The following is a 57,671-nucleotide window of genomic DNA, read 5'->3' as shown; positions in this document are numbered from 1 at the left end:
CACGTTGTTTCGCTGGCTGCCGACCACGCTACAGCCGAGCTTGGCGATGCCTGTCGTTGCGGAAGAGCCGTCCGCTCTGTTAGGCCGTATTCCGGACTTGGATCGCGACCGCGGCCTTAAGTTATTGTCGGGCCGGTTCACCACCTATCTGGAGTTGTTGAAAATGTTCGCCGACGATCACAGCGAGGATATGTTAAAGCTGCGCTCGGCGATGGATGCGGGAAAATCGGATGAGCCGCGGCGTATTGCCCATACGCTGAAAGGCACCGCCGGTAATCTGGGCATTATCAAGGTGCAAGAACTAGCCACGGAATTGGATAAGGCTTTTAGGTTTAATCGTAACGCCGAAGCAATCGACGAATTGATCGAACAATTGGATGAAGCGCTGCATGGGTTTTGTACCGCGTTAGGTACGCTATTTCCCGCCGAGCTAAGCGAGGCGATGGACGCGTCGGTAGACCGGAACCAAATCCGCTTGATATTGCTCGATTTGGAGCAGATGTTGCTTATCGGCGACGCCAAGGCCCGCCAACTGGTGGAAGCGCAAACCGGTTTGCTAAAAAAATTCCTGGGTCCGCAAGCGGAGGAATTCATCCGGCTGGTCATGGGTTTCGATTACGGCAAAGCCTTGGAAATGCTAAGAAAGCGCATGCCGGTGAACGGCGGATCCATTTGATTACTTGCTGTCACCGTCTTTTCAACGCATGCCACAGCGAACGCAGGTTTGATTTGGGTTCGGACAGCAGCAAGGTCAATAAAATTTCTTCGCCGCCCGCCAGCAAACACAGCACGGCCGCCATTCTAAACGGCCACAGCGGGCCGCCGAAAAACAATACGTACAGCGCAAAGCCCATGGCCGCGGCGGCTATGCGCACCGCCCAGGTGTGATAACTGGTGAAACAGCCGAATTTAATATAGCCCGTCAGTGCCGGCAGAATGCAGCTGGCTACCGTGAAACCGAAGTACAGCCATTCCGCGGCGAAAATGTCCGGCCATAGCCACCAGCAACACAGGGCGATGGTCAAATAATTCACCACGTCCGCCCAGCTGTCCAGCATCGCGCCGAACTCGGAGACTTGCCCGGTCAGGCGGGCGACGAAACCGTCCAATAAATCGGACAAGAAACACAGCGCCAACAAACTCATGAAGGCCAAGGCATAGCCGTGCCAGGCCAGCCACAGCAAGCCCGGCGCGGCGGCGAAGCGAAAGCCGGTCAACAGATTGGGCGCAGTCCAACGTCCGGGTACGGATTTCATGGCGTTCGCAGGGAGAAATCGGCCGCCAAAGGGGCGTGATCGGACAGCAAATGCCAGGGGGCATGCGATAAACGTTGGCAGCTCAACGGATTCAAACCACGAAAATAAATACGGTCCATGGCCAGCAACGGCAGCCAGGCCGGAAAAGTCCGCGCGTGCCTGCCGTGGGTTTTACGGAACACTTCTTCCAAGCCCAGGTAGGCGTGAAATTGCCGCTCCGCCTGTTGCGGCCAGTCGTTGAAATCGCCGGCCACGATCAGCGGCGCATCGTGCGGCACGTGTTGTTCGATGCGGACGCATAATTCTTGCAACTGCCGGCGCCGTTCGAAACCCATTAGACCCAGATGCACGCACACCGCGTGCAAGGGCGTAGTGGAGTTTTGCAAGCGGATCACGCCGTGCAACAGGCTGCGGCTGGCCCAACTGAACGGCGAGACGTTGATGTTTTCCCAGGCCTCGAACGGATAACGGCTGACGATGGCGTTGCCGTGGTGGCCGGCGTCGTATATGGCGTTCTTGCCGTACACGTGGTGCGGCCATACGCCTTCGGCGATGAATTCGGCCTGCGACGCGGCCGGCCAGCCGTTGATGTGTTTTTCCTTGTGTTGGTGTTGGCCTTGGATTTCCTGCAGGAACAATAGATCGGCGTCGGCGCCGATCAGGGCGTCGCGGATTTGCTGCAACACGAAGCGGCGGTTGCCGGTGTCGAAGCCTTTATGAATGTTATAGGTAAGTACCCGCAATGTATCGCTCATGCCAACCACGTTGTTATTAATAAGGCCGCCGCCGGATATGCCATTTATACAACAGCGGCGACAAAAACTCTTCCATCAGAAAAAACGCCACCACCACGGCGGCGACGTCCCACGCACCCAGACTCAATTCGTCGCTCAGCAGCCACGCCGGCAGCAGGGATTCCGGCACGGTATCGAAACCGCGCGCCTGACTGCTTTCGGTTTTACCGAGCCTCCGCTTGCAAAAACTGGCCAACAAGTCGCCGGCCATGGCCCAAGCGGCGAAAACCATGCCCAAAGCCGCAGACACATTCAAGGCGGAGGCGAAAACGGCGCTACAACCCAGTGCCGCCAGCAGGCCACGCCAGGTTTTCGAGCGGCCGAACAACGGTCTGCCGTCGGCTGCATGCACACCGGCGTCGACCGGGCAAGCGAACCTGCGTTTTAGTAGGTAGCCGGCCATTACCGGCGCGCCGTTGGCAACGGCTACCAATAAAAGCGCGATGAGGCTGCACTGTAGGCACATAGGTCGATCGATAATATATGGATGGTTAAAGCCATTATCCCTGAGCGTATTGTCCGAGTGGAATCGGTTTCTGTCATACCCGTGTCACCTTATTTTCATACTATTTTCGCGGAAGCCGGCTTGAGCCGGAGATGTGAAAAGCTTAGCGGATAGTTATGAAGGGCAATAGAAACAGCGGCTTTACCTTAATTGAAGTGATGATCGTGGTGGTCATTTTGGGCATTTTGGCATCCATCGTGGTGCCCAAAATCATGGGACGACCCGACGAAGCCAGAGCGACCCGCACGCTGCAAGACATCCGGGCGATAGGTGCGGCCTTGGATTTGTACCGTCTGGATAATTTCAGCTACCCCAGTACCGAGCAAGGCTTGGAGGCGTTGGTGAAAAAACCGGTCAATCTGCCGAGCGGCGCGCGTTGGAAGCAAGGCGGTTATTTGGATGCGTTGCCGGCCGATGCGTGGGGCCGTCCTTACTACTATTTGAAACCCGGCCAGCACGGCGAATACGACTTGTATTCATTTGGCGCCGACGGGGTGGAAGGGGGCGAGGAAGCGAATGCCGACATCGGCAATTGGCTGCAAAAATAAGCGGTGAAAAGCGGCGGTTTTACTCTGATCGAGCTGCTGGTGGTGTTGGTATTAATCGGCGTGATCGGCTCCATGGCGGTGTTGGCAATCGGCAACGACGGCAGTGAGCAACGGCAGCGCCAGGAAGCCGAGCGCTTGCAAGCCTTGTTGCAACTGGCCGAACAGGAAGCCGAGCTGCGCGGCGAAGCCATAGCGGTAGAGCTGTGTCAATCGGCTTACCGATTTTTCCGCCATAGCAATGCGGCTTGGCGGCTGGAAGACAGTGACTCCCTGTTCAGGCCCAGGCAACTGCCGGCCGGGTTGGGTTTGCTGTTGCGCCTGGACGGCCAGGGACAACGCTTGCCAGCGCAATTATTGCCGGTCACGGCCGGTGGCAAACCGCAATTCGTGCTGGCGCCGGCTGGCGCCGTAGCGGTGGAAATCGCGGTGCAACAGGCCGGTACAACGGTTTGGCTCAACAACACCGGCGACGAAGGCTGGACGCTGGCGGGCGAAACGATACATGCCGATTAAATCCGCCGGCTTTACTTTGCTGGAGGTGCTGATCGCCTTGGCGCTGTTGGCGATTTTGATGTTGGGCTTGCTAAAAATCGCCGCTTATAACACCCGTAATCTATGGGTACTGGAAAACACCTTCATCGCCGAACAAATCGCGCACAATCAAATGCTACAACTGCGTTTATCCGGCTCCCGGCCGGAAAGCGCGGCAGGCCGGGACGACATGGGCGGACGCCGCTGGCACTGGCGAGCCGACCGCGCCGCTTTGCATCCTTTAGGGCAGGGGCTGGAACGCTATCGAATCAATGTATTTCTGGAAGGCGACGCCTCGGCCTATGCCAGTCTGATCGACTATTTACCGGTCGGCTCATGAAGCAGCGGCTAGGCAAGCACGGCGCTGGCTTTACCTTGCTGGAACTGCTGATCGCGATGGCGGTATTCGCCATCATGGCGGCGATGGCCTACGGCGGTTTACGCGCGGTCATGCAAACCCGGCTGGACACCCAAAACCGGGCCCGGCAACTGCGTGAAGTGCAGCAGGCGTTTTATTGGCTGAACGAAGATTTGCAACAAGCCGTGGCCCGTCCGGTACGCGACGAACTGGGCGACAGCCTCACCGCGTTCCAAGGCGGGATGGGCGAGGATGTTTTGAGCCTGACCCGCAGCACGCCGGAATGGTTGCCCGATTCCGGCGGGCGCAGCAATTTACAGCGCGTGGTGTACCGGTTTAGAAACGGGATGTTATATCGAGGGGTGTGGAATGCCTTGGATAGAACCCCGCAAAGCCGCATCGTTCAACGGCGGATTCTCGAGGCGCGCAGTCTGCAGCTGCGTTTTTACGGCGGTGACTGGTCCGGCTATTGGCCGGTTGCCGGCGCGGCTTTGCCGCGGGCGGTCGAAGTCAACGTCGAGCTGCCGGGATTGGGCACGCTGCGGCGTGTGTTCGGTTTGCGTTGATGCCGGTACTCGTCCGCCAACGCGGGGTGGCGTTGCTCACCGTGCTGCTGGTACTGGCGTTGGCCACCGTCAGCGTGTTGTCGATGTCCGGCGAGCGGCAGCTGGATATTCGCCGTACCGACAATCAATTGCGCAACGATCAGGCTTGGGTCTATGCGCATGCCTTGGAAGATTGGGCCGTGCGAATTTTGCAAGCCGGCGACGCTGCCGGCCGCAACGTGCAATTGCAAGAGCAAGGCAACGTGGAACTGAAAGGGCGGCTTTTGGCGCAACAACATACTTTCAATCTGAACAATTTGCTGGCGGAAGGCGAACTGCAAACCCAAGAACTGCAGCGGCTACGGCGGTTGTTGCGTTATCTGGAGCTGGACCCGGCCATAGCCGACGCGATTGTCGACTGGCTGGATGCCGATAGCGAGATTCGTTATCCCGCCGGCGCGGAAGACGAGGTCTATTCGCGCTTGCATCCGCCTTATCGGGCAGCTAACCGCAATTTTGCCGACCTCAGCGAATTACGTTTGGTGAAAGGCATAGGCCCGGCCGAGTACGCCAAGTTGCGGCCTTATCTCAGTGCAATCGACGCTTATCTGCCGCTCAACGTCAACACCGCGCCGCCGTTGTTGTTGCGCTGTCTGGCCGATGACATCAGCGAGGATTTGGCGGAGGCGATTTTCCGGGCGGCCGGCAAACCGTTCAAGGATGTGGCGGCCTTTTTACAGGACGAAGCCGTGCTAGGTAGCGGCATAGGCAATAACGGGATCGCGGTCGGCAATCGCCATTACCTGCTGCAAGGCCTGGTCAGCTTCGGCGGCGTGACGCTACGCTTCGAAAGCCGCTTACAAACCGGCGGCGAAGGGCAGGTGTGGTTTAATCGCCGTGCTCGGGTGGCGAATTTCGATGGCTGAGCCGATTTTATGCCGGGAAACGGTCGGCGGCAGCTTCGAATGGTTGGATTTGCCGGCCGTAGATCGGGGCGTGCAGTCCGGCACCTTACAAGCGTTGGCGCAAGCTGCCGAGCAACGGGAGGTCTGCGCCGTGTGGCCGGCCGAAGCGGTATTGCTGTTGGAATTGGACTTGCCGCTACGCTCGTTTGCGCAAATCAAACAGGCCTTACCTTTTGCATTGGAAGATTATTTGGCGGACGGCATAGAGCAATACCATTGGGTGTGGCAGCGGCCCGAACGTAACGGTCCGCTGGCGGTCGCCTTGGTGGATAGGGCGGCACTGGCCGTCCGGCTGCAGAGGTTTGCCGAAGCCGGCATTCAAGTGAGCCAATGCCTGCCGGAACCCTTGCTGTTGCCGCTGCATGCGGGACAAACCGCATTCGCCGCGGATGACGCCGAGCGCGCGGTATTGCGTTACGGCAGGGCTTTGGGCGGCGGCGGGGATAGACAATGGTTGTGGGGTGTGTTGCAAAGGTTGTATCAAGAAGGCAAAGCCGAAGGCGAGTGCCGGCTATGGAGCCGGCAGGCGGCCGACGCGGCGGAGTTCGTCTGCGTACCGCAGGAATGGCGGCAGCCCTTGCTGTTGTACCGGGAGCAACTAGCGCACGCGGCGCCGTTCAATTTATTGAGCGGCGAATTCGCATTAAAAAATCAATCGCCCGCCAGCCTGCGCAGTTGGGCGCCGGCGCTGTTGATCCTGACCCTGGCGGGCGCGCTGCAAGTGGCCGGGCAATGGTATCTGGCCGGCCAACAACAACGGCAACTGGCCGAACTCAAAGCGCAGAGTCAAACGCTGTTCACGGCCACCTTTCCCGAAGTCAAGCGCTTGGTGAATTTGAAAATACAAGCAGATCAACAGTTGGACGCGTTGAATAGTCAAGCGCAGCTGAATCAAAGCGGCTTTTTGCGGCTGCTCTACGATTTGGGCAGCGTCGTTACCTCCCAAGTCGGCGGACAACTGCACACGCTGGTTTACGTCGACGGCCGGCTGCAAGTCGGCATGCGTTTGGCGCAGGGACAAACTCCGGAGATTCTGCAGCAAGCCTTGGAGGCTTTGGGGCGTAGCGTGCAGTTTGATTCCGGGTCCGGGGCGAATTCGGGCGAGGTGAGCTTTGCGCTTCATTAGTCCGGCAGTGGCGGATCGTTGGCAGGCGTTATCGGCGCGCGAACGCGGTTTATGCGTGGCCGGTGCCGCGGCAGTTCTGATCGTGCTGGGTTATTTTTGGCTGTATTCGCCGCAAGTGGCCCGTAACGCCGTTTTGTACGCGCAAATTCAGGCGCAACGAGACGTGTTGCAACATCTGAGCGAGGTTGCCGCCAGGGTCAAACCCTTACGCGATGCGGCCGGCGAAGCGGTCGCGGTGTCGGCCGATATTCGGCAAACCCTGGCCGACAGCAGCCGGCAAATGCAAGTGGCTGATGCGATTGCCGAGCAGCAGCTAGGCGACGGAGGCGACGTGGACGTTCGCTTGCAACCGCTGACCTTCGACCGTCTGGCAGCTTGGCTGGCGGTTTTACACCAGCACGGCATAACGGTGGGAGAAGCGGAATTGACGAGCGCCGGAGACGGGTTGGTGTCCGGCAAGTTGCGGCTAGGGGCGTTTGATAGTCAACGATAGCGGCCGGCACCACATGCTTTCGGTTCAAAGCAGCTAGCCTAGCCGGACTGCCGCCGGGTCAAGGATATTCGCTCAACACGTCATCCTCGGCATAAAAGCGGTTTTCGGTAATCACGTCGGCGCTGATCTTGTTTTCCAGCAAATTGTCCACGTCGGTCGTAATGCGCTCTATCATCGCCGGGGCTTGGCCGAGTGCTTGTGCTCTTTGCAACGCTCGCCCCCATATGGCGACATGGCGGGTGTGGATGCGGCGGGTGGCGTTGTTCTTGGCCCATTCGGCGGCAATGCTGCGTCCCAAGTGCTCCAGCTTCGCTTCAAGCTCCGTGCGGTTCGAGTCGTCAGGCAGCGGTTCCAGCAGGTTCCGCTGGATTTGCTCCCAGCCGCTCGGATAGATATCCCAACCCTGGTAAAAACGTGTGACCCACAGTAAATATTGCTCCAGGGTTTGCCGCCCGGCGTTGACCGCGTCTTGCCGGTAACTTTTGACGAAGTAATCGGTGCCGGACAAGGCCGATTGCGCATCGGAACGCTGCACGGCGCGATCGGCGCAGCCCGCGGCCGCTATTAGCAATAGACAAACCAATCGCCGTATACGCATCGCCAATCACCGGATAGTCGTGTAGAGGCTGGCGATTGTCGGCGTCGAGCGTGACAAGTTGATGACCTTGTGGTTACCGGATGTTGACAGGACGTCGCTCAAGCGCATTGGGATTTCCGGCTTGCCGGCCGCGCCGTCTTTGTTTAGGCGGGGCTTGGCTCCGGTGAAAAATAACTGCTCGAAATTATTTTTCCCGCCAAACAATTCATGCTTCGACAAGGCTCTGATGAGCGGGGACGAAGGGCTAGGAACGAACGGAAAAATCCTTACCTTGCGACATAGGGAAGTTGTTTGCAACCATATCCTTAGCAGGTTTCGAAGCGGGCCAGATAACCGAAATGGTCCGATACGGTCGGGTAAAAGCGGTCGTTGAAAATCGCTTCCATAGCGCTCACTTTGATCGGTTGACCGTTGCGTTTGAAAATGTAATCGATGCGCTTGGGCGGACTGTGCCGCCAACCGTCGATCTGGCCGCGGAAGGTCGGTTCGTAAAACCGTTGCGGGTGTAGTTCGAAAAACTGGTCCACGTACTCGCGGTTGCCGACGATGTGGTTATAGGCGTGCTCGCCGGCCGGGGCGTTGAAATCGCCTACCATCAAATCGGCTCTGACACCGAAATGGCGGCGCGATTCGATCAAGCCGCGCAGCCGACCGTATTCCTCGAAAAAACCGTGGTGCGCCCAGCTTAAATGCACGTTGGCCACATGCAGCAGACCGAACCGGGGTAAGTCTATGCAGCTGAGCGTCACATTGCGCGACATATAGTTGTCTTTGCGCCGGCAATAGGACACGTAATCCGCATAATTGTGGTGCATCGGATGGCGGCTGAGAATCGCCGTGCCTTCCCGCCAGCGCTGAAAGCCGACGTGGCTCCAATCCTGATGCTGATGGTACCAATGGCCCCAGCTGCGCAAGCGCCGGCAAATCCGAAACGCCATGTTGGAAGGGGATTCGCCGTAGGGACGAGTGATAGGATCGTGCAGATATTCGCCAACCTCCTGAAAACACGCTATGTCGACCCGTAAATGTGCCATCGCTTCGGCAATGATCCGCACCTCGCGCTCGTGCAAATGCATGGTTTCGAAACTGCAATGGCGAGGATGTTGTTGGTAGGTATGCAGATTCAAAGTCAGCAGCGAAAACTCCATGGCGCAAAGCAAGGCGAACGGTGGGGCGGCCATTGTAAACGGCGTTTGTGACGGAAAGGCGGGGGTGGCTGCAAAAGGATCGCGTTTTGCCAAGTCGGACTAGATTAGCTTGAGCGTTGTAGATTGGCGTTCGATTAGACAGGTAATAGGTTTGTATGCCAACCGGCAGGCGGGAAATTTAAGGGGCGGATTTAAGGCCGTTTACGCAAAATCAGACCGATCATGGCGGTGCAGGCTGCGGCAACCGCCGCCGGAAACAGTACGGTCGTCCAGGAATAATGCTCCAAAGCCAATATCACCAAGATGTTGCGCAGCAAAAACAGCGCGAAAAATCCAGGCGATTCCGAATCAGGTTGCCGGTAAGCTTTACGAAAACTGGGGGCAAAACCCAGGATGTCAACCGCCGTCAGAATTAATACCGCGGTGAAAGCATCGTCGGTCCAGTGCCACAGCGGCAATGCGGATAAGGCGGCTAAAAAGAAACACCAATCGCTGGGAGCGATATCTAACGCCTTGCGTTGCCGGTAAGCCAGTACAGCAACCGTGATCGTCAGACTACCGGAAACTCCTATAGGCCAGGCGCCGATTCCGCCGTGTTCGGCCAGTTGAGCTAGAAATACCGAAAATGTGGTTATCCCCCAGATCACCCAGGAAAACACGTGGGCTAGCACGCGGCCCTGGGCGACTGCACGGAGGTAAGGCAACAAGGCGGCGATAGTCAACGCTATCGCACAGGCGCTGATGAACGGTTTGTAGAGCATCTGTTTGAACGATGTTTAGGCTTGGCGTGATGACGCGAAGTTGGGAAGAGTTTTAAACACGCTGCTCATCGATTGCGGATCGGGAGGCTAGGCTATACATCGGTAATTTGCGCAATACGTCCGATTTGGGTAAAGCAGCGAGCGATGCGATTCGCTACTTTACCTGTTTGGCCGGTGTTAACGCGGCGAGGTGTGGGGTTATCGGCGCCAATAATCGCCGTTGGCTTGAATGCGTGCGACCTTTTCCGCGATGTCGGGTTCCGCCAGTAAGCCAATCTCGTTTAATTTTCCGTAAAACCAAGCCGGCCAGTTTTTAAAGACTTTGCCGGGAAGGTCGATCAACGCGGTTGCCGGCCATTTCACTGCGATCAACGTGGCATATTGGTAATAACGGGTTTGCGAATTGTGCGCCGTCTCCGGGCTCGGACTCAGCTTGACTTGGGTGCTCAGACCTTGTTTGGTGGCTTGATCCGCCATCCAAACCAAGGCTTTATCGGATAAGCCGGTTTCCGGATACCCGCCGCCGACGTCCGAATGCACGCTGGGGAACCATTCTTCGATAAAGTCTTGGGGGTTATGGTTGGCTCCCAGTTGCCACAAGGTCGGGCGGAACGGCCAGCGGTGTTCGTCGGCGGATATGGCGTGGCTGGCGCTCAAAATGCTGGAACTCAGTTTAGTGTCGTGAAAACGGCAGGAGAACAGCAAGTCGCACAAATAGCCTAATATCAGGCCGTAAGGCGCGCCTAATGCGCCTACCGTATCCCAAACGCCCAGGAAACGGATTTTTTCGCCGCCGTGGGTGAATTCGCTACGGAATTGTTGGGTTTTGGGACCGGTTGGATGCCAATCCGGGGATTTGTCTTTGTAGCGTGCGTAGGTTTGGTTGACTTGGTCGAAATGCTCGCGCCGCAAGATGCCCATGTTATGGATCAATCCGGCCAGAGAGCGGGCGGTATAGGCACCTCGGCTAAAACCGAACAAATAGATTTCGTCGCCTTGGTTGTAATTGCTGCATAAAAAACGGTAGCCGCTTTTGACGTTCTCGGAAATCCCCCAGCCGAACATGCCTCCCATCATCCTATCGTACCAATGCGTGCCTACTCCTTGGATGTAATGCACGACTTGCGGTATCCCCTTTTGGTCTTCCTGCAGGGTTGCCTCGAATAATTTGGCAACATTGGTAGGGTTTTTGTCCGGTTCGTTCCATGTGCCGTCGCAAAAGACCACAAGTTTTTTCTTCATAACACCCTCCGCTTTCTTATTGATTGTTGTTGATGGAAAAGGGTATCGAGAACGCGTTAGGCTGGGTGGGCAATGCAAAGCACGGTTTAGCCCGTAAGTTCGCTTCTCTAATGGGTAAGTAAATTGCGATTAATTTAACAGAGTCGCTTGACAAATGTCACTAAATAAGTTCCTTGACATGCCGCATGCTTATGAGAAGCGAAGCGAATTGGCTGGGTTTTTATGGATATTTTTCACGATTGTTAGATCAAATTAGCGTTTCTACTATGGTTGGCTTCGAAATGATGCGAAGAAGGGGGTTGGCTTAAATGATGGTGCAATTTTCTGTACGGCGACACGGTTAGGTCTATACAGCGTGAACTTTTGATCGATAATGAAGCGGCTGATGAAATTGAGCCGCAGCCTTTACCGACAAGAGGACATAGATACTGAGGCCGCCAACTGTCGAGCATGTAGACGCCGATAGCCGACTATCGGTATTTCGCTTCATGACCAGGAGACCGGCGATGAATAATCCAAGCATTAAAACAATATGGGGAAAAACGATAGTACTGATAGGGATATTGGCGACGAGCGTCAGCTCGACTCAGGCCGAGGATGGCTGCTGGGCGGATTTTTTCTCGGAAAGCCAGTATGGCGGAGATTCCTTCAGGCTAAAGGGGACGCAAAGTTTAAACAATTTGCGCAATGTTCAAGGTAAAGACTGGGATTCCCGGATAAGTAGTTTAAAAATAGGACCCAATGCGCGCGTTGTGCTATTTGAAAATTTGAATTTCAAACTGACTCTAAAGGAAATGGAAAAGTACCCGGAATTGCTGAAATCTTTGGGTTTAACCGAAAAAGACGCGATGGAAGATAAAGAGTTGTTGTTCGGTGCGGACTCTCACATCCACGATCTTAGCGATTTTAATTTCCGCAAAAAAACGCGTTCTTTGCAGATAACTTGCAACTAAGCGGTTCGGGTTGAAGGAAGGGATAGAGGCGAGACACAAATAGCGCGAGGACAAACGCCTGACAATATGCCGTTTTGATTGTTGGGATGAAAATTTAAGCCGTTGCCGTTGCCGTTGCCGGCGGCCGAGCACGCGGCAACGCCTGATATTGAGGTTTATCAGGCGGGTTGCGCGAGACTGGGCTGATATAGCTTTTCGTCCAGTAAACTTTTAATACTTTGGCTGCATTTACCGCAAACACCGCCGGCGCCTGTGCATTGCATCAGCTGCCGGCGGGTACAAGCGCCTTGAGCTATAGCTTGCGAAACTTGGCTATCGGTAACGGCTTTACAAACACAAACGTACATGGGAAACCTCACACTTCAATTGTTGTGATTAATGATAACTATTATCATTTAATTGTAAAGAGGTAGGTGCAAATTTTTTTATGGATTTCGAAAAATATGCTAGACGCGTAGCAGCTTGGCTTACCTGAGCTGTAATCGAACGGATGGAAGTCTATCCGGCCCATTCGGTATCGAAAAGAGCGTAGGGCTTTGGATAACTGTGTGTTTGCGGGATTTAATTTCAGGAAAGTCGCTTCCCGTAGGAACTATCGGACAAGGAATCCGCAATGCCCTTGGTTTCCTGTCTAAGCAAGTTTTCTAAGCGCAATGAATTTATTGCGATCGGTAAGCTCCATCTCGAACCTGCCTTGAATGCCGGATCGAGTCAGAAAGCGTCGGATGTTTCCGGCGGGGAAATTGAGGCTACGGCCGTCCTCGGCGACGACGGTGATCGATTGAGTAAAGCCTTGATAAACGCTCAGGTAGCGCTCGTAATCGATGTCGATGGAAAATCGAATGAATTGACGTGGCATGGACTATAAGAAAGGGTCGGCCGTAACGACCGACCCTGCTTTTTGTTAACGTTGGCTTTGCAATGCTTCGATGCGTTCTTCTAAGGGCGGGTGGCTCATAAACAAGCGCTGTACGCCGCCGCCATTGATGCCGAATGCGGCTAATTCACCCGGCAGTTGGGGCTGCTCGTGAGAGCGTTGCAGCGCACGCAGCGCGGCAATCATTTTTTGCCGTCCTGCCAGTTGTGCGCCACCTGCATCCGCACGGAATTCGCGGTAGCGGGAAAACCACATGACCAGCATGCTGGCCAAAATGGAAAGGGCGATTTGCGCCAACATTTGGGTTACATAATATGCCGGTCCGTAGCCGCGTTCGGTTTTAAATACGGTACGATCGACGATATGGCCGATTATCGTGGCGAAGAAATATACAAAGGTGTTGACCACGCCTTGCATCAGCGCCATGGTGACCATGTCGCCGTTAGCCACGTGGCTGATTTCGTGTCCTAACACCGCTTCAACTTCGTCGGCGGACATCGTTTGCAATAAACCGGTGCTCACCGCTACCAGAGAGCTGTCCCGATTGGCGCCGGTCGCAAACGCATTCGGTTCCGGCGCGTTAAAAATTCCAACTTCCGGCATACCTATTCCGGCTTGCCGAGCCAGTTTTTCCACGATGTTGACCAGCCATTGTTCAGTTTGATTTTGAGGGCGCTCGATAACGTGCACGCCCATGGCATTTTTGGCCGACCACTTGGACATGAATAACGATATGACCGATCCCGTCATGCCGATGATGGCGGACATGACCAGCAACGCGTCTAAGTTAAGGCCGACGCCTTGAGCGTCTAAGGTACTTTTTAAGCCGAGAACACTGAAAATAATACTGATGGCTATCATGACGGCCACGTTGGTAGCTAAAAACAGCAAAATTCTTAACATATTAATTATCCTTATAGTGTGGTGATGGAAGCGAGTTGGGTATCGATTGCTCGATTTCAAGAGTTGGAGTGGTAATATGGCGCAAAGTTTATTGGAGGGGGCTAAAAAATGAAAGGATTGAGTTGGGTGCTGTTTTTATGGGCATTTTCATTGAATATAGCCGCCAAACCCGAGCACGACGCGGTGTTGAGCCGCTTGCGCCTGCCTTACGGATTCAAAATATCCATTTTTGCCGACGATGTGCCGAATGCCCGGCAAATGGCATTGGGCGACAAAGGTGTGTTGTTTGTGGGCTCGCGAGAAGGGCAAGTGTACGCTCTGCGCGATGCTAACGGCGATGGTGTGGCCGAACAGCGTTTTACCGTGGCTGATAATCTTTATTTACCCAACGGCGTTGCCTATAAAAGCGGGGCGCTTTACGTTGCCGAAGTCAATCGTATTTTGCGATTCGACGATATCGAGTCTCATCCGGAGCAGCCGGGAGAGCCGAAAGTCGTCTACGATACATTGCCCACCGATAAACACCACGGCTGGAAATATCTCCGTTTCGGGCCGGACGGCAAGCTATACAGCGCTATCGGCGCCCCTTGCAACATTTGCAAGCTTGAAGACAAGCGTTTCGCCTCGCTGTTTCGGATCAATCCGGACGGCAGTCAATTTCAAATACTCGCAAGCGGCATTCGCAATACCGTGGGTTTTGATTGGGAACCGGGTTCCCAGTCTTTGTTTTTTAACGAAAACGGTCGCGATTATCTGGGTGACGATGCGCCGCCTGACGAGCTAAACAAATGGACAGGCAGTCACGAACATTACGGTTTTCCCTATTGTCATGCCGGGACGATACGCGATCCGGAGCTAGCCGAGGATAAGGCCTGCGTTCAATTCAAGCCGCCGATCTGGCGATATAAAGCGCACGTCGCACCGTTAGGCATGCGGTTTTATACGGGGAATCAGTTTCCGGAGCAATATGCCCGGCAATTGTTCGTTGCTCAGCACGGATCGTGGAATCGGAGCCAGCCCCAGGGATATCAAATCGCATTAGTCAAATTTCGTTCAGGACAACCTGTTGACGAGCAAGCTTTTATTAGTGGGTGGCTGCAGCCGGACGGGAAAGTTTTGGGGCGGCCGGTCGATGTATTGCAGACGCCGGACGGCAGTTTGCTGATTAGCGATGATAAATTAGGCGTCATTTATAAGGTTGAATACAAAAAGTGACCACCAAACGCTTTCAAATCTTGAATCAAGAAACCGCCTACCAAGGCTTTTTTCGGCTGGATCAATACACGGTCACGCATACCTTGTTTAAAGGCGGTTGGAGCGAGCCCATTACTCGAGAATTGTTTCGACGGGGCAATTGCGTCGCGGTCTTGTTGTACGATCCCGATCTCGACCAAGTCGTGTTGATTGAGCAGTTCCGCGTCGGCGCGATATTGCAACCGGAAAAAGCCTGGATGGTGGAAATTGTGGCCGGCGCGATCGAACCCGGCGAAAGTGCGGAACAGGTGGCATACCGGGAAGCACAGGAAGAATCCGGCTGCCGGATTCTGGATTTGATCGAAATTCAGCGATTTTTTACCACGCCGGGCGGTTGTTCGGAATACATCACCTTATTTTGCGGTCGGGTGGACGCCCGTACCGTCGGCGGAGTGCACGGTTTAGCCGACGAAGGCGAGGATATTCGGGTGTGTGCCGTTGAGTCTCACGAAGCCTTTGCGCTGCTGGAGCGCGGGGAGATAGAATCCGCTATTCCGATTATTGCCTTGCAGTGGTTATATATCCACAAAGACAAGTTACGCACCCGCTGGCTTGAGTCGGCTCTAGCCGATTGAGCGGCTAGTGACTATGCTTACACTTTTATATTCCCCCCTTCATTTTTTGTGTCGTCGCCTATGCTCACCGAGCGCCTAAGTTTTTGCCGTGGCTAGTATCCTGATTCTTTCCAATAACCCCGAACTTATCGCCCCCTGGACGCATGCTTTGATCAATCAGCATTCCGTTAACCGTTTGCTCAATGCGCATAAAGAGCATCAGGCCGATGTTGTCATAGTCGAAGCAAAGAAATTGGACGAAGACGCTAGTCTGTTCGGTCTGTTGAATAACAGACAAGCGCGTTATCTCGTTATCGGCTCATGCTGGCCGGAGAATAAACAAATCGAGGTGTTTGCCCGCGGCGCGGCTGGCTATTGCGAGGAAGCCGAGGCTTCCGTCGTTTTATTACGGGCTGTGGACAGCATTCTCAAGGGTGACGTTTGGATCAAGCGTGCGCTGGTTCCCAAAGTCATCGACGTATTATCGGGCAAATACGCTAGTCATGGCGGCAAACACTCTTCCCCGGTCGATAAAGACCGGTTGGTACGCATGGTCGAGTCGTTATCGGCCAGAGAGTTGGAGGTTGCCGAAATGATTAGGCAAGGAGAAAACAACCGCACTATCGCAACCGCTTTGGAGATTTCCGAACGCACCGTCAAAGCGCATTTGTCGTCTATTTTTCGAAAATTCGAGGTGGACGACCGGTTGCGTTTAGCGATTCGCTTGAAAGAGCTCGAATCGTTCCGCTAGTTTTTAGGCTATTTGCACATGTTTTTCAGCTGCGTGAATGTCGCAAAATGACCGTTTTTAACCGAAAAACAGATTTCCAGATTAGAAGATATTAACGTGTAGTTTGTTTCTTCGTATTCCCGTAATCAACCTGCAGCATCTTCATTAACCGGCCCGGCGCAAAATTGCTGCAACTCGATAGGTTTGATTCCCAATTGCGGGGCTAAAGCTTTGTCTTCTCGCGTGTTGTAACCCCATAGTGCCAAAAACAATTGACTGCCGGACAATTCAGCATCGTCTTGCACTTCGCGTAGGGCAGGCAGGCGGTCTTCCACAAAATGTAGCGCGCGGTACGAGTGCCCGGCCATTAACTCTTTGAGAATTTCGGGTTTGCGCATGTTGCGGTCCAGCCCGTAGATGCGTTGATCGGCTAAGTCGATGCCGTTAGCGCGTAAAATTTTGCGGACGAAGCGCTCTTGTTTGGTGGTCACAATAAACCAATTGTCGTAGCGTTGCAGATTGCGCAATTTGTCAACCACCCCGTCGAACAAGGGATTCATGCCTATCCAGCCGCTTTTGTCGTAAGCTATCCAGTTATCCCGGGTGTCGCCGAATAATTGCTTCAACTCGGAGACGGTGACTTGAGTTTGTAACAGCAATTGTTCGGTTTTTTGCGGATATTCTTGGTAAATGCTGCCGATAGTGTCGCCGACGTGCAACATGCGCATCGCCAGAATCGCTTCGTATCCCGTTTCTATAATCGGGCGTATCCGGCGGAATTTGTCCACTAGATCCTCCGGCATGTCCGAGCGCATGTCGGGCCACAGTTGGCCGGCAGCTTTCCAGCCGGTTATTGCGGTTTCGACTGCGCTATTGCAGATAACGCCGTCGAAATCGAAAGCCCATAAGGTAGAAGAAATCATAATGCTGGGTGCTTGCGTCTGGTAGGGGAAGAAAAACCGCCTATTTTAACTGAGTGATTAAGCGAATCGCAGTCTGTCACTTGCGCAACCACAGAGTTACGATCAAGGATAGTATTAAGCTGATGACGACCATCGAAGTAACGGGCAGGAAAAAATAGCTGTTTTGATTTTCGATGCGTATGTCTCCCGGCAGACGGCCGAACCAGGCGAATAGCCACGGAGCGTACTTAATCGCCAAGCCAAGCAACACGATAGCTAGTCCGCCGCTGATCAGCATTCGACCCAAGTCCATCTATACCTCTTAAGAACGGTTTTATACGGAACGTACAATCTATCAAAATTCGCTGGATTTCTTGGCGTTGCTTCAAACAACCGAGCGGAAGCTTAAACGCTGTGTTTGCGGTTAAAGGAGCACTAGCCTTTGGGTTGGCAATTTCTGCCGATAGTTTCCGGCCCATCATACGCAAAAGTGGTTTTGCGCGGTCAATGAAAAAATTCGGTGCAGAGCGCGAAGGGCAAGAATAAGGAGTCCAAGGTAAAACTAAGCGGCAAATCCGCTAAAGGGTATGCGGGAGGCTTGACGTTGAATTTTCGTAACGCGATGGCGTTTTCGGTTATCGCGGCCCAGTCCAAGCGGGTACCGCTGTAAATGTATTGGCGTTGAAGCAACGGGGTTTCGGTATCGTTTAAGGTATTGAATGTGGCGCAACCCCACAGGCTGGTTAGACAAACCGTTTGCCAGGCCAATAGCCTGAAACCCCGAGCAGTCCTGAGTCTCGCTGTTGAAAGGCGCTTGCTGCACCGTGTATTTATTGGCTTGTCGAGGAAACGAGGCATTTTGTTTGTTGAATTGTCGGTTTTATCCATGCCTGTAGTCTTTTTAAAGGAGGCAAATCGTCCATCGAAAAAGGGGGATTTGCCATCGACATAGAGTTTTGGCGCTAGTGCTTTTCATTGGTCCCCGGGCGGGCTGATCGGAGTGTCAATCACATCGTAAGGAAGCTTTTGCCGCAAATGGCGTCAGCGAATCAGGCGTAGATTAGGCGATTTTCGGCGGAATACATACCGGATTGACGGGGCTTTTCGTTCATTTCGGACAGAGCATACTCGTAGTGCGCCGAAAAAGCTTGATTGGCACAACAACGCGCGGTAAGGGAGATTTATTTCCGCTGACGTTGGCGTCGTTTGGAAGGCCGATTTACCGCTGTATGTTAGGGTGTTCATCGGCAAGGACCGGAGTGCGCGAAGACGCCGATATGCGGCTTGTTGCCGATTGTGGCCGAATCTAGCCTTGAAGGGGATTGCGCCGCTCAGTCGCTACGGTATCGCTGCAAGCAGCTTCATTCGGGGTCGCCTTCGAACAGATAATCCAGCTGCAGGCTACCGGTCTTGCTGCTGTATTCGGGATAAGCCAGTTTGGCTTTAACCGAGATCTTGCCGTTCAGCACCGCGCCGCTCTTGCTCAACTTGCAGCCGGCTTTATAGCTTTTCAGCAGGAGAGAGGTTTTCAGGCCGGTTTGCGCGGCCAGGTCGTTTTTAATCGTGCTGATGATCTTGGCTACGCTGTTGCCGTCTAAAACCAATTTGCAACGTTTTTTCTGTTCGCTCCAGCTGCCGATCAATTCGAATTGGTCGCCGCTTAAGCTAAAACTGTGATCGGGCGCAAATTCGGCGTGCAAGGCTTCCAGGCTTTGTTTCTTGAGTTGTGCGGTTTTTGCGCCGAGACTGGCTTTTACCGACAAAACACCTTGAATGTTCCAGGGGTGGCTATCGAGCGCGGCATAAGCAGTGGGCGTGGCCGCTGTCAGCGTTAACAACGCTGCGAGCAATAACCGCGGCAACAACGGATTCAAATAGTTGTTCATAGATAAATCAAAGGCAGGTACAAATCTTGACGGCGATGTCGAAACTCTGGCTGGCGTTGCCGCCTTTGCCGTCGCTGACCTTGAGCACAACCCGGCTGGTAGCGCCGTCGTGATGCGGTTGCATCGGCGTCCAGCCGATCAGGCCGGTTTCGGCGTTTATGCTCATGCCGGACGGTGCGGTCGTTAAGCTGAACGTCAGAGCGTCTCCGTCCGGGTCGTTGGCCTGCACCGCGTAGCTGTAAGCGCGGGTGCCGGTAGCGCTGGTGTTGGCCGTAGAGGTGATAGTAGGCGCACGGTTGCTGACGCTGCCGCCGGTTTCGCTGACCGTCAAGGTGATGGTGTCGATCAGGCTGTCTTCGTAGCCGTCGTTGACTTGTAAGCTGATGCCGTAATCGCCTGTCAGATCCGGGGTAAACCGGGTTTGCGCGGCATCGGTCTGCTCGATGGCGGCAGCGCTGCCGGTCGGTATGGCGGATAAGCTCCAGCGATAGCTTAGGGTTTGCCCGCTGTTGGCATCGGAGGATAGGTTGCCGTTCAAGCTGACGATGCCGTTTTCCCACACCGCTTTGGCAACCGCGATGGGACGCTGATTACCCGCCGGCAAGCGGACCAAGTCGTAACTGACGCTGAAGTGGGATGGGTCGGACGGCGTGTATTGTTTTTTAAAAACCTTGCCGGCCAAAAGGGTTAGCGTTTGAGTGGCCGCCGGGCTGAACGGATGGGTGGCTGCAAAACTCACCGAAACCTCGATTTGTTGACCGGCAGCCAATTGGCCCTGTTCCATGACGACACGGTAAGGGTAGCCGTCTATGGTTTGCCCGTCGGCCTCTGTGACGGCTAAGGAAGTAGCGGGCGGCGAAGTATTTTTCAGTACCCAGGAAATCGGCGCAGCTATCGCCGAATCCGAGAGGTTTTTCAAGGTGGCGTTTTGCCGGTAGGTTCTACTGGCGGCATCGTATACCGGAGTGTCCGTTTGCAGGCCAAGCTGTAAACTGTGCAACAGGCTAGGCGCCGCGTTCGCTAACTGAGAGCATAGGGCTAAGCCTAACGGTGCCAGGCGGGTCGTTGTTATTCGGCCGGGGTTGATATTCATTGGGCGCTGCCGTCGAAATAAGACTGGGCTTTGCGAAACGCGGCTTTGCCGATTACGCTGCCGGCCAGACGGCCGGCGAAGTCGTCCGTTTCGATATGGATTCCACCCCATAGGCGGGATTGACCGGCTTGATCCGACATGTCGTAGTAACCCGCCCATTGCAAGCGGATGTTCTCGGATGGGCCTTGTTCGTGGATGAGATAGCTGTTTTTGGCAAATACAGTTTCCGCAAATCCGCCCGGAAAATACGGGCTACCGGTAATGGCGGTCAGTACTTCCGCCGCAGACCGACTGAAGGTGCTGTGGCCGGAGCAATAACCCGGAAAAGCCGGGGTAACGAAGGTCTTGCGTTGATAAGGTACCCAGGCTTTGCCGAGTACCCAGCGGACGCCGCTGTATTGGTTGTGGATGTCGTCCGGGCTGCCCGGCCAGGCCAAAATGGCGATGTCGCCGATCGTTCCGCCGGCTTGGGCCGTTAGCAAATGCGCGTGGCGTTGGCCGCTGGCGGCCGATTCGGCGCTGATTAATTCCACCAGGCCGTCTTCCAGCGGTATGCCCTGCGGATGGTAGGAGGGTAGGGTGGCATCGGAAGATTGGCCTAACTTTGCCATATAGCGAATCATGGTGATGGGACGGGCGCTATCGTAAATGCGTTTGGCGCCCCAGGAAGCGATGGCGGCGTCGTGGGTGGCGCCGTTTAAGGCGAAATAGGTTTTTACGTCCCATTCCAGGCGGTCCAAACTAGGTCCTTGCCCGGCGAATCGATGAGTGAAGCCGGCGGTATCGGCTACTTGGTTGGCAATCAAATTCCAATGTCCGGGCGGCGTTTCCGAAGTTGGGCCGTCGGCCCAGTATTCCGCCAATACCCGGCCGAAGTCGCCACGTTTGACGATTTGCGGTGCATAAGCTTGGCCGGTGACCGGATTTTTGGCGTAACCATGGCCGTCGTTGCTGCCCAAGGCGTTGTTGCCTAGGGCAGCCGGGGAGATGTCGATGGTGGTATCGTCGTCGGGGCTTAAGTAACCGGACATGCGTACAACTTGTAAAGCCTGTCGTTTGTATTCGCTGTCGCTATCGGTTCCCAGCAACGGCGGCCGCCCATAATCCTGCTTGTTCAGCTCCTCGCCGGCGTTTTGGCTGGCGAACGGGCTGACGGCGCCCCACTGCGAACCGATGAAGGTCTGGATTTTGTCCGGTAGCGGGATGCCGTTTTGGGTCACGGTTTTATCCAGTGCCAAGGGTTGCCAGCGGTTAGGATTCAACTGATAAGCAGGGTCGCTCGCATCGGTGAGGAAAATGTCCGGTTCTTTGACGATCAACGGTTTGTTGACCGCTTGGTAACCGGAGTCGCTGTAATTGCCGGCTTGATTCGAACCGTCTTCCATGCCTGCGGCCAATATGCGTGCGGCGATGCGGTTGCCGACCGCGGCCGGGTTGTTTGCTTGACTGTCGGTATAAGCGGGATCCAAGCCCAAGCGACTCATCAAGGCGGCGAATCGCTGTTGCGACGTGGCGTAACCCAAGGCTAAAGGGGACGAGTAACGGGCCGCCAGTATCCGGTAAGCGGCGAAGCTGATGGCTATTTCCCGGTCTTGTTGCGGCGTGTCCGATACGATGCGTTCGTCGACGAAATAGCCTTTGCCGATGTCGTCGTAAGCTGCCCAGGCGTCGTACATGGCGGCCGACAGATGAAACAGGTTGCGGGCGTGTACCGGCGGGCGCGGCGTATCGATGCGGATGGCCGCCAGATTTTCTTCGTTCCATTGTCTGGCTATGCTGAATGCCGATTCCGGCTTGACCCCGCAATAATGGCTGGCGACGCCGTTTTGGAAGGTATGGCCGCTGACTTGCAGATTGTCGGAAAGATTCAAGCGCTCGCTCAAGCCGCAATGGGCTTCTCCTACCACGCATTGGGCGAAGGCCTCCGCGTTTTGCGCTGAGGCGCAACGGCCGGGAAGTGCGTCGGCCAGATCGACGCCTTCGCAAGCCTTGGTCAGCTTGGCGACCGCCTTGTTGCGGGCTTTGTTCAGCGCAACTGAGGTTGTTTCCAGACAGGCCGCCAAGTCTTCGCTGGATTCCATCCGATTTTTCTTCAGGCTCTTGGCGCTACGCCGTAAATAATCGGCAAATTCCAATTTTTGCAATTGATTCAGGGTTTGTGCCGCCGCATTGCGGCATTTTTCCCCGGCGCTATCGGTTGCCGTCGCCAGTGCGGAATTCAAGTCGTCGCCGAATAGTTGCTTGAGCAAGTTAGTCGTGGCGTTGATGGCTTCGCTGCTATTCGGGCCTATTTCCGGCAACAGTTCGCATTTATTCGCCAATACCGCTTCGGTATGCATTTGCGCCTTACGCAAGGCCTTAGTCGGACTGGATAAACAGCTTTCCGGATCGGCACCGCTGCGTTGGCTTTTCTTCAAACACGCGGCCGCATGATTTCCGGCCAGTCTGAACACCTTGGCATGGGCCGCTTGCAAGGCCGAAAAGCATTGCTTTTGGCTCTTTTCCATGGCCCAAACCGACTGGGTCGATAGGCTGAAGATCAGACAAATAAAGCCAACGGCAAACAAAAATTTACCCGGGATTTGCGGGGCGGGGTAGCAGGACGAAATGAGTGGGCTGTGCATAAAAGCGGGGCTAGGTGATCTAGTGAGTCTTATAGCGACAGCAATATGTGGACCATTTAAAGAGCATCGGCAATCGATGCAGCGGTACACGGCCGAATCCTGACTTCGATAGCCGAGTTTGCGTCATATCCCTTGGTGTGCTGAGTTATATCCCGCAATTTAATAATCGCCGTATGCCGGCCGGAGAATGTTTGTAACTCGGTTTATCCCGACAAACTGCAGAGAACTAACGCGTTTCTTGAGTCATGGTCCGCTGTTTGCTTTGCAACTCAAATACCCGGATGCGGCCACCGTCGGCAGGTGTGGTCACTTAGAAAATCAGCAAGCTAACTTCGTTTAAGTTAATCCGCAAGGGAGATCGAATTGCATACCGTATATTTGCCGCTACCGATGAAAGTAATGGGGCCGCTATTCATTCTGCTAGGGATGCTCTGCGCGGCCGAAACCGCTTTCGCCAAGCCTAAAGCGGTCAAGGCGGTTAACGTCGCCGGCGCTCTCAAGCTTTCGATCAAGAGCAACGATAGCCAAGTGGTCGTTTACGACGATTACATGAATCAGGAAATCGCCCGGTCGACTACCGCTAGCGGCAAAGCCGAGTTATTGCTGGAAGATTTGCCGGCTCTGCCGTGCCGGGTGCGGGTGGAATCGGGCGGAAAAGCGCTGGTCAAGCCGGTAAAGGGTGCAACCGGGTGCAAAGGGCGTGACGCGCCGCCGCTATGCCAAATCATCCGGCCGGCGAATGACCAGGTCATAGCCAACGGCGCCACTTTGAGTTTTATCGGCGATGTGAAACGGGCCAGAAGCGCGTATTTGCGCTACGAATGGGATTTCGGCGGCGCGGCGGACGCGCGTCCCACCGGCAAGGAAACCGGGCCGGTCAGCTTTAATCTGGCACGCGATGCCCGGTTCTGGGTGACCTTTACCGCATCCGACATCAGCGGCGCCCGCTGTTCGGACCGCGTATTGATTACCGCCGGCTCGCCGCCGGACATTCCGGCCAAAGTCGCCGAGCAGACGCAAGTCGGCAACGGCATTGCCGGCGACGGCTACGTGGTTTTGCCGTTCACGCCGTTCAGCATGGAATTCCACGACCTAAGCTACAAGGGCATGCCGCAAATGTACCCGATCAACTGGCTGGACGCGGTCGTGCTGAAAAAAGGCTCGGTCGGCGGCGACAAACCGGTGTTCATGTCGCAAACCGATGTGCAGGTGCGCTTCTCGGCGGCCTCGAACCCGGCCGACCCGGTGGGCGCCGGATCCATCAATTCGACCAGCCAGAACTATCCGGTGGGTAGCCGTTATGCGCAGGCGACAATCAAAAAATCCGATTTTTACGATCCGTGCGAATTTACCGGCGGCAACCAAGGCGTATACGGCGAACCGACCGAACGCGGCAAGCTTTTGGGTACGGTGAAAGGCACGGGCCACGTGATTAACTCGGCAACTTGCAGTTTCGGCCAATTCAACCAGTTCGATCCCGACAGCGATGCCAACACCTTCGGCGCATACGAAATTTTGCCGGACGAAGGGCAGCGTTATTACGACGGCACCGCCTATTCGATTTGGGAAGGCGAGGTACAGACGTGGTTAGGCTATCTGCAGCCGACCGGTGTGGCCATGCCGGGCATCGTTAATCCTTATCACGCCAACGATCCGCAGGCTTTCAACGTATTCGACGCCGAGCGCAACGTGTTCGAAGCCGACGGCATCGTGTTGTTTCCGACCGACGATCAAGGCCGGCACAATCCCTATCCTCTGATGCGGGTACAGGCGGAAGCGAACGGCAAGGTATTGGCGACAGGCGACGCCGTGGTCGGCGTCAGTACCGAATTCAACTGCGCCGATTGTCATAGCTACGGCAAAATCGGTGCCGACCAAGCCTTTTACGACCAGCTGCGCCAAGACGTAGCCAATGCCGCGGAAGGCAGTGAGCTGGCCAAATACAAAGGATTCGCAATCAAGATCCCGACCTTCGTCAAACCGGAGGATTTGGATGCTCAACGTAAGGACGAACGCGACGTGATCGAGCAGGCGGCCATGCGCAATATCGCCTTGCTGCACGATTTCACTTATTCCTTTGCGCGCGGCTTGAACGATCCTCCGTCCTGGATGAGCGAGGCGGCCTGGCCCGGCTGGACCATCATGGGCCGGCCGGCGACTAACGGCACCCAAGATGCTTGCGGCAATTTCTGCCACCGCTCCGACCCTAAAGTCAACGAGAATTGGGAGCCGATGCAGGCGGATTGGGTATCGGCCGGCGGCGGTTCCTGTCCGGAATATTCGAATTCCTTGCACAACACCCACGGCCGCATGTTGGGAACGTTAAACGCCGATTACACCGGGAGTTTGGAACGTTTGCCGGTCAGCGGCGGCTTCAAAATGGCCGATTTGACCCAAAAACTCGATTCGGCTCATCCGCTACTGTTTCAGGTTAAAGATGCCGGCACCCCGGAAGGTAGTTGTTTGTTTTGTCATCAGGGCAAGCGCGACAAATACCAACGCGACGTGATGGCGGCGGCGGGCGTCAACTGTATCGATTGCCACGGCGACATGGTGGTGCAGGCCGGGGCCAGCGCCATGGTATCCCGGTCGACCTCGGAAAATCCGCCGGATAACAACCTGCCTATTAAATTCGACGAATATCCCAGACACCCGTATCGGGACGGCTTGCCGAGCTGCGCCTCCTGCCATACCGGCAACGGCGACGAACCGGTACTGCGGCGCAGCTACGATATGACCACCGGTAAATTCGTCATCCTGGAGGCGAAAAACGAACGGTTTGCCGAGAATTTGACCCCCAAGCTCAGCAGCGTCGGCGGGTACCATCCCGTGGAGGTCAGCGAGGACGGCCAAGCCTGTCCGTTGGGCACTTATACGGACACTTTGAGCGCGGGCAACAACGTTTGCGAACGCGGCCTGTTCCGCAACAGCGTGGATCGTCACGGCGCCTTGCCTTGCGCAAGCTGCCACGGACCGACCCACGCTACCTGGCCTAATCCTAGTCCCTACGCCAACGACAACGTCACGGCCTTGCAACTGCAAGGGCATACCGGCACGATTTTGGAGTGTAACGTCTGCCATAGCGACGACGCATTCAAAACCGGCGCGGTGGACGGGGTGCGTTACGGCACCGGCATCTTGGCCGGCCCGCACAACATGCACCCGGTCAACGACCCCTATTGGTGGCAAGACACTCAAGGCAGCGGCCATGACGGCGGTTATCACAATCAATTCGCCAAAAAACCGGGCATGGGCGCGGAGAGCGATCAATGCGCCGCCTGTCACGGGGCCGACCACAAGGGTACCCGCTTGTCGAAAGCAGCCGTGGATAGACGCTTCAGCAACGGCAAAGGCAAACCGGTGTCCATCAAAGCCGGCCAATATATCGGCTGCGATGTATGCCATAGCCTGGAACAAAGCTTTCAAAAGTAAACGAGTGCCCAGCCGATTCCGCCGCCCGGCGGCGGAATCCATTAGTCAACCGAGGGAAACCAACTATGAAAATCGAAACTGTCATTCAGCTGCCACGATTGGCGCGGCAGTCGGCTGTTATTGGCTCGCTGTGCGCTAGTCTGGCTAGTGGGCCCGTATTCGCCGCCGATCCCACCGATACCGGCAAGATCTTGGTAACCAACCGAACCTCGGGCACCTTGACCGTAATCGACGTCGCAACCGATATGGTGACGGACACGGTTTCGCTGGCGGTACCGGGTTTTCGGCCGCCCGATCCCATGTACGTCAGTTACGTGCCCAAGCTGAACCGCATCTACGTCAACGATAGAACCAACAGCGCGGTGACCATGCTGGATGCAAAGACCTTTGAGTTGCTGGATTCGGTGCCGGTAGGAAAGGGGGCTTTCCATATGTGGGTGGATCCCAACGGCAAGCAGTTGTGGGCCGTCAACGACATCGATAAAACCATTTCGGTACTGAAACCGAAAACCCTGGCGACGCTGGATACTTTTAATATTCCGCAAACGCTGATCGATTTGGGCGGCAAACCGCACGACATCGCCATCGACAACAAAGGCAAGTTCGCCCTGGTCACCGTGCTGGGTACCAGCGACGGCAAAGGTTACGTGCTGCGCTACGATACCAAGAAACGCAAATTGACCCACCAAGCCGAGGTCGGCGGCGATCCGCACGTCGGCATAGGTTGGAAAAAATCCGTGGTGTATGTGGCCTGCCAAACCAACAGCAAGGTTTACGTGTTGAATACCAAGGATTTGAAGCCCTTGCACGATCCTATCGACGTTCCCAACGCCCACGGAACGGGCTGGACCCATAGCGACAAGACCTTTTTCACCACCAACATCACCGGCAAGGGCGTGGACGGCTTGCAGGCGATCGGCGTGACCGGCAATACAGTGATCGGCAAAACCGATACCGGGGAAGGCTCGGAAGAAACCGACGAAGACGTGCCGCACAATATCGCGATCACCAAAAACGACAGCAAATTGTACATATCTCATTCCGGCCACGATCCCGGCGAAATCAGCGGAGTGGTGACGGTGTACGACATCCGCGATCCCGCCAGTCCCAAATACCTGCACACCATACATGTCGGCTTGAATCCGTTCGGCATTGCTTATATGGGTAACAAGACCCGGTAGTAGCAGGAAGTTAGCTCCGGCACCTGTCCGGCCTTGATTGAAAGCTTGCAAGACGAGAGGTATCGTATTTCTCGCCTGCGCACAACCATCCGCCCGGAATGACCGGCATTTTTTGTAATTCGTGGTTAAAAACCGGCTTGAATAATTGTGTCGTCTACATCAGCTACAAATTTCGGTACCTCCGCTCCTCGTCCTCCGGGAGAGGGATGGGGTGAGGGAAGCAAAACCGAAATTTGAAGCGTGATGACTATATTCTTGGAGCCACCATGTGCCAAATCGCTAATTTGTTCAACAATGGCCGCAGCCAAGCCGTTCGACTACCGGCGGCGTTTCGCTTCGAAACCCAGGAAGTTTTCATCCGTAAAGACCCGGAGACCGGCGATGTAATCTTGTCGCCTAAACCGGCGGATTAAAGCGATTTTTTCGCGGCGCTGGGGCCCTGCATACCCGCCGATTTCCTTAGCCTAGTATGGACTTGCCGATTGCAGCCTACGCAATAGCCGTTGATGCTGTATTGGTTACCAATGACCGGGCTTTTTTACCCACTTGAGGGGTTGAAAATCCAAGATTGGAGGCTGGAATACATCATATTGGCTTAATCAATGGCAGTAATTGGCTACCCAGGACAATCGGCTTTCCAGCCATGCTTTGTGCTTGTCCGGCGTTATTTGCTGCGTTCCGGCTGCATCTAACCTCGAAAAAAGGCGCATCCCTGCGCCTTTTCGTTTTGCCGGTTAAGCCGTAAGGCTAGCTATGGCCTTCCGTTTCGTCCGGATTGCTGTCGAACGGTTCCGGCAATCGCGGTGCGTGGTCTTTAGCCGCCGGCCAACCGCCCGTCGGCGATTTGGGATCCGGGGCGCCGATAAAGCTCTTTTTCAAGCTATGGCAAAGATCGCAGCCGATGATTTGGTCTTTGGCGACTTTAACCGGCTTGCCTTTGTCGTTGGTCAGCGTCCTTTCGACTTGGGTTTTAGACAAGCGCGTGCCTTTGTGGTCGGCGCCGTGGCAGGCGGCGCATTGGTCTTCACCGTCCGGACCGGGCTTTTTCGCCATGTCGTTATGCCAGCCGCCGTTGATCTTTTTGGGTTTGGCGCTGGCCGCGGCACCTTCGGCGTGTTTGTACCAGGAGGCGTCGTTGACGGGATGCATGCCGTGCGGACCGGCCAGATAGGCTCTGGAACTTGCCGGAGTGACCACATTGCCGGCTCGAATACCCTGGGCAACGCCGGCACCGTTCGGAAACTCATGGCTGGCATCGCCGCCGTCCGTCGCCACCAAGCCGGTAACGAAATCGTCTTTGACGTGACAAACCGAACACTCCATGATTTTGCCCTCGTAACCTTGCAGCTGTATCGCGGTTAGGTTGTCGTTGGCGTTAGGTTCCGGATTGGGCCAGGTAGCGTGCGAACCGCCGTGGCAGGTCGAACAGTTCAGGTCGCCTCCGCTACCGGAGCCGTGCACGTCGCCGCTTTTCCGGTACAAAGCCTGGGATAACTTGACTTTGCGATAGAAGGTATCGCCTACCTTGGCGGCTAAGCCCAGGTCGACTTCGGTTTGGGTTGCCGTGGCTTTTTCCGGTCTTTCCTCTTCGTGCGGCATCACGGCGAAACGGGCGTTCATCGGTATTCTGGAAGCCTTTGCCGGGTCGGCGGCATTCCAGGCGGTTTTCATCACGCCGGGGCTGTAATCGCCGGATTTGGCGTCGCCCATATGGCAGGAGCCGCAATCGGGTTCGTCTATCCAATATCGTCTGAAATCCAGTTGGGTCAGGGTATCGGGATCGTCCTCGCCTAATTTCAGGCTGCCGGCCGTTAACGCGTAATTGTATTGCTCGTTGGGATAGCTGTTGCCGACCGCCAGCATGTCGCCGTGGCAATTGTCGCATTTAAGACCGGCGGCATGGTGAATGTCGCGGTAACCGTGTTCGGTTTTGCCGGTATGGCAGTTGCTGCAGTTTTCATCCATAGCCACTTGTTCGCCGAATGGGTACAGCAATCGACCTTGCGGATGCATGGGAAACCGATCCGGCGCCCAGTTGTTTTTCAGCGTATCCCATAGGTTGCGGGTTTCCTTGCTCGGATCGACCAAGCTGCCGTCCGCGTTGACCGTTCCAGCCGCTTTTTGCCGGATATTGGCCTCGTCGAAGTGCATGGAGTCCCAACCACGGCCGCCGAACATTAACGGGTGACCGCGTTCGTCGCGGATCAACCGGCCCTTGTTCTCGCCGTCTTTATAAACCTGCAATTTGCCGTGAAAGGCGTGCATGGTGCCGGAGAAGTTGGACAGGCCGTTTTGATAAGCTTGCGCGCCGGCGCCGATGTCGGCTTTCAACTGACTGGTGTGGTGGCCGGCGCAGGCCGCACCTAATGAGCCTTTGCCTTTTTCTTCGGCTTGGTCGGCAAAGGTGGTGGCATACGTGGTTCTGGCTGCGGCCGGATCCAGCGCCGGGTAAGCATTGCCGTACAGGTTTAACTCACCGTATGCCTGATTGTAGTAATACTTGGTCATGTAATCGTGCATCAGTGCGGCGTTGAATAGTGCCGCTTTTTCCTGGGCCTTCCAGTCGTCCTTGTCGCCGTAGTCCTCCGCAGCCTTGAATTTCAAGCGCAGTTGCAGTTTGCAATCGGTTTGGCCTTTGGTACAAGCTGCGTTAGCGGTTAAATTCCAGTAACGCGATTCAACTACCCGGTCGGTACGCAAGCCGTTGGCATCGTAGTTCTTGCCAACGTTGGGTGGGCGGTTGTCGATTTTATCGGTCAAGGCGACGTGCTGGTCGTCGAAACGGTTGTGGATGGCCGGGCCGTAACCGTACTTGGTAAAGTCGGCGAACAAATCGCCGCTCAGGCTGGGAATCGTAGCCGGGGTTTGCCCTTCCAAGAAGCTGCCATTGCCGGTAGCCGGGCCCGGAGAGCCGTCGGCATTGCGCAATTCGCTTTCATGCACCGGAGTGCGCCATACCTGATCGTCGGCTGCCATTTGGCCCTTGCTATGGCATTCCCGACAACGGGTTTCCGAAGCCGTGGTGTATACCGCGTCGGCAGCCGCAACGCGTTGACCGCCGACTTTGGCTTCGACCCGCATCAAAGGATAAGGATTGACCCGGCCTTGGTCGTCGATGTCGCTGGCCGGAATGTTTTGCGCTACGAATGCGCTTTGATCGCTGCTGTAATCGAACGTTTGCGGGTCGTTGCGTTTGTAGGGATCGGCGATACCCGGCATGGCGCGTTTGCCCGTGCCGCCGTCGACGTGGCCGGCTATGCCTTGGTCCGGTTTGGTCATGGCTTGTACGCCGTTGAAAGTCACTCGGTTGTGACCGTCTATGCCGGCTTGCCCGTATTGCACGGGATTCGCCGCGCCGGTCTGTTTATCCCAGGGTTGATACGAGCGGTCCCAGAACTCGCTTTTGGCCAGCACCGCGTCTTGATAATCGTGGCCGGCTATCAATTTGGTTTCCTTACCGGCCGTTTTTAACGAGCCGTCGCTGTTGTAAGTCGGCAAACACGACCAAACGCACAAGGTAGTGTCGGGATCAAAATTGGCACCGGCGGTTTGGTCGGCGAACAAGTTCTGGCTGGTGGAATTGATGGAGTTGGCTCCCAAGGGATCCAATGGGTTGGAGGCGGCGGAGTAGAACACGCCGACTTGGTCGGAAGAAACAATGATGGGTTTGCGCGGCACTTTTTTCAACACTTGCGCGTTCAAGGCGTTGTAAGGATTCAAGCTGTTGAAGGGTAGGGTAACTTGACTGCCGCCTTGCATGCCGGTGTCCTCGAAAGGCATGACCACGTAGGCATCGGTATCGTTGCTGCCGTCGGCGCCGGGCATCCCGGAAGCCGGCTGCGGCGCCGGCTGTTCGGCGACTTTAGGATAGGGATTGCTGCCGGTGGGCGGGATCACCGAAACCACCAGTGCGTCCTTGACGGACTGTTCGTCCAGCCAGCCGCTCAGGGTGACTTTATAGCGTCCGGGAATCGTGTAAGTGTGGCTGGCACTGGTGCCGGAGCCGTCCTGGCTGCCGTCGCCGAACGACCAAGCATATGTCGCCGCGGCGGCTGCGGCTGCGGTTTTTTTGGACTTCTTGCCGACGCTGATAGAGCCGGCGGTAAAATCCACGGTTTGACCGGCGACGATTTCGAGGTCTTGGCTCGGCGAGGCGATGCCCATCTCGGGAACCGCGCAACTTGCCGGGGCGCCGGTTACTTTGACCAAGGCCCGGGTGACGGTATTGTCGCCGGGATTGGTAACTTCCATGCGCAGCAGGCAAGGCGTGGTTGAACTACCTGAAAGTTTGATGTTGAAAGCCCGTTTGCTATCGGTGCTTCCGCTATACACAATAGTGTTGCTGCCGGCATCGAAGACGGTGATCTTGGCGCCTTGCGGAATGCTGCGAGCGGTTTTGCCTACCAGTGCGATTTCGCCGTTAATGCGTTTGGTCGTGGCCTTTAACGGTTTGGACGCGGCATCCGCTTCGTATAGCGGATTGGTTAGCAAGCCCAACAGAAGCGCGGTGCAGGCCATGGATTTGCCTGTGCCGCCCTGAAATCGGGTTATCGGTCTGTATCTCATTGCAAAGTATCTCCCTGATGGTTGAATACGAATTGGCCGAGAGCCAATTCCGTTAACGGCCTGCGCGGGCAAATCCGGAAAAATCCGGCATGCTTAACGCCAAGGCCGGCAATCGCGCCCGCGGCTCTCGGGGTGGCAAGTGCCGCGGTATCGATCGCTGTTGGGCATCAGCTAGCGAATAAACTGATGTTTACCAAGCATGCAAAGGCAATTGTTATGCCTGTATCAATTAATAGTTACCGGTTTGCACGAACTATTGGAGATTTTTAATAAGTAAAGCGACTGGGTATAAGTGATAGATAACGGCTTGGGTAAGCTTGATATGTGTGTCGTGAGAGTGAGGAAAATGTGAAATTTCGATTGAGTTTTAACCGCTTAGATTTTGACATGGTCGCTTTCGCCTTGATGCTTGCGGCAAATTTTTGGAGTGGGTGTGCCGGCCTGGGAACGGTGTGAGCGATAATCCGCATTTTGGGTGACCATTTGCCGGATGCCAAATAGCCGAATGATTCAGGGGGGTTGCTAGCGAAAGAATTGTGTGGAATGCCTGATTTTTCGTCATAAACCGGGGTAAATCCCGTAATTTGCCCATGGTTAAAAATCCGCGGGTAAACCGGTCGCATGGTTGGTGCCGCCGGCGTCAATGCTAAGCGTTTCGGCGTGGTTTGCCGGGATTAATAAATACCGGTGCGGAAAGTTACAGGCATTCAATTGGACGCCGGGAGTAAATTCGAGGAAAATAATGCACTTGCAGTGCGGCAGGCGGTCAATGGAGCCGGTGCCGCAAAACCTTCTGCGCGTAAGCCGTGTCGGATCCGGATTGCGCTCAACGTCCGATAAGCCGATTGTTAACGGTCTTTCATTGCTGTAACCCTCACGCATTACCGCCAGGCAGTTTTCTATGATTCACAACGCACCGAATATCTTCGGCTACCGTAAATTTTGGGCCCATCGCTTTGGGCCGGCGCCGCAATTGCCGATGAGCGTCGAGGAAATGCAGGCTTTGGGCTGGGATGCGTGCGACGTAATTTTGGTCACCGGCGACGCCTATGTGGATCACCCCAGCTTCGGCATGGCCGTGATCGGCCGGGTGCTGGAAGCGCAAGGTTTCAGGGTGGGGATCATTTCCCAGCCGGACTGGCACAGCGCCGAAGATTTTCGAAAATTAGGCCAGCCCAAATTGTTTTTCGGGGTAACCGGCGGCAATATGGATTCCATGGTCAATCGTTATACCTCGGATAAGAAAATCCGTTCCAACGACGCCTATACGGCCGACGGTGCCGCCGGCAAGCGTCCGGATCGAGCGGTGAACGTGTACTCGCACCGCTGCCGCGAGGCGTATAAAAACGTACCTATCGTCATCGGCGGCATAGAAGCCAGTTTGCGGCGCATCGCCCATTACGATTATTGGTCGGACAAGGTACGCAAGTCGATTTTGTTGGATTCCAAGGCTGACTTGCTGGTGTACGGTAACGCCGAACGGCAAGTCGTAGAGATTGCCCACAGGCTGGCCAAAGGCGAAAGCATTCACGATTTGAAAGGCATACGCGGCACCGTGCACTTCGTCAAGCAAGTACCGCAGGGCTGGCTGGAGAAAGATTCCACCCAGCTGGATGCGCCGGGCGCGGTGATTTCGCACGTCAATCCGTATCAGGAGCAGCCGGCCTGCGAAACCTCGGCAAAGGCCGATGCCGGCGAGCAAGTCATTCAATTCAAACCGATCGCCAACCGTCAGCGCGGGCAAACCGTGATTCGTTTGCCGGATTACGACGCGGTTAAGGACGATCCGATTTTGTACGCGCACGCTTCCAGGGTGATGCACGGCGAAACCAATCCCGGTAACGCGCGGGCTTTGATTCAGCGTCACGATAACCGCGAAGTGTGGGTCAATCCGCCGCCTTTGCCCTTGACCACCCAAGAGATGGATGGCGTGTTCGAATTGCCGTATTCGCGCTTGCCGCATCGTCAGTACGGCAAGGCCAACATCCCGGCGTTCGAGATGATTCAGCACTCGGTGTTGATCATGCGCGGTTGTTTCGGCGGCTGCAGTTTTTGTTCGATTACCGAACACGAAGGCCGCATCATTCAAAATCGTTCGGAAGATTCCATTATTCGAGAAATCGAGGCTATACGCGACGTATCGCCGAACTTTACCGGCCACATTTCCGATTTGGGCGGACCCACCGCGAATATGTGGCGTTTGGCCTGTAAAGACCCGGCCATCGAAGCCTCGTGCCGCAAGCCGTCTTGCGTGTACCCCGGCATTTGCCAAAATCTGAATACCGATCAAACGCCGCTGATCAAGCTGTACCGGCGGGCCAGGGCCTTACCCGGCATCAAGAAAATTTTCATCGCCTCCGGCTTGCGTTATGACATCGCCGTGGAAACGCCGGCCTACGTCAAAGAACTGGTCAGCCACCACGTCGGCGGCTATTTAAAAATCGCCCCGGAACATACCGAACAAGGGCCGTTGTCGAAAATGATGAAGCCGGGCATGGGCAGTTACGACCGCTTTAAAGCGATGTTCGATAAATACTCCAAGGAAGCCGGCAAGGAGCAGTACCTGATCCCGTACTTTATTGCCGCCCACCCGGGCACGACGGATACCGATATGTTGAATCTGGCGCTGTGGCTGAAGCGTAACGGTTTTCGCGCCGATCAGGTGCAAGCGTTTTTGCCGTCGCCGATGTCGATTGCCACCGCCATGTATCACTCCGGTAAGGACACTTTGCATAAAGTCGGCCGCAACGCCCCGGATATTTCGATACCGCGCAGCATGAAACAACGCCGTTTGCACAAGGCATTTTTGCGCTACCACGATCCGGCCAATTGGCCGTTGCTGCGCGAGGCGCTGAAGCAAATGGGCCGGGCGGATTTGATCGGCAACGGCAAGCAGCATTTGATTCCCGGCTATCAACCGAAAGGCTTACCAAATCCGTTAGATAAACAGCAAGCCAAACGGCAGACCTTCAAAACCAAGCATACCCAGGAAGCGAGCGGCAAAGCGCGACGCCGGCGCGCTTAGCGCTCACATTCACCTCTAAAGACAGTATAAACAGTGTCTTTCGAAGTGTCTGGGATGATTAAACCATTTCAGAGCCGGTTGTAGATTTCAATACGGTTTTGACCGCGCAAAATCGCGCGCATTCGTTTTGGCATTCGCTCGGCTATTCGTGCCGCAGCGCTTCGATAGGGTCCAGCCGGGCGGCTTTGCGGGCCGGGACGTAGCCGAAGGCGATGCCGACCGAGGCGGAAAAGGCGAATGCGCCCACTATGATGGGTAGATTCAGTACCAAAGGCACTTGCAGCACGCCGGCCAGCAGCGACGACGCGGCCAAGGCCAACAAAATGCCAATCAGGCCGCCGGTGGACGACAGCACCACGGCTTCCACCAGAAATTGCAGCAGGATTTCCCGCTCCAGGGCGCCTATGGCCAGGCGGATGCCGATTTCGCGGGTGCGTTCGGTCACCGACACCAGCATGATGTTCATGATGCCGATGCCGCCCACCAGCAGGCTGACCGCTGCTACTGCGCCTAACAGACTGGTCATCATTTTGGTGGTGCCGGACACCATCGCGGCGATTTCCTTCATGTCGGTGACGTTGAAATTGTCGTCTTCGTCGGCGGCCAAATGCCGGCGGTTACGCAGCAGTTGTTGCAGTTGCCGCTTGACGTCGTCGGTGGATACGCCGTCTCTGGCCGAGACTTGAATCAGCCGGACTTCGGTATTGCCGGCGATGCGGCGCTGAAACGTGCGCAACGGCACGACCACGAGGTCGTCCTTGTCGGTACCCATGCTGGATTGGCCCTTGGCGGTCAGCACGCCTATCACTTCGCAAGCCAGCTTTTGCAGGCGGATGCGGGCGCCGATAGGTTCTTGCCCGCCGAACAACTGGCTGCGCACCGTTTCGCCGATGACGCACACCGCTGCGCCGGAGCGGGCTTCGCTGGCCGAAAACAAACGGCCGGCGGATACGTCCCGATTGGTCGCCATGAAATACTGGTCGGTAGCGCCGGTGACCGTGGTACCCCAGTTCTGGTTGGCGTAAATCGCGGTGCTGGAGGCGGAGGACTGAGGCGCTACCGCCTGCAGTTCCGGCATCTCGCGGGTGATGGCTTCGGCGTCGGCCAGGCGAAACGCCGGGGCCGACGAACTTTGTCCCGGCCCCATGCGTTTGCCAACGCTGATCATCAGCAAATTGCTGCCCAGGCTGGAGATTTGTTGGGTTACTTGCAGGGTGGCGCCGCTGCCCAGGGTGACCAGCACGATCACCGCGGCTACGCCGATGATGATGCCCAGCATGGTCAGGACCGAGCGCAGCAAATTGCGCTGCAAGGCCAAAAACGCCAGTTTGAAAGCCACGCTCAGCATGTTCCGTTCTCCGCGCCGTCTTGGGCGATCAAACCGTCGCGAAAAAGCACCACCCGCTTGGCGTAAGCCGCCATGTCGGCCTCGTGGGTAACCATGACCACGGTAATGCCTAAGTCGCGGTTAAAGGCGCTCAACAATTGCATGATTTCCCGGCTGCGTTGACTGTCCAGATTGCCGGTCGGCTCGTCCGCCAGCAGCAGCAACGGTCGGGTGACGATGGCCCTGGCGATGGCTACCCGCTGCTGTTGACCGCCCGACAGCTGGTTGGGCATGTGACGTTCCCAGCCGCGCAAACCGACCGTGTCTAAAGCCTGCAACGCGGCGGCGTGTCGTTCCTTGGCCGGCATGCCGCGGTAAATCAGCGGCATTTCCACGTTTTCCAGGGCCGAGGTACGGTTCAGCAGATTAAAGCCTTGAAAAATAAACCCCAGATAATGCCGGCGCAGCAGGGTACGCTGGTCGCGCGACAGGCCGCCGACGTCGACGCCGCGAAACCAATAACGGCCGGCGCTGGGTTGGTCCATGCAGCCCAAGATGTTCATGCACGTGCTTTTGCCCGAGCCGCTTGGTCCCATAACGGCCAAAAATTCGCCGGGAAATATGCGCAAACTGACGCCGCGCAAGGCGTGCATGACGGCGTCGCCGCTGCCGTAGCGTTTGTGTACGGCTTGCAATTCCAGCAACGGGCCGCTAATACTCACGGTTTGCTTGCCAGTCCGGTGACGATGGCGGCGCCTTCCGGCAAATTGCCGGAAACGACTTCGGTATAGCGGCCGTCGCTGGCGCCCTTGTCGATTTCGACGGCGGTCAAGTTACCGTTTTGTAATGTCCATAGCGTTTGCCGGTTGTCGCTGGCCGCCGAAACGGCCCGACCGGTTTCCGAGCGCGGCGGGTGCGGCAGCAGGGCGCCCAAGATGCCGCCGTTTGCTTCGTCTTCGGTCGCCGGTTTAGGCGGGGTAAAACGCAAGGCGCCGTTGGGAATCAATAGTGCGTCGTTGTGGCGTTCCACGGTGATGATGGCGGTCGCGGTCATGCCGGGGCGTAGCGACAATTCGGCGTTGTCCACCCGTAGCACGGTTTTGTAAGTGACCACGCCGTCCACGGTTTCGGCACCGTAACGCACTTGCACGATTTCGGCCGGAAAAGTGCGATCCGGGTAGGCGTCCACGCTGAATTCGGCGTGCTGGCCGGGCTTGACCAAGCCGACGTCAGCTTCGTCCACGTCGACCTGTAATTCCATTTGCGTCAAATCCTCGGCTAGGGTGAACAATACCGGCGCTTGAAATTGCGAGGCAACCGTTTGGCCCGGCTCCACCGAGCGGGTCAGCACCACGCCGTTGATCGGCGATTTGACTACGGCTTTGGTCAAGTCGGTCAAATTGACGTTCAAGGTGCCTTGCGCCTGTTCCACGCTGGCGGTCGCGGAAGCTTGGTCGGCCCGGGCGCGGGCCAGGGTGGCCTCGGCGGCGTCCAGGTCGTACTGCGACGGCACTTTGCCGCCGCTGAGTTCCCTTACGTTCAACAGTTTGGCCAGTTGCACTTCGGCTTCCTTGACCGTGGCCTGCACTTGCTGCACTTTGGCCTTGGCCGCCGCCAAGGCGGCCTGCGCCTGCAGCGATTGTGCCTCCAGCCGGGTAGTGTCCAGCCGGGCCAACACCTGGCCGACTTCGACTTGGTCGTTGTAATCCACCTCCACGCTTTTGATGGTACCCGATACCTCGATGCCGACTTGCACTTCCTTGAGCGGCGCCAGGGTGCCGGTAGCACTGACCGTTACCGACAACGTGCCGCGGCGCGCACTTTCGGTTTGGTAAGCGACGGTTTCGGATTCGCCGTTTAATGCCAGCCAAATTGCAAGTCCCAAGGCCAAGGCCAAAAACCAAGCCAGGCCTTTGCGCAGCGGCTGCGATGGCGTGGGACGCATGCCTAGAACGTCGGCGATATCGTCCGAGTCGGGTGAGTTATGATCGTTCATGATCCTCCTGTTCTCCTGTTGGCGGTGTGATGCGGGTTTGCCAGCCGCCACCCAGGGCTTTGTAGACTTGCACTAAATAGCTGGCGAGGTCGGCCCGGCTTTGCGCTAATTGCAATTGATTGTTGAGCAGGGCGCGCTGGGTTTCCAACACCGCTTGAAAATCGCTGGTGCCGGCCTGGTATTGCAATTTGGCGATGGCCAGGGCGTTATCGCCGGCTTCCACCGCGACCTTCAGTGCGTCTTGGCGTTGGCTTTCCTCCCGGTAAGCAATCAGGCCGTTTTCCACCTCGCTCAACGCGGTCAATAATGTCTGTTCGTAAAACCCCAAGGCTTGTTGTTGCAGCGCGCTCTGAATCGCTACGTTAGCGCGAATCCGCCCGCCGTCCAGCAGCACCAACGCGGATTTGGCGGCCATTTGAAAGGCTTTGGCACTGGCGGTGTACAAATTGGCAAATGCCAAAGAATCCAGCCCGATTGAACCGGACAGGGTGAAATCCGGGTAATTGGCCGCTTCGGCAACGCCGATTTGCGCAGTTTGCGCCGCCAGCTTGCGTTCGGCTTGCCGCACGTCCGGGCGTTGCCTAAGTAAATCCGCCGGTATGCCCAGAGCGATGTCGCGGTTGGCGACCGGAATCGGCGCCGGCCGTGCCAACAACTGGTACAAGGCGTCCGGGGCTTGGCCGGTCAATTTCGCCAGGTTGTGTTTGGCTTGCTGCAGCGAACTGCGCAGGCTGGGCAAACTGGCGCGGGTATTTTCCAACGTGACTTTGGCTTGTTCGACGTCCAGTTGGGTACTCAAGCCTGCCATCTGCCGCCATTGAGTAATCTCGTAAGTGTCGGTTTGTGTGGCCAAGTTGGTTTCGGTGATGGTCAGCCGCTCCTGGTAGCCGCGCAATTCGATGTAGGTTTGCGCGACTTCCGCATACAAGCTGACCAGTACCGCGTACAAATCTTCCTGGGCGGCTTGTTCCGTGGCTTCGGCGGCTTCCAGACTGCGGCGCAATTTACCGAATAGGTCCAGCTCCCAACTGGCGCTCAAGGTATGGCTGTAATGTTCGAAAGTGCGACCGATACCGGTGGAGCCGGCGCTGATTCCGGCGGCTTTGGCACTGCCGGTTTGATTGACCGAGGTGGTCAGCGACGAGGTCGGCAGTAAATTGGCGAACGCCAGCTCTCGGCGGGCTTTGGCTTCCTCGACGCGGGCGGCCGCTTGTTTCAGGTCGCGGTTGCCGGTTTGTGCCATCACGATCAAACGGCTTAACACCGGGTCGTCAAAGGTTTGCCACCAGCGTGGGTCATCGGCCGCTGCAGCGGCCGGCGCGGAATGGCCGGCTTGGCGCCAAGCGTTAGGCAGTTCGGGGGACGGCGCTTGGTAATCCGGCCCCAGCATGCAGCCCGGTAGCAGCATGCTGAGGCTGATGGCGACGATGCGGGCGGTGTTGGGTTCCATGTGCTGCGGTTTTGTCCTGTTCATGCCGTGTGAGCGCGAAAGCGATTGCGACAGGGTGGGGCGATGATCGGCTAAGGGTTAGGCAGCGCTACGACGCGCGCCAGTTTCGTTAGGTTCCGTTGCACGCGCTGTGACGCGGTCGGTTAACCGTCCGGCGGCCGCTTGGAGGTTTATTTCCATTGTAATCGCCCCGTTTTTCCCAGCCAAGGGCCGGCATTTTGCCGCAACCACAGCTCGGCGAAATTATCCTGTTTGGCGATATCGTCGAAGAACGCCAGGGTAACGCAGTAGATGGCCGCAATCGCGGCTGAGGCGCCGCCCGGTTCACCGTCCTCATCATCCGGTCCGCCGGTCCCGCGTCCCGCGCCGGGAGGACCGCCGTGACCGCCGCCGGGGCCTCCAGGGCCGCCGAAGCCCGCGCTGCCGGTGTAGCCCGGCGGGCCGCCGGCGGGCGGTCCGTTGCGACCACGGCCGCGGTCGTGACCGTGTTCGGCGCTCGGCAGAGCGAAACCGGTGCCGGCCAGCAATCGGTGTTCGGCATTTTTGAGCTGTAGCAACCATTTGCCGCCGGCCGGGGCGTATTGCCAGATGGCGGTGCGGATTTGCGGCGAACTGATCGCGTAAGGATCGTGGTCGGTGTCCGACGTAACGGCTAAAAACGGGCGCTGAATGTCTTGGTAACGCTGGGCGGCCGTGCCTAGAGCCGGGTCGGCGCTAGGACTGAGCAACACGGCGGCCAAAGCCGTCGGCGGCGCTGAAGCCGGCGCCGGACCGTTACGTTCGCCGATCAAGGCGGCGACGGTTTGCGCGCCCAGGTCGTAACCGGCCAACAGCAAGCGTTGCGGGTCGGCTTTGGCGTATAAACCTTGGCGATTGCGACTGCGTTCCAGGCATTGCTCGAGCGCCCATAACGTCAAATCCAGGCGCTTTTGCAAGGCATCGACAGCGAATAATTGATGGCCGATATAGCGCAGTTCGCTGGCGCGGGCGTCTGCCGCCCGGCGTTTGCCGCGTTGTTCGTCGTCGTCTTCGTCGCTTTCGTCGGTCCGGCCGCCGAAGTCGGGCCAAAAGCCGCCGGATTCCGTGGCGGCGGGCGGCGGGCCGATTTGAATCAGGGCGTCGGCGATCTCTTTAGGCTGCAGACTAACCACCACGTAACCGGCTTTAGCCCAATATTCGCGCCACAATTTGCCGGCATCCGCTTGTTCCCCCAAACCCGGCAAATACACGATCAAGGGGTATTGGCCGGGCATGGCGGGTACGAGTACCGAAACGTCCACGATGTCGGCAGCGCGGCGCCAATGGTCTTGTGCGGCAATCACCCCGTGCCGGCCGGTCGCGAAATAGCCGCCGTCGGCGATCATGGCTTGGGTTTTTGCCTGTTGTTCGTCTGCCGACAATAACGCTGGGCGCTGGCTGCAGGCTGCGGTCGACAGGATCAAGGCAGCCGCTGCCAAACGGCGGCCGAACGAGAGCGGTAAAACGGACATAGGCGGTGACACTGCAGTGAACGACGACGCCATTATGCCTGTTTTACCGGCAAACCCGGTTACAGTGTAGGTAAAAACGGGTAAATCCCCGGCTACCGGCTAGTACCAGCGGGCTACGGCCCTTGCCGGGTTTATGCGGAAGCCGAAAATCCGTTGTTTTCCGAGCTATCGCCGTAACCGCTATAAGCGTGAAACAAATCCATCATGGTTTTTAGCAATTGCCGGTCGGTGTCGGATTGGCTGCCGTCTGTCCGGCTGTTGCCGGTGTCGTCGACGGGTTGCGAGCTATCGTTGGCTTGTTGGTAAGCCATGGCTTCGTCGTGGCTGATTTTACCGTCGCCATTGCTGTCGGCTGCGTCGAAATTTTCCGCCAATTGGCCGAACATTTCGGTCATTTTGCTATCGCCCGTGTCGCTGCTTTGCGATAGCTCGGTCAATTGCTCTTTACTAAAACCTGGGTCCTGTTGCTCCTGACCCGCTTCGGGGGGCGGAGGCGGCATGTCGCCTTGGCCTTGCATGCGCATGCGCGGAAAAGGCCCGTCCAGTTCCGAGGCGATTTTCTCGAAAGTAGCGGCCATTTCCTGCTGCGTGACTTTGCCGTCGCCGTCGCCGTCCAGCGCGGAAAACATTTCGTCGGCCGAATTGCTTGCATGAGTGCTGTTGGAATTGCCGATATTGCCTAAAGCCGCTTCCAAGTCCGATTTTTCGATATAGCCTTGGCCTTTGCTGTCCAGTTTGGAAAATAAATCTTCGGCCATTTTGCCAGGATCCGGCCGTTGCATGGGCCGCATGCCGGACATGGCGGCCGCGGAATGGGTACTGCTGAGGCTGTTGATGTTCATGGACGTTACCCCTGTATCGATTGTTGATTTTTGCGCCGCTAACCCGGCGCCCCGGTTGCAGCCTGTGCTCGGGCTACAAGAGGATGCGAGCAAGTTATCGGCCTAAACTCCTTGTAAAATAGTGGGTTAAGGGTAAAGTTGGGTAAAGAAAAGTTAAGAAAAAACGGCGAGACCGGCCTTGTTAACCGTTTCGATGGGGTGAAACGCCGGCCGGTTATTGTCTTGTGAAAAATATTGCCGCCTAAGCGGCAAGCATTTGCCCGTTTCCCGGGAGGGCGGCGCGAATCGTTGCTGCGTTTATATCGTCGAGTCGCTATGGCTTTGTTAGCAACTATACTTGCACCTTATCTGCTCGATGCCGTTTTGAGTTTTGGATAATCCCCACCATCAGGACGAAAGGATAAAATAATGAAAACGAATAGCCCGCCGGTTACGCAACGGGAAATCACCTACGGCCCCTCCACTATCATTACCTCGGCGACCGATCCTGCCAGTCGCATCGTTTATGTTAACGACGATTTTTTAAAAGTCAGCGGTTATACGCAAGCAGAGGTACTCTCGCAGCCGCATAACATCGTCCGTCACCCGGATATGCCGAAAGAGGCGTTTGCCGACTTGTGGCGAACGATCAAAGCCGGAAAGCCATGGATGGGCATAGTGAAAAATCGTTGCAAAAACGGCGATCATTATTGGGTGGATGCCTTCGTTACTCCGCGCTTTGACCGAGGCAGCATCATCGGCTTCGAATCGGTGCGGGTGCAACCCGACCGAGCCGCGGTCGAACGTGCCGAGAGCGTTTACGCGAAATTGAATTCCGGTAACAGCCCCACCTCACGGTTCGACAGATTCAGCTTACCGGCAAGATTAAATCTTGGTTTGGTTTTCAGTCTGGCATCGATAATCGGCGTAGCGGGGGCACTGGGTTGGGTGGAGCCGGCAAGAGCAATTGGACTGTTTGTCGGCATTTCGGTGGTCGTTTGGTTTTGGATGCGGCTGATGCTGAGGCCGCTTGCCCGAGCGGCTTCGGAAGCCAGGCGGGTGGTCGACAATCCGATCATGCAACAGGTTTATACCGACGATGGTACCGAGGTGGGGCAGTTATTATTCGCGCTTAAAATGATGAAAGCCAAATCGCGAACGATTATTCGCCGGTTAATACAAGCAACCGAGCCCTTGGCAGGGAAGGCAAATTCCACTTACCAAGCGATTGCCGCGGTCAGTTCGGCGATGAATCAACAGCAGGCGGAAATCGACCAAGTAGGGGCGGCGATACATCAAATGAGCGCATCGGTCGGCGAAGTGGCGAGAAATGCTTCGAGTGCGGCAATTTCCGCTAACGAGGTGAGCCGGCAATCGTTGCAGACGCTGGCAACCGTCAACGAGACGCTGGATATGATGGCCAACGTAACGGCAGCGGTACAACAAGCCGAAGCAGTGATACAGGTGTTGTCGGAACACAGCAGACGGATAGGCGGGGTATTGGACGTGATCAAAGGTATCGCCGAACAAACCAATCTGTTGGCGTTGAACGCGGCAATCGAAGCCGCGCGGGCCGGCGAGCAAGGCCGTGGGTTTGCGGTGGTCGCCGACGAGGTGCGAACTTTGGCGGCGAGGACTCAACAATCGACGGAAGAGATTCAAAGCATGATAGGCGGGCTGCAATCGGGAGTCGGCAATGCGGTCAAAGAAATGGCCTCGGTACGCGAGATGGCGGCGCAAGGTGCCGAGCACGGTAAAAATTCCAGCCAATTACTGCAGGACACCGCCAAGTCGGTGGAAGCTATCAATCAGTTAATCGTGCAAATCGCCGCGGCGACCGATCAGCAACAAACGGTGGCCGAGGATATTTCCCGAGCCGTCGAAGCGATAGGCAATCTGGCTCGTTCCACCACCGAACATGCCGGTTTGGCGAGCGAAAATAGCGGTAGCGTTTCCGCACTCAGCAAAGAACTGGATATGATGGTGGAGCAATTCGAAGAGCCTTCGAACTGACTTTCTTCCACTGAAAAGACGAGTGTTTTCTCAGGTTTGGCCCGGTACAACTTTGCGATAAGATCGAGGAACTGAGCGGCAAACGCAATCCACGATTAACCCGGCCCCGTTTATTAGCAGTATTCCGTTCGGACTTAACGGTCTGTAAGGGGGCCGGGTTAATGACTGCAAGCGTTATTGCCCGGATGATTGCGCCGATACTAGGCCGCAGAGACCTTGGCCGGCAATGGGACAATATCCGGGTGCGTGGTTTGCCGCTGCACTGACGTCGCCAAACGGTTCAGCGCGCTGCACAAGGCCCGCAGAGAAGCGGTGACGATATTGGCGTCTATGCCTACACCATAACGAATGTTACCGCTGCTAACCGACGCCAGTTCCACAAAGGCGCAGGCTGCGGCATTGCCGGCGACGCTGCTGGGGGCGAGCGAACGTTGTTCGAAACTGCGCACCGTCGCCGCAAAGCCGATACCGCTCAAAGCATGCAGCGCGGCGTCCAGAGGACCGTTGCCGACCGCGTCGATTTCGCGTGGATTGCCGTCGAGGTTGACACTCAAGCGTATGCCCTGGCCTTGAGCGGTCTCGTACAACTCGTGGTGCCGATAACGTAGCGGCTTATCGGTGTTTAGGTAGCATTGGGAAAATAATTGCCACAAGCTCTCGGGGGCTATCTCGCCGCCGTGCCGGTCGGCAGTGTCTTGCACGGCGCGGGAGAATTCCATTTGCATGCGGCGCGGCAACACCATGCCGTAACGCGCTTCCAATAGATGAGCCACGCCGCCTTTACCGGATTGGCTGTTGATGCGGATCAGCGCGTCATAGCTGCGGCCGACGTCGGCGGGATCGAACGGCAGATAAGGAACGTTCCAGACCGTGCCGGGCTGTTGTGCGGCCAGGCCCTTCTTTATCGCGTCCTGATGCGAGCCGGAAAAAGCGGTGAACACCAAATCGCCGGCGTAAGGCTGGCGCGGCGGTACGTTCAAACCGGTGCAGGCTTGGTAATCGCACACCACGGCGTCGATGTCGGAAAAATCCAGGCCCGGCGCCACGCCCTGCGTGTACAAATTCATCGCCAAGGTCACCAAATCGACGTTGCCGGTGCGCTCGCCGTTGCCGAACAAACAGCCTTCGACTCGTTCGGCGCCGGCCATCAAGGCCAATTCGGCCGCGGCCACCGCGGTGCCGCGGTCGTTGTGCGGATGTATGCTCAAGATGACGCTATCGCGGCGGGCGATGCGCCGGTGCATCCATTCAATTTGGTCGGCGAACAGATTGGGCGTGGCGGTTTCCACCGAGGCCGGCAGATTCAAGATGATTTTATTGTCCGGCGTGGCGTCCCAGGCGGCACTGACCGCGTCGCAGACCTCCAGCGCGAATTCGGCTTCGGTGGCGGTAAAAGCCTCCAGACTGTATTGCAAACGCCATTCGGTTTGCGCTTGGGCGGCGGTCAGTTCGCGTACCAAACGCACCGCGTCGACCGCCATGTCTAATACTTGCCGGCGGCTCATGCTTAGCACCAGGTCGCGAAATTGTGCCGAAGTCGGGTTGACGATATGCACAATGGCGCGGCCGGCCCCCTGCAAAGCGGCGACGGTGCGGCGCAACAAGGGTTCGCGGGCGTGGCTGAGCACTTCTATGCTGACGTCGTGCGGAATCAGCTGTTGTTCGATCAGGCTGCGCACGAAGTCGAAATCGGTGTGCGACGCGGACGGAAACGCTACCTCGATTTCTTTGAAACCGATTGCACACAATCTGCGGAACAAACGCAATTTGCGGGCGGCGTCCATCGGTTCGAACAGTGCTTGGTTGCCGTCGCGCAAGTCGGTGCTCATCCAGATAGGTGCTTGGCGGATGCTGCGATTGGGCCATTGCCGGTCGGGCAAGGCCGGCGGCGTAAATGATCGGTATTTGACGGATGGATCGGCTAACATGGCGGCTGCTCCTGAAGGATAAAATCGTGTGGATAGCTTAAGCCAAGGTTCACGCTAGTCGATTGCGTTTTATCCTGCGGTTAGCCTAAAACTAGCTATAATCATCTGTATATTTTTAGTTTTAGGCAATTTTATTGCTTAAATAAAACAGCCATCCTGGTATGCAATTAGATAAATACGACAAGCACATCCTGGAAATCTTGCAAAGCGACGGTCGCATCAGCAATCAAGACTTGGCCGACCGCATCGGATTATCGCCGTCGCCCTGTTTACGCAGGGTCAAAGCATTGGAAGAAGCCGGGCTGATTCGCAGTTACCGGGCGATTTTGGACGGCAAAGCGTTAGGTTTATCGTTGACCGCATTGATTCAAATCTCGATGGACAGGCACACCCCGGAACGCTTCGAAGCCTTCGAGGCTGCGGTCGCCGAAATTCCGCAGGTGCTGGAATGCCTGCTGATCACCGGCCAGGCCGCCGACTACCAGTTGAAGGTAGCGGTCAAGGATTTGGACGCTTATCAGGATTTGCTGCTGAAACGCATCACCGGCATTCCCGGCGTATCCGGCGTGCATTCCAGCTTCGTGTTGCGGCGGGTGGTCGATAAAACCGCACTGCCGGTTGCAACGGCATAAGGCGATTTCCTGAAAAACATTTACCCGACTGCCTGGACTTTTTGTTCCCTTAACGATCATGAAGGCCTGGCAATCGCCCCGGCAAATGAAAGGTAGTTTGGTAGGAGCGACGCATAGTCGCGATGAGGCCTTGCGAATCGCGGCTATGTGTCGTTACCACCATGACTTTCATAGTAATCTGCACAAAATCCGGAGCCATTCGGCTGCCTTCATTGTGGGCGATTGCCAACCGTTTACTCGGCAGGCTATCTCAAGGTTGCAATTTTGGGAAATCGGACTACTGAAAGTAAAACCACAAACCAACTTGGTTTGTTGGCTGAAACTTTAGTCAGCCGCCTTATACGAGAATACTGAGTTCCCATGTAAGTCCTGGATTTTTTTATAGCCCAGGCTCAAAATGTTGTTCGAAAACCACTCACTCCCTAAAAGAGTACTGTTAGGTAAGACCTCAAGAATGATAATAGGGAGGCACCTTCTTATGGTTTTCAACGCGCCCGCCAATGCCTCTTTTTCATAACCTTCAACATCGAGTTGAATGATTGAAACCGTTCTGTCTGATTCCACCGTATCATCTATCGTGACGATACGGACAGCCTCCGTGCCTATTTCGTCGCTCGTGTTTCCGGAAACTATCCGGCTTGCTCCCCCCAAAGCGAGGCCGTTAGCATCCCTGGTTTTGATCAATCGAGTTTCTTGCTTTTCTCCAAGACCGGCATGGGTTAACACCGTGTTTTCGATGCCATTAAGATCAAGGGTAATTCTCGCGCACCGGTAGTTCTCGGGATTGGGCTCGAATGCCCATACTTTTGCATTTCCGGGAATGCCCTTCGCCAGTGCCGGTAAAAAGTCACCGAAATAAGTTCCTGCATGGACAACATCACCGCTTTGGCAGTTTTCCAACATATATTCGATGGTGTCGGGTTCATATACAGCCTTGGCAAGAACTTTCTGTGCCGCAGGGCGGTGGTGCGAGGAGAGTGGTACGCAGTAGCCGCCATATCGGTTGTAGGATATTTTGCACTTTAATGCTTGCAGCGCATTTAACGATTCATACTCTTTCGAAAGATCAATTCTTTTCGATCCAAACAGCGTCCAATATGCCTTACGGGCAATCGGAAGCAGTCGTTTGGGAATCATGCTGTTAATTAAGGTTTTCATAGGGTTGGTTCCTCGCTTCTTCGGCTAGTGGTTTACGGGCCAGCTAACGCCGGAAGAACCGGACGGTTACACCGCCGGTTGCTTGACTTTAAGCATTGGAATGCATTTGCCCGCCGCCCAATTTGATCTATGTAAAGAAATTAGGGGATTCAGCGAATGGGCTAGAAAAAAGTTCTTCCTGGCTGCTTGCGCAGGTCCGTTGTTCCGACTGTATTGGGGAATGGACGCTGCTTGAAAAAGCAAGTTCTAAGAGTCTATTTGTCATACCTAATCGGCTTTTCTTCCGATCCGCTTCAACTGCGCGATCTACGGCCGAAATCATCTTATGGTTACCTAGCGCTCTAACAACCGGGACTTTATGCGGATAATTCCGATCTACTACGGCTCTCCGGCGTTAGCGTCAAGCGGATACACCGCAAAAGTATGTTTAGCCTGCGGCGGCATGGCGTTTTTGCCGGCTTCAAAAATTTCGGACAAAGGCCGGTATTGGCCTTTGTCCGGTTGAGTAACCCGCAGTAGCTCCGGGCGCAGCCATTCGTCGATTTCGGCATAAAACACCAAAATACTGCCGGTGATGCCGTACATCGACAGCAGCAAGCCTAGAGTTAACTCAGCCAGAGATGGATCGCCAACCAGTTTCATTCGTCAATCTCCTTTGTCGATGGATGCTGTTACCGACAAAGACGCTATGAATTCGGGCTTACCCTTAGTGGCGAAAAAAATTTTATCCGTCGGCTCTCTGTGCGAGATTTCCACCGATCCCATCAATACAACAACACCAAATCGCCCGGCAGCCGCAAGGCTTTGGCTTGAGCGTGGCGGTTAGCGCCGCCAGCACTGCATCAGGATCGCCATTGTTGAATACGCCGTTGACGACTCGTCCCGCCAGCTTTGGATTGACGGCGATGATGCGGCCCTTGCGGTAGCGGTTGATCTCATCCAGCACCTGCGTCAACGGTTGGCGATGAAACACAGTCATGACAAGACATAGTCGGCAATGAAACGTCTTTTGCCGCAGCAAACTTTAAGCCACAGACCGCGAAAGCCTGAGCGATGCACGGATAGTCCGGTGCATTGGCGGTGTTGGCGACGAAAGTTAGCGGGAGGTGCCGGCCAAAGTGCGTCATATGCCACACTTTGTGACGCCGGCTACCGGGGCGAAACCGCGACCGGTATGCGTGAACATTCATTTAATCCGGTTGCGCATAAGTAGCAGCCGGACGTTTTGGTTTACATAACCGAGCTGACTGCCGCTCGTGCTGCTAAACCAAGGACCGATTCAGCCGCAACGCAAACCGTACCCATCGTTTCGGCATCAGCGCCGTCAGGCCGGCAGCGAACAAGGCTAGTGCCGGCGGCAAAGGCACCGGGGCGTAGCTGTAGCCGCTTTGGCTGGTCAACTGATAATTCGGATCCAGCACGCTGATAAAGGTTAGCGCGGTATGGCTGAAATCAGTCACTGCACGCCGCTTGTCCGGATCGAACAATCCGCCGTAGCCGTCGGCGGTTGCGCCGACCTGCAGCAAGCCGCTAATCGTCAGTTCGGTGTTGGTGGGAACCCAGAAGATTGAGCTACCATCGCAAGCGCCGGTGTCGCCGGACCAGGTGCCGCAACTATAGGCGGGCGAACTGTAATAGTTTTGTGTGAAGTCGATTTTGCCGTGGCTGCCGCTCAGTTCGACGAAGCCCGAAGCCGCGCCGATTCCGCTAATGCCGCCCTCCACCTTAAAATTCAGCAAAATTTGAATGAATCGAGCATTGCCGGAACCCGTAAGTTTGATGGTGTCGCTAAAGATCGACTTGGCGTTAGCGGTCGAATTGAGGATGCCGTTTTCGACGTTGGCTGCCGCGTAGGCTTTGAGCACGCCGGCGTCGGCGTAGGCAAAGGCGCTGGCGGCATAGCCTTCGGCGGTTGCCAGGGCCGAAGCCAGGGACGGATGGTCAATTCGGGCATCGCGGTTGAGCTCGCTATCCAGCGAGTTTCCTGACGAAAAACCGGCGCTGGCTCCGGCTTCGACTGAAGTTGAGTAAGACCAGGCGGAAGAGCTTGCGACTAGCAAGCACGCCAGCGTGGTGTATTGAAATCGATTCATGAGTGCTCCTGGATAAGCGGAAAATGCGGTGCGCTGCCTCCAGTCACCGTCGGCAACGAGTGTAAAGCCATATAGATACCAAAACAATACCAAAATTAGCGGTGTAAAAAGCCGGGATTTGCCTTTAGGCTATAGTCCAGTGTCAATCGCCTCAGGAAACGGTTATGCCAACGCTGGTGTTAGGTAGCTATGTACAGGCCAATTGCTTGCAACTGCCGGATTTGCCCGGTGCCGGGCAATCCTTGTTGGCCGAACGCTATTGGCAGGAACACGGCGGCAAGGGTTTAAACGTAGGCGTGGCTTTGCACAAGCTGGGGACGGAGACGGCATTGCTGCTGCCGGTCGGCGATGATAATGCCGGCCGGCAAATTAGCGCCGATTTATCGCGGATGGGTGTCGATACGCGCTGGCTGGTTGTCTGCGCTGCACAGTCCGGCTACGGCGTCGGTTTGATCGACGCACGTGGCGGCAACGTCATTGCCGTGTTTCCCGGCGCCAATAACCGTTTGACGTCGTCCATCGTGCTGGACGCTCTGAACCGGTCGCGTCCTCGCCGCATTTACGCCCAGCAGGAAATACCGTTGGAGCCGGTCGTGGCGGCGTTTTCGGCCGCGCGCCGGCTGGGTATTTACACGCTGCTGAATCCGTCGCCGTGGCGGCCGATGACGCCGGAATTGCTGGCGCTTACAGATGCCCTGATCTTAAATGCTGCCGAAGCGGTGGCGCTGTTTGCTTGTGGCGACCGGCCACCACTGTCCGCGCAACAATGGTTGTATACTCTGCCGGCTATGGCCGTCGGCATCGATTGGCAAGGCGATTGGCTGATCGTGACGCTGGGAGAGCAAGGCTGCGTCGCGCTGGGGCGGCAGGAAGTGATCTACGTAGCGGCCTGGCTGGTTGAGGTCCGCGATGCCACCGGCGCCGGCGATGCGTTCAGTGCCGGATGGCTTTGGGCGCAGGATCGATACCCGGCAGAGCAAGCCTTGCTTACGGCCAATGCTTGCGGCGCTTATGTCGCCGAGCGCGACGGAGTTTTGGCGCATTTGCCGAGCAGCGAGACGTTGATTGAATTTATGAGTTACCGGCCAGCGCCGGAGATTCGCCGAATCAGCCGGGCATTTTGAGTTCGATCCGATAGGTATAAGCATCGCCGCGAAAGGTGCCTTCGACGTATTCGACCATCGTGCCGTGGTCGGCATAGGTTTTTCGTTTCAGCAGCAAACAGGGGCCGGGTTCCGAGAAACCGAACACCGCCATTTCGGCATCGTTACAGATCACGGCTTCGATGGTTTGCTCGGCGCGCTGCAAGCTCAAGCCGCAGCGTTCCCGTAAAAATTGATAGGCGGAACCTTCGCCGTGCCACTGCGCCAACAGCGGCGCCGGGGTTAAATCGTACCAAGCAACCTCGCGCGACATCGGGTTGCCGTCGCCCAGGCGTAGCCGCACAATTCTTAAAAAACGGTTGGATGCCGGCCGATTGAAAATTGAGGCTATCGTGCGGTCTTCGACGATGCCTTGCTCCAGGATTTGAGCGGACGCCAGCATGCCGAGCTCGCGCATTTCTTCGGTAAAGCCCTTTAACCGTCCCATTTCCGGCGCGATTCGCCGCGGCGGCGCTTTCACCGTTACCCCGGCGCGGCCATGGGTGTCGATATGGTCTTGCGCCCGCAACTGTTCGTAGCAGCGGCGCACCGTGGTACGGCTCAAATCCAGGGCTTCGGCCAGGGCCCGCTCGGACGGCAGGCTGTAGCCGTCGCCGAGTTCGCCGGATTCGATCAGTTGCACGATGCGGCGCAGCAATTGTTTGTAAACCGGCTCTGCAACGCCGCTGTCAGGACGGATTTTGTCGATGAAGGCGGCGCCGTCGTTGGCGGCCTGATGCTGCGGCTTGACGGCGGATGAATTCGGGCTCATGAAACTCACTGAACGTCGTTAAAGATACAAGTGGCTTGCAATACGACCGATTTCTTCGTCATTGTGAAATGGGGACATAAAATCAGGCCAATCACCCATCGGTCCGGTAAATAAAATTACCGCTTATTCTAAGGTGGTAGAGTAAAGAAACCTACCAAAAGAAAGCATCCCGTCGCGATAACATCCTGAAATCGAAAGCATGCTTCATATGAAAGGCTGTCGATTCCAGAGTCACTATCGCGACGGAATCATTTAACGCCGTCACGCTGTTTGGATGTTGGCGCTACGACAAATCGGCAGGGCAACGAAGCGGGACGGGATTTGCAATTCCGTTCCTGACGTTTCAAGTGCTCTGAAATTGTGACAAACGTTACGGACGGATTGAATAATCGGTCCGGCATCGAATCCCGCGTTCGGCTTGAATCGGCCGCTATAGCCAATCAGCCTGCGGGGCCGGTTGGTATTGTATGTAACCGGGGATTTTCTTTGGACGGACTGGTTTCCCGTTTGCTGACGCATTGAGCGTGTTCGAACTATTTGTGTCTGGTATGGGGCTGGATGCGTCCAACCCCCCAATGCTTAGCCGCTTTAACAACCTAACCCGGATTTTCCATTAGGAAAAACAGTATTTATCAACGGGCGTCGCGCCGGAAGAGGAGATGGCAAATATGGGATTGAAACCGGCCGACCCACATTACTGCGCGCCGGCCGGTTCTGTTGGCACCTGTTTGTTTATGCTTCCGACAATATCACCTCGGCGGCTTTTTCGGCGATCATGTAGATGGCGCAGACGATGAAGAAGCCGGGAATGCGCGGGAATACCGAGGCATCCACTACCCGCAGGCCTTTGACGCCGCGGACCCGGAATTTGCTGTCCAATACCGCGTACTCGTCGATGTCGCTGCCGATAGGGCAAGTACAGGAGGCGTGGTGGCCCCAGGATTGGTAGCGGATGAAGTCGCGGATTTCATCGTCGGTTTGCACGTCTTTACCCGGAAAAGCTTCTTCCTCGATGATGCCGTCGGCAATCAGCGGCGCGGTCAGGCTGCGCACGAATTTGACGCCCTCGACTACCGATTCCAAATCCTCGCCGCCGTCCTCGGTACCTTCTTCGAAATATTTGAAGTTGATGTAAGGCCGTTCGCGCGGGTCGGTGGATTTCAGTTTCACTTCCCCGGCCCGGTTGTTGGTGTGGGCTTTCAGCACCGCCCAGGTCAGGTAGTTCAGCTCCGGTATCCATTGCGAGAAGTTGGGGAAGTAGCCCTGAAAACGCGCCAACAACGCAAAGCAGAACAAATCCGGCAACTTGCGCTCCTTCAACGAACGTTTGATAACCGCCAGTACCGCGCCGTTGGTGGTGTACACGCCTTTGCGTTGGTTTTCCCATTCGCTGAATTGCGGATCGCCTTTGCTATAGCGCGCGCCTTTCAGCACCTCCCAGTCTTGCTTCATTTTGTTGACCACGCCGACCTCGTAGCGGTCTTGCAGGTTGGTGCCGACGCCGGGCAGGTCCACCCGCACCTTAATATGCAAGCGCTCCAGATCGGCTTTCGGGCCGATACCGGACAGCATCAATAGTTGCGGGGTGTTGAAGGCGCCGCCGGACAAAATCACTTCTTTGCCGGCGTAAACCTGTTTGAGCTCGCCGGATTCGGACGACGGCGCATAATGGGCTTGGTAGAGTTTTTCGCCTTTTTGATACTCGACGCCTATGGCCCGGTTGTCGTCGTCGAACAGCACTTGAGTGACCAAGGCGTTCAACTCGATGTGCAGTTTGTCGGGATGTTGTTGCTGCACTTCCAGCAGGCGGTCGCGGGTGCTGAGCCGGGTATGGTTGCGGGTCATCAACGGCGGGTAGCGCAAGCCGGTGGCATTTTTTTCCACCAAGCGCCAGTCGTTGGGATCGCCCAGGCTTTCGCCGAACCATTCTGCACCTTCTATCGGATCGGTATCGATGTTTTTCCAGACCGCCGCTACCGATTCTTTCAGGGTTTGTACCAGGGTTTTGTCGCCCAAGGCTTCCAGCGGGATGGCTTTTTCGGTTTGCAACCAGCCGTCGAAGCCGTGCCGGGTAGGGTTGATGCCGACTTTAGCCGCCCAGCGGTAAGTCGGCAGCCGGTGGTGGCAGTTCTCCATTTTTTCGAAATAACCGCGCATGTTGTCGGCATTCCAACTGTAATCGCCGGTCAAGTCGGCGATGTAGTTCCAGTCGTCGTTATGCGGGTAGACCGTGATCATGGCGTTGTGCGCGGTGCAGCCGCCCAGGCAGCCGGCGCGCGGATACAGCACGCCGTCCACTTTTTCGCCGTCCCAGACGTCGCGGTATTTTTCGTCGCGGCGTTGCAATTGGGTATCGCCCCAGTGCCTTACCCAAAAATCCCAACGCATGGCTTTGTTTTCATTGGAAATGGCATGAAACACCGGCACTTGGTAGTCTTCCGGCAAGCGGTTTTCGTCGGAAATCGCGTCGCCGCCCTGCATTTTCAAAGGATCGCCGCCGGCTTCCAGCACCAGCACTTTGCGCCCGTTTTCCGCCAGACGGGCGGCCAGGGTGCCGCCGCCGGCACCCGAACCCACTACGATGTAATCGTATTCTGCATTGTTGGTCATCGTAGCGTCTCCCTTAGAATGTTTTTAAAAGCTCGATCAGGGCTTCTTTGTCCGCGTCGTTCAAAGCCGTGTCTTTTTCTTCGGCCAGATAATCGGTGCCGAAGTAGTGGCCGCGGTTGACGACGAAATCGGGGCATTTGCTGACGCTCAACATGTCGTCGACGATGTTGCGGTCGTCGAATACCTTGATGGCTTCCGCGTCGCTGGCGCCGGGCGGGATGGCTTTCAAGGCTTTTTTGACGTCTTTCAGCACTTTAATCAATTTGATCACGTGTCTGGGATCGCTCGGGTCCAAATCCATGTTGGAGATCAGGTTGACCGGGGTGCCTTTGGGAATAGGGCCGATCTCGACGCCTTCTTTGTCGAAAGCCCAGGGTTTCAGCAAGCTGAACGGCGCGACCAAAGGTTGCAGCAAGTCCGGCAGATAGCCTTTGGGTATGCGCAGATAGCTGGTGGTAGTGGTCACGTCGACTTGGCCTTTCAGTACCTTGCGTTCGGCCGGATTGGCGGAATCGACGACCACGATGTCGCGGTTGCCGCTACGTTTTTCAGGCCAGAGTAATTGGTGAATGGAGTCGTCGAAGGATTTCATCCGGTCTTCGACCGAACCGCTGGCATAGAATTTGCCCAAGGAGTTGTTCAGCAAATACGGAGCGGTCGACCATACGCTGATCAAAGACGCCGGACGGGTAAAGCCGCGGCCGCCGCCGGGCAAGGTATAGTCGTACGGTGCGCCGGTGATCGGGTGGTGTACGGTGTATTTGCCGACCGAAGGCAGGTCTTTGTAGCTTTGCGAGGTGAAGTTGTCCCAGATGTTGTTGGCCAGGCCGTTGGTGGCTAAAGGACTGCAGGCGTTGGTTTGCAATAGGCTGACCGGCACGCGCAGTTCGGTGGACAGGAAGTTGTCTTTGAGGAAATCTTCCTTGGCGACGATGGCCTTCATCTCGGTTTTGAATTCGTCGGTTTTGGTCCATTTCCAGTATTTATCCCAGCAGCCCAGGTAGTCCGAGCCCACGCAGCCATTGGGGAAAAAGCTGTAGGCTTTTTCCGGCAATTTGCTGGAGTGACAGCGGGCGCAGGTTTCCGCAAACACGTCTTTGCCGCGTTTCATGGTGTCTTCCGACGCTTTCAGAAATTTGTCGCCGCCCGGCGCTTTGCTCAAATAATCCGGCTGCGCAGTAGCCAGGAAGAACAAGGCCAAGTCGGGCGTTTGCGCTTCAGTTGCCAACCAATACGACGAGTTTTTGCGCGCGGTAGCGATGGGGAACGGGCTGATTTTTTTACCGCCGACCAAGGGCCTGAAATGCTCGGTCCATTCTTCGCTGAACAAGCCGATGTTGACGAACACCCGGTTCAATGCGCCCAAGGCGCCGACCGAATCGGCACCGTCTTTCAGTACCCGTGGGGTCCAAACGGTGGCCGGCGCTTTGAAAAAGCTGTTCAGCGGACTGCTGGCGGGCAGACCTAGTTCGTTGAACTGCTTGTTGTTCAGGCCGCCGCCGGCCAGTTTTTCCTGACCGAACTTCAAGGCGTTGCTCATCCGCGCGCCCAGGCTATATACCGCGTTCATGGTGCGCGGGTTGTTGATGTAGTCGGTGGAGACCAGCGAGGTATCCAATGCGCCGGGGCGGGAGGTATGGAACAACTGGTATGGGAAGCTGGACGGATCGGCATCGTAGGAGAAAATGCGGTCTATCCAGAAATATTGGGCGCCGGGGTTAGAGTTCAGGTTTTCCCATTTCGGGTTTTCCGGATCGCTGGGCGGATTGCTGGGGTTGGGCCCGACATGGCAAAAGCCGCAAGACATGCCTACCCGATACGGGCGTACCAAGTCTTTGTTGTTGTAGTAACTTTCGTCTTTGTAAAACTTTTCCGGGTCCCAGGCTTTAGCGGCTTTTTCGTCGAAATCCGGATTCGGAAACAGCCGTAAGCCGACGATGCCGGTGGCATAGCCGTAATAAGAGCCGACCGGCACGGTTTTACCGCGGGCGCCTATTTCTACGCCGGGGTATTTTTTCTCGTCTTCGAACGGATCGGCGGCGCAGTCGGCGCTACGCTCGTCCAGCCACAAACCGAAGCGGTCCGCACGCGGGCCGGCGGATTTTTTGAAACAGGGTTCGTTGACCAAGCCCAGGTAATCCCAGCGGTTGTCGCGGCTGAATTTGAGCGACGGGTGGTTGGACAGCACTTTCAGAAAGTCCAAGGTGCCGACGCTGGTTTTACTGATGCCGTCCCAAAACTTGTCGTTGCCGGCGGTCCAGACTATCCAGTTGTTGCGGCCGCGCACCACGGCGTCGTGCGCATCTTTAGGGCTGATGCCGGGTACGTAAGGATCGAGCAAGCGCGCCAGGGCCTCGGGGTCTTTGCTGGCGCCGTAGTCCATATCGACAAAATAATCGTCATCGGCACCTTTCAAACTATCCGCCGAACGGTTGGCGCAAAGGGCTTCGTCCTTGACTTTCCCGGCGCCGGAGCCGCAGGGCGGATGCGTTATGGAATATGCAGGCATGGCTAGGGCCGTTATCAGCGCGGCCAAAGCGGTTTTGACTATGGGTTTCATGATCGTCCTCCTGTCTAGGTTGTAGTAGCAAAGGCACGCTTGTTGTTGGTTTTCGCACCTTTGTCGGGTTACGGCTTGGAACCGTTATTTTTTATCGTTATCTTTTGCTTGATTCTCATAGCGGGCCGGCAAGCCTACAGCTTGATGACTAACACCTAAACTATCTTGCATATCGTGACCTTCCTACGGATCAACGATACGCCTTAGCCCCTCGGCAGATCATTTAAAAAGTAAGTGCTCCTTTCATCGCGTCGCTTGAGTGCCGAATTGATTTGCGTGTGCCGCACGGCGGTCTTGGCTTATCCGTGGTGAATGAATCAGTAAGCCGAGTTGCCAAAGCTCGTTGGCAAGCCATTTTGTGTCGGATTATGTGAAGCATAGACCAAAATTTTTTTTACAAATAAAAATATCGCTCTTGCCAATAAAAAAATAATATGAGCAATAAATTGGCGGGATTTCAAGGATTTGAGAAGTATTTCTAATAAATTGTCGAAAAAGCGGCTTTTCGGGCCAGGCCATTAAATTCGCCTTTTCCGTATTTCTAGTGGCGAAATTACGGATGTTTTTATGCGGCGAAAAAAAATGTGATGTATTTGACAACTTCTGCAGCTCACACTAGCTTTTAGGCAAGGAGGTTATGCCGGCATCTTGGAGGTGGTTCTAACGGTTCGGGCATACGGTGCGTATGGACAGCGGTCACTCAATTACAATCAAGAGGGTACGGCTATGAGAAGACTAATGCGAAGCACTTGTCGATTCGCGCGATGTTTAACGCCTTGGATAGTAGGCTGTGGCCTGCTTGCCGCTCCGGCGTGGGCCGCCGACCATA

Annotated in this window: 51 protein-coding genes (2 of these 51 cut by a window edge); 20 read left to right on the top strand and 31 right to left on the bottom strand. The window is 56.0% G+C overall.

Annotated features, from left to right (window positions below):
• A protein-coding gene (locus F1E05_RS11325; RefSeq protein ID WP_150048519.1) for a PAS domain S-box protein crosses the window boundary here: on the top strand, positions 1–676 show its final stretch. The gene continues 2,936 nt to the left of window position 1, outside the view; the window shows 676 of its 3,612 coding nt (coding positions 2,937–3,612); its start codon lies off the left edge, out of view; its stop codon occupies positions 674–676.
• 10 nt (positions 677–686) lie between these two features.
• Here F1E05_RS11325 and F1E05_RS11320 read toward each other — a convergent pair whose 3' ends face one another.
• Genes F1E05_RS11320 through F1E05_RS11310 form a run of 3 tightly spaced genes read right to left on the bottom strand, consistent with a single transcriptional unit; the run spans position 687 to position 2,516 of the window.
• Positions 687–1,256, bottom strand: a complete 570-nt coding sequence (locus F1E05_RS11320; protein ID WP_150048517.1) for a CDP-alcohol phosphatidyltransferase family protein — start codon at positions 1,254–1,256, stop codon at positions 687–689.
• Entirely contained in the window at positions 1,253–2,011 is a 759-nt protein-coding gene (locus tag F1E05_RS11315; protein ID WP_150048516.1) for an endonuclease/exonuclease/phosphatase family protein, read from the bottom strand. Before F1E05_RS11315 ends, F1E05_RS11320 begins: the two co-directional genes overlap by 4 nt.
• Before the next feature lie 16 nt (positions 2,012–2,027).
• The gene (locus F1E05_RS11310) at positions 2,028–2,516 is read right to left on the bottom strand and encodes a CDP-archaeol synthase (protein WP_150048514.1); all 489 of its coding nucleotides are present in this window, start codon (positions 2,514–2,516) and stop codon (positions 2,028–2,030) included.
• Positions 2,517–2,671: 155 nt separating this feature from the next.
• Between F1E05_RS11310 and gspG the strand changes: the two genes are divergently transcribed.
• From gspG to gspM, 7 genes are read left to right on the top strand one after another with little or no spacing between them, the layout of a single operon-like run.
• Complete coding sequence (gene gspG, locus F1E05_RS11305; protein WP_150048512.1) at positions 2,672–3,103, top strand: type II secretion system major pseudopilin GspG; 432 nt, start codon at positions 2,672–2,674, stop codon at positions 3,101–3,103.
• A gap of 3 nt (positions 3,104–3,106) precedes the next feature.
• Positions 3,107–3,616 (top strand): type II secretion system minor pseudopilin GspH, encoded by a 510-nt coding sequence (gene gspH, locus F1E05_RS11300; RefSeq protein WP_150048510.1) that lies wholly within the window; start codon positions 3,107–3,109, stop codon positions 3,614–3,616.
• On the top strand, positions 3,606–3,974 hold the full coding sequence (gspI, locus tag F1E05_RS11295) for a type II secretion system minor pseudopilin GspI (protein ID WP_150048508.1): 369 nt from the start codon (positions 3,606–3,608) through the stop codon (positions 3,972–3,974). The genes gspH and gspI overlap by 11 nt, the downstream gene beginning before the upstream one ends.
• Positions 3,971–4,558: a type II secretion system minor pseudopilin GspJ gene (gene gspJ / locus F1E05_RS11290; protein ID WP_150048506.1), complete on the top strand. Its 588-nt coding sequence runs from the start codon at positions 3,971–3,973 to the stop codon at positions 4,556–4,558. Before gspI ends, gspJ begins: the two co-directional genes overlap by 4 nt.
• Positions 4,558–5,463, top strand: coding sequence for a type II secretion system minor pseudopilin GspK (gspK, locus tag F1E05_RS11285; protein ID WP_150048504.1), 906 nt, complete (start codon positions 4,558–4,560; stop codon positions 5,461–5,463). The genes gspJ and gspK overlap by 1 nt, the downstream gene beginning before the upstream one ends.
• Entirely contained in the window at positions 5,456–6,628 is a 1,173-nt protein-coding gene (gene gspL, locus F1E05_RS11280) for a type II secretion system protein GspL (RefSeq protein ID WP_150048502.1), read from the top strand. Before gspK ends, gspL begins: the two co-directional genes overlap by 8 nt.
• Positions 6,615–7,121: a type II secretion system protein GspM gene (gene gspM, locus F1E05_RS11275; protein ID WP_150048500.1), complete on the top strand. Its 507-nt coding sequence runs from the start codon at positions 6,615–6,617 to the stop codon at positions 7,119–7,121. The genes gspL and gspM overlap by 14 nt, the downstream gene beginning before the upstream one ends.
• Before the next feature lie 58 nt (positions 7,122–7,179).
• Here gspM and F1E05_RS11270 read toward each other — a convergent pair whose 3' ends face one another.
• The 4 genes from F1E05_RS11270 to F1E05_RS11255 form a co-directional block, all read right to left on the bottom strand.
• Positions 7,180–7,719 (bottom strand): hypothetical protein, encoded by a 540-nt coding sequence (locus F1E05_RS11270; RefSeq protein ID WP_150048498.1) that lies wholly within the window; start codon positions 7,717–7,719, stop codon positions 7,180–7,182.
• A 305-nt stretch (positions 7,720–8,024) separates the two neighbouring features.
• Positions 8,025–8,900: an endonuclease/exonuclease/phosphatase family protein gene (locus tag F1E05_RS11265; protein ID WP_232056633.1), complete on the bottom strand. Its 876-nt coding sequence runs from the start codon at positions 8,898–8,900 to the stop codon at positions 8,025–8,027.
• 158 nt (positions 8,901–9,058) lie between these two features.
• On the bottom strand, positions 9,059–9,628 hold the full coding sequence (locus F1E05_RS11260) for a hypothetical protein (protein ID WP_150048496.1): 570 nt from the start codon (positions 9,626–9,628) through the stop codon (positions 9,059–9,061).
• A 198-nt stretch (positions 9,629–9,826) separates the two neighbouring features.
• Positions 9,827–10,870, bottom strand: coding sequence for a DUF2235 domain-containing protein (locus tag F1E05_RS11255; RefSeq protein ID WP_150048495.1), 1,044 nt, complete (start codon positions 10,868–10,870; stop codon positions 9,827–9,829).
• A gap of 506 nt (positions 10,871–11,376) precedes the next feature.
• On the opposite strand from F1E05_RS11255, the gene F1E05_RS11250 reads away from it, so the two are divergent.
• Positions 11,377–11,823: a beta/gamma crystallin domain-containing protein gene (locus F1E05_RS11250; RefSeq protein WP_150048493.1), complete on the top strand. Its 447-nt coding sequence runs from the start codon at positions 11,377–11,379 to the stop codon at positions 11,821–11,823.
• 158 nt (positions 11,824–11,981) lie between these two features.
• On the opposite strand, the gene F1E05_RS11245 is transcribed toward F1E05_RS11250, so the two are convergent.
• The 3 genes from F1E05_RS11245 to htpX form a co-directional block, all read right to left on the bottom strand.
• A complete protein-coding gene (locus F1E05_RS11245) occupies positions 11,982–12,170 on the bottom strand; it encodes a (2Fe-2S)-binding protein (RefSeq protein ID WP_150048491.1) in 189 nt (62 codons plus the stop codon).
• Between the two features lie 284 nt (positions 12,171–12,454).
• Positions 12,455–12,682, bottom strand: coding sequence for a DUF2835 domain-containing protein (locus tag F1E05_RS11240; RefSeq protein WP_150048489.1), 228 nt, complete (start codon positions 12,680–12,682; stop codon positions 12,455–12,457).
• A 45-nt stretch (positions 12,683–12,727) separates the two neighbouring features.
• Positions 12,728–13,603, bottom strand: coding sequence for a protease HtpX (htpX, locus tag F1E05_RS11235; RefSeq protein ID WP_150048487.1), 876 nt, complete (start codon positions 13,601–13,603; stop codon positions 12,728–12,730).
• Positions 13,604–13,711: 108 nt separating this feature from the next.
• Here htpX and F1E05_RS11230 point away from each other — a divergent pair, with 108 nt between their 5' ends.
• From F1E05_RS11230 to F1E05_RS11220, 3 genes are all read left to right on the top strand, one after another.
• Positions 13,712–14,818 carry a PQQ-dependent sugar dehydrogenase gene (locus tag F1E05_RS11230; RefSeq protein ID WP_150048485.1) on the top strand — a complete coding sequence of 369 codons (1,107 nt, stop codon included), beginning with the start codon at positions 13,712–13,714 and terminating at the stop codon, positions 14,816–14,818.
• Positions 14,815–15,432 carry an NUDIX domain-containing protein gene (locus tag F1E05_RS11225; protein WP_150048483.1) on the top strand — a complete coding sequence of 206 codons (618 nt, stop codon included), beginning with the start codon at positions 14,815–14,817 and terminating at the stop codon, positions 15,430–15,432. Before F1E05_RS11230 ends, F1E05_RS11225 begins: the two co-directional genes overlap by 4 nt.
• Positions 15,433–15,520: 88 nt before the next feature.
• Positions 15,521–16,162 (top strand): response regulator transcription factor, encoded by a 642-nt coding sequence (locus tag F1E05_RS11220; RefSeq protein ID WP_150048481.1) that lies wholly within the window; start codon positions 15,521–15,523, stop codon positions 16,160–16,162.
• A 125-nt stretch (positions 16,163–16,287) separates the two neighbouring features.
• Here F1E05_RS11220 and F1E05_RS11215 read toward each other — a convergent pair whose 3' ends face one another.
• From F1E05_RS11215 to F1E05_RS20260, 6 genes are all read right to left on the bottom strand, one after another.
• Positions 16,288–17,064, bottom strand: coding sequence for an HAD family hydrolase (locus F1E05_RS11215; RefSeq protein WP_150048478.1), 777 nt, complete (start codon positions 17,062–17,064; stop codon positions 16,288–16,290).
• 76 nt (positions 17,065–17,140) lie between these two features.
• On the bottom strand, positions 17,141–17,356 hold the full coding sequence (locus tag F1E05_RS11210; protein ID WP_150048476.1) for a DUF2905 domain-containing protein: 216 nt from the start codon (positions 17,354–17,356) through the stop codon (positions 17,141–17,143).
• Between the two features lie 191 nt (positions 17,357–17,547).
• Positions 17,548–17,811 carry a YceK/YidQ family lipoprotein gene (locus F1E05_RS11205; RefSeq protein ID WP_197737356.1) on the bottom strand — a complete coding sequence of 88 codons (264 nt, stop codon included), beginning with the start codon at positions 17,809–17,811 and terminating at the stop codon, positions 17,548–17,550.
• A gap of 593 nt (positions 17,812–18,404) precedes the next feature.
• Positions 18,405–18,929 carry a hypothetical protein gene (locus F1E05_RS11200; RefSeq protein WP_150048472.1) on the bottom strand — a complete coding sequence of 175 codons (525 nt, stop codon included), beginning with the start codon at positions 18,927–18,929 and terminating at the stop codon, positions 18,405–18,407.
• 7 nt (positions 18,930–18,936) lie between these two features.
• On the bottom strand, positions 18,937–20,022 hold the full coding sequence (locus F1E05_RS11195) for an Ig domain-containing protein (protein WP_190303113.1): 1,086 nt from the start codon (positions 20,020–20,022) through the stop codon (positions 18,937–18,939).
• Positions 20,019–22,646, bottom strand: coding sequence for a vanadium-dependent haloperoxidase (locus F1E05_RS20260; RefSeq protein ID WP_190303112.1), 2,628 nt, complete (start codon positions 22,644–22,646; stop codon positions 20,019–20,021). The genes F1E05_RS11195 and F1E05_RS20260 overlap by 4 nt, the downstream gene beginning before the upstream one ends.
• Positions 22,647–23,009: 363 nt before the next feature.
• Between F1E05_RS20260 and F1E05_RS11190 the strand changes: the two genes are divergently transcribed.
• The 3 genes from F1E05_RS11190 (at position 23,010) to F1E05_RS11180 (ending at position 27,672) form a co-directional block, all read left to right on the top strand.
• On the top strand, positions 23,010–26,078 hold the full coding sequence (locus F1E05_RS11190; RefSeq protein WP_150048469.1) for a cytochrome c3 family protein: 3,069 nt from the start codon (positions 23,010–23,012) through the stop codon (positions 26,076–26,078).
• Positions 26,079–26,143: 65 nt separating this feature from the next.
• On the top strand, positions 26,144–27,259 hold the full coding sequence (locus F1E05_RS11185; RefSeq protein WP_150048467.1) for a YncE family protein: 1,116 nt from the start codon (positions 26,144–26,146) through the stop codon (positions 27,257–27,259).
• A gap of 266 nt (positions 27,260–27,525) precedes the next feature.
• Positions 27,526–27,672 (top strand): antitoxin, encoded by a 147-nt coding sequence (locus F1E05_RS11180; RefSeq protein WP_150048465.1) that lies wholly within the window; start codon positions 27,526–27,528, stop codon positions 27,670–27,672.
• 334 nt (positions 27,673–28,006) lie between these two features.
• Here the strand turns inward: F1E05_RS11180 and F1E05_RS11175 are convergent, their stop codons facing one another.
• The gene (locus F1E05_RS11175) at positions 28,007–31,825 is read right to left on the bottom strand and encodes a PKD domain-containing protein (protein ID WP_150048463.1); all 3,819 of its coding nucleotides are present in this window, start codon (positions 31,823–31,825) and stop codon (positions 28,007–28,009) included.
• A gap of 901 nt (positions 31,826–32,726) precedes the next feature.
• On the opposite strand from F1E05_RS11175, the gene F1E05_RS11170 reads away from it, so the two are divergent.
• Positions 32,727–34,850, top strand: a complete 2,124-nt coding sequence (locus F1E05_RS11170) for a YgiQ family radical SAM protein (RefSeq protein ID WP_150048461.1) — start codon at positions 32,727–32,729, stop codon at positions 34,848–34,850.
• Positions 34,851–34,992: 142 nt separating this feature from the next.
• On the opposite strand, the gene F1E05_RS11165 is transcribed toward F1E05_RS11170, so the two are convergent.
• The 6 genes from F1E05_RS11165 to F1E05_RS11140 all read right to left on the bottom strand — a co-directional run bounded on the left by F1E05_RS11165 (position 34,993) and on the right by F1E05_RS11140 (position 41,955).
• Positions 34,993–36,198 carry an ABC transporter permease gene (locus tag F1E05_RS11165; RefSeq protein WP_150048460.1) on the bottom strand — a complete coding sequence of 402 codons (1,206 nt, stop codon included), beginning with the start codon at positions 36,196–36,198 and terminating at the stop codon, positions 34,993–34,995.
• Positions 36,192–36,899, bottom strand: coding sequence for an ABC transporter ATP-binding protein (locus tag F1E05_RS11160; RefSeq protein ID WP_150048458.1), 708 nt, complete (start codon positions 36,897–36,899; stop codon positions 36,192–36,194). The genes F1E05_RS11165 and F1E05_RS11160 overlap by 7 nt, the downstream gene beginning before the upstream one ends.
• Positions 36,896–38,173, bottom strand: coding sequence for an efflux RND transporter periplasmic adaptor subunit (locus F1E05_RS11155; protein ID WP_150048456.1), 1,278 nt, complete (start codon positions 38,171–38,173; stop codon positions 36,896–36,898). The genes F1E05_RS11160 and F1E05_RS11155 overlap by 4 nt, the downstream gene beginning before the upstream one ends.
• Positions 38,160–39,647 (bottom strand): efflux transporter outer membrane subunit, encoded by a 1,488-nt coding sequence (locus F1E05_RS11150; protein WP_232056632.1) that lies wholly within the window; start codon positions 39,645–39,647, stop codon positions 38,160–38,162. The genes F1E05_RS11155 and F1E05_RS11150 overlap by 14 nt, the downstream gene beginning before the upstream one ends.
• A gap of 146 nt (positions 39,648–39,793) precedes the next feature.
• On the bottom strand, positions 39,794–41,113 hold the full coding sequence (locus tag F1E05_RS11145) for an alpha/beta hydrolase (RefSeq protein WP_150048454.1): 1,320 nt from the start codon (positions 41,111–41,113) through the stop codon (positions 39,794–39,796).
• 131 nt (positions 41,114–41,244) lie between these two features.
• A complete protein-coding gene (locus F1E05_RS11140) occupies positions 41,245–41,955 on the bottom strand; it encodes an EF-hand domain-containing protein (protein ID WP_150048452.1) in 711 nt (236 codons plus the stop codon).
• Between the two features lie 408 nt (positions 41,956–42,363).
• Here F1E05_RS11140 and F1E05_RS11135 point away from each other — a divergent pair, with 408 nt between their 5' ends.
• Positions 42,364–43,947, top strand: a complete 1,584-nt coding sequence (locus F1E05_RS11135; protein ID WP_150048450.1) for a methyl-accepting chemotaxis protein — start codon at positions 42,364–42,366, stop codon at positions 43,945–43,947.
• A 200-nt stretch (positions 43,948–44,147) separates the two neighbouring features.
• Here F1E05_RS11135 and leuA read toward each other — a convergent pair whose 3' ends face one another.
• The gene (gene leuA, locus F1E05_RS11130; RefSeq protein ID WP_150048448.1) at positions 44,148–45,875 is read right to left on the bottom strand and encodes a 2-isopropylmalate synthase; all 1,728 of its coding nucleotides are present in this window, start codon (positions 45,873–45,875) and stop codon (positions 44,148–44,150) included.
• Between the two features lie 161 nt (positions 45,876–46,036).
• Between leuA and F1E05_RS11125 the strand changes: the two genes are divergently transcribed.
• Positions 46,037–46,507, top strand: coding sequence for an Lrp/AsnC family transcriptional regulator (locus F1E05_RS11125; RefSeq protein WP_150048446.1), 471 nt, complete (start codon positions 46,037–46,039; stop codon positions 46,505–46,507).
• A 324-nt stretch (positions 46,508–46,831) separates the two neighbouring features.
• Here F1E05_RS11125 and F1E05_RS11120 read toward each other — a convergent pair whose 3' ends face one another.
• From F1E05_RS11120 to F1E05_RS11105, 4 genes are all read right to left on the bottom strand, one after another.
• On the bottom strand, positions 46,832–47,665 hold the full coding sequence (locus F1E05_RS11120) for an FkbM family methyltransferase (RefSeq protein ID WP_150048444.1): 834 nt from the start codon (positions 47,663–47,665) through the stop codon (positions 46,832–46,834).
• A gap of 378 nt (positions 47,666–48,043) precedes the next feature.
• The gene (locus tag F1E05_RS11115) at positions 48,044–48,307 is read right to left on the bottom strand and encodes a PepSY domain-containing protein (RefSeq protein ID WP_150048442.1); all 264 of its coding nucleotides are present in this window, start codon (positions 48,305–48,307) and stop codon (positions 48,044–48,046) included.
• An 82-nt stretch (positions 48,308–48,389) separates the two neighbouring features.
• Positions 48,390–48,644 carry a FecR family protein gene (locus tag F1E05_RS11110; protein ID WP_190303111.1) on the bottom strand — a complete coding sequence of 85 codons (255 nt, stop codon included), beginning with the start codon at positions 48,642–48,644 and terminating at the stop codon, positions 48,390–48,392.
• A gap of 283 nt (positions 48,645–48,927) precedes the next feature.
• Positions 48,928–49,758 (bottom strand): hypothetical protein, encoded by an 831-nt coding sequence (locus F1E05_RS11105; RefSeq protein ID WP_150048440.1) that lies wholly within the window; start codon positions 49,756–49,758, stop codon positions 48,928–48,930.
• Positions 49,759–49,922: 164 nt separating this feature from the next.
• Here F1E05_RS11105 and F1E05_RS11100 point away from each other — a divergent pair, with 164 nt between their 5' ends.
• Positions 49,923–50,882: a PfkB family carbohydrate kinase gene (locus F1E05_RS11100; protein WP_150048438.1), complete on the top strand. Its 960-nt coding sequence runs from the start codon at positions 49,923–49,925 to the stop codon at positions 50,880–50,882.
• On the opposite strand, the gene F1E05_RS11095 is transcribed toward F1E05_RS11100, so the two are convergent.
• The 3 genes from F1E05_RS11095 to F1E05_RS11085 form a co-directional block, all read right to left on the bottom strand.
• Complete coding sequence (locus tag F1E05_RS11095) at positions 50,866–51,672, bottom strand: GntR family transcriptional regulator (RefSeq protein ID WP_150048436.1); 807 nt, start codon at positions 51,670–51,672, stop codon at positions 50,866–50,868. The genes F1E05_RS11100 and F1E05_RS11095 overlap by 17 nt on opposite strands.
• Before the next feature lie 732 nt (positions 51,673–52,404).
• Positions 52,405–54,282, bottom strand: a complete 1,878-nt coding sequence (locus F1E05_RS11090; RefSeq protein WP_150048434.1) for a GMC family oxidoreductase — start codon at positions 54,280–54,282, stop codon at positions 52,405–52,407.
• Positions 54,283–54,295: 13 nt separating this feature from the next.
• A complete protein-coding gene (locus F1E05_RS11085; protein ID WP_150048432.1) occupies positions 54,296–56,842 on the bottom strand; it encodes a hypothetical protein in 2,547 nt (848 codons plus the stop codon).
• A 726-nt stretch (positions 56,843–57,568) separates the two neighbouring features.
• Between F1E05_RS11085 and F1E05_RS11080 the strand changes: the two genes are divergently transcribed.
• A protein-coding gene (locus tag F1E05_RS11080) for a hypothetical protein (RefSeq protein WP_232056631.1) crosses the window boundary here: on the top strand, positions 57,569–57,671 show its 5' portion. Its footprint extends 1,568 nt past the window's final position; only the first 103 of its 1,671 coding nucleotides appear in the window; the start codon lies at positions 57,569–57,571; its stop codon lies off the right edge, out of view.

It is taken from the genome of Methylomonas rhizoryzae (assembly GCF_008632455.1).
GTDB classification, from domain to species: Bacteria; Pseudomonadota; Gammaproteobacteria; order Methylococcales; family Methylomonadaceae; genus Methylomonas; species Methylomonas rhizoryzae.
This window is presented reverse-complemented; position numbering and strand designations above follow the sequence as displayed.

Coding starts and splice junctions, on each gene's coding strand:
- F1E05_RS11320 (WP_150048517.1), bottom strand. CDS start 1,256: ATGAAATCCGTACCCGGACGTTGGACTGCGCCCAATCTGTTGACCGGC.
- F1E05_RS11315 (WP_150048516.1), bottom strand. CDS start 2,011: ATGAGCGATACATTGCGGGTACTTACCTATAACATTCATAAAGGCTTC.
- F1E05_RS11310 (WP_150048514.1), bottom strand. CDS start 2,516: ATGTGCCTACAGTGCAGCCTCATCGCGCTTTTATTGGTAGCCGTTGCC.
- gspG (WP_150048512.1), top strand. CDS start 2,672: ATGAAGGGCAATAGAAACAGCGGCTTTACCTTAATTGAAGTGATGATC.
- gspI (WP_150048508.1), top strand. CDS start 3,606: ATGCCGATTAAATCCGCCGGCTTTACTTTGCTGGAGGTGCTGATCGCC.
- gspJ (WP_150048506.1), top strand. CDS start 3,971: ATGAAGCAGCGGCTAGGCAAGCACGGCGCTGGCTTTACCTTGCTGGAA.
- gspK (WP_150048504.1), top strand. CDS start 4,558: ATGCCGGTACTCGTCCGCCAACGCGGGGTGGCGTTGCTCACCGTGCTG.
- gspL (WP_150048502.1), top strand. CDS start 5,456: ATGGCTGAGCCGATTTTATGCCGGGAAACGGTCGGCGGCAGCTTCGAA.
- F1E05_RS11270 (WP_150048498.1), bottom strand. CDS start 7,719: ATGCGTATACGGCGATTGGTTTGTCTATTGCTAATAGCGGCCGCGGGC.
- F1E05_RS11265 (WP_232056633.1), bottom strand. CDS start 8,900: ATGGCCGCCCCACCGTTCGCCTTGCTTTGCGCCATGGAGTTTTCGCTG.
- F1E05_RS11260 (WP_150048496.1), bottom strand. CDS start 9,628: ATGCTCTACAAACCGTTCATCAGCGCCTGTGCGATAGCGTTGACTATC.
- F1E05_RS11255 (WP_150048495.1), bottom strand. CDS start 10,870: ATGAAGAAAAAACTTGTGGTCTTTTGCGACGGCACATGGAACGAACCG.
- F1E05_RS11250 (WP_150048493.1), top strand. CDS start 11,377: ATGAATAATCCAAGCATTAAAACAATATGGGGAAAAACGATAGTACTG.
- F1E05_RS11245 (WP_150048491.1), bottom strand. CDS start 12,170: ATGTACGTTTGTGTTTGTAAAGCCGTTACCGATAGCCAAGTTTCGCAA.
- F1E05_RS11240 (WP_150048489.1), bottom strand. CDS start 12,682: ATGCCACGTCAATTCATTCGATTTTCCATCGACATCGATTACGAGCGC.
- htpX (WP_150048487.1), bottom strand. CDS start 13,603: ATGTTAAGAATTTTGCTGTTTTTAGCTACCAACGTGGCCGTCATGATA.
- F1E05_RS11230 (WP_150048485.1), top strand. CDS start 13,712: ATGAAAGGATTGAGTTGGGTGCTGTTTTTATGGGCATTTTCATTGAAT.
- F1E05_RS11215 (WP_150048478.1), bottom strand. CDS start 17,064: ATGATTTCTTCTACCTTATGGGCTTTCGATTTCGACGGCGTTATCTGC.
- F1E05_RS11210 (WP_150048476.1), bottom strand. CDS start 17,356: ATGGACTTGGGTCGAATGCTGATCAGCGGCGGACTAGCTATCGTGTTG.
- F1E05_RS11200 (WP_150048472.1), bottom strand. CDS start 18,929: ATGAACAACTATTTGAATCCGTTGTTGCCGCGGTTATTGCTCGCAGCG.
- F1E05_RS11195 (WP_190303113.1), bottom strand. CDS start 20,022: ATGAATATCAACCCCGGCCGAATAACAACGACCCGCCTGGCACCGTTA.
- F1E05_RS20260 (WP_190303112.1), bottom strand. CDS start 22,646: ATGCACAGCCCACTCATTTCGTCCTGCTACCCCGCCCCGCAAATCCCG.
- F1E05_RS11185 (WP_150048467.1), top strand. CDS start 26,144: ATGAAAATCGAAACTGTCATTCAGCTGCCACGATTGGCGCGGCAGTCG.
- F1E05_RS11180 (WP_150048465.1), top strand. CDS start 27,526: ATGTGCCAAATCGCTAATTTGTTCAACAATGGCCGCAGCCAAGCCGTT.
- F1E05_RS11175 (WP_150048463.1), bottom strand. CDS start 31,825: ATGAGATACAGACCGATAACCCGATTTCAGGGCGGCACAGGCAAATCC.
- F1E05_RS11170 (WP_150048461.1), top strand. CDS start 32,727: ATGATTCACAACGCACCGAATATCTTCGGCTACCGTAAATTTTGGGCC.
- F1E05_RS11165 (WP_150048460.1), bottom strand. CDS start 36,198: ATGCTGAGCGTGGCTTTCAAACTGGCGTTTTTGGCCTTGCAGCGCAAT.
- F1E05_RS11155 (WP_150048456.1), bottom strand. CDS start 38,173: ATGAACGATCATAACTCACCCGACTCGGACGATATCGCCGACGTTCTA.
- F1E05_RS11150 (WP_232056632.1), bottom strand. CDS start 39,647: ATGAACAGGACAAAACCGCAGCACATGGAACCCAACACCGCCCGCATC.
- F1E05_RS11145 (WP_150048454.1), bottom strand. CDS start 41,113: ATGTCCGTTTTACCGCTCTCGTTCGGCCGCCGTTTGGCAGCGGCTGCC.
- F1E05_RS11140 (WP_150048452.1), bottom strand. CDS start 41,955: ATGAACATCAACAGCCTCAGCAGTACCCATTCCGCGGCCGCCATGTCC.
- F1E05_RS11135 (WP_150048450.1), top strand. CDS start 42,364: ATGAAAACGAATAGCCCGCCGGTTACGCAACGGGAAATCACCTACGGC.
- leuA (WP_150048448.1), bottom strand. CDS start 45,875: ATGTTAGCCGATCCATCCGTCAAATACCGATCATTTACGCCGCCGGCC.
- F1E05_RS11125 (WP_150048446.1), top strand. CDS start 46,037: ATGCAATTAGATAAATACGACAAGCACATCCTGGAAATCTTGCAAAGC.
- F1E05_RS11120 (WP_150048444.1), bottom strand. CDS start 47,665: ATGAAAACCTTAATTAACAGCATGATTCCCAAACGACTGCTTCCGATT.
- F1E05_RS11115 (WP_150048442.1), bottom strand. CDS start 48,307: ATGAAACTGGTTGGCGATCCATCTCTGGCTGAGTTAACTCTAGGCTTG.
- F1E05_RS11110 (WP_190303111.1), bottom strand. CDS start 48,644: ATGACTGTGTTTCATCGCCAACCGTTGACGCAGGTGCTGGATGAGATC.
- F1E05_RS11105 (WP_150048440.1), bottom strand. CDS start 49,758: ATGAATCGATTTCAATACACCACGCTGGCGTGCTTGCTAGTCGCAAGC.
- F1E05_RS11100 (WP_150048438.1), top strand. CDS start 49,923: ATGCCAACGCTGGTGTTAGGTAGCTATGTACAGGCCAATTGCTTGCAA.
- F1E05_RS11095 (WP_150048436.1), bottom strand. CDS start 51,672: ATGAGCCCGAATTCATCCGCCGTCAAGCCGCAGCATCAGGCCGCCAAC.
- F1E05_RS11090 (WP_150048434.1), bottom strand. CDS start 54,282: ATGACCAACAATGCAGAATACGATTACATCGTAGTGGGTTCGGGTGCC.
- F1E05_RS11085 (WP_150048432.1), bottom strand. CDS start 56,842: ATGAAACCCATAGTCAAAACCGCTTTGGCCGCGCTGATAACGGCCCTA.